This window comes from Thermus sp. NEB1569 (genome assembly GCF_022385295.1).
GTDB classification, from domain to species: Bacteria; Deinococcota; Deinococci; order Deinococcales; family Thermaceae; genus Thermus; species Thermus scotoductus.
On the sequence record NZ_CP092445.1, the window covers coordinates 219746 to 275024 of the forward strand.

At 64.8% G+C, this 55279-nt stretch carries 54 protein-coding genes, 1 tRNA gene and 5 pseudogenes (2 of these 60 cut by a window edge); 39 read left to right on the forward strand and 21 right to left on the reverse strand.

All coding sequences use genetic code 11. The features are described 5' to 3' along the window. The 8 genes in view from trmB to MI302_RS01685 are tightly spaced (at most 43 nt apart) and all read left to right on the forward strand, a layout consistent with a single transcriptional unit that may run on beyond the window. Positions 1-82, forward strand: partial view of a tRNA (guanosine(46)-N7)-methyltransferase TrmB gene (gene trmB, locus MI302_RS01650; RefSeq protein WP_239726030.1) — the 3' portion only. Its footprint begins 854 nt before the window's first position; only the last 82 of its 936 coding nucleotides appear in the window; its start codon lies beyond the left edge, outside the window; it ends in the stop codon at positions 80-82. A 21-nt stretch (positions 83-103) separates the two neighbouring features. Further along, entirely contained in the window at positions 104-1465 is a 1362-nt protein-coding gene (gene glmU, locus MI302_RS01655; protein ID WP_239726031.1) for a bifunctional UDP-N-acetylglucosamine diphosphorylase/glucosamine-1-phosphate N-acetyltransferase GlmU, read from the forward strand. A gap of 41 nt (positions 1466-1506) precedes the next feature. Further along, entirely contained in the window at positions 1507-1758 is a 252-nt protein-coding gene (locus tag MI302_RS01660; RefSeq protein ID WP_019550705.1) for a TatA/E family twin arginine-targeting protein translocase, read from the forward strand. Then, positions 1755-2498: a twin-arginine translocase subunit TatC gene (tatC, locus tag MI302_RS01665; protein ID WP_239726032.1), complete on the forward strand. Its 744-nt coding sequence runs from the start codon at positions 1755-1757 to the stop codon at positions 2496-2498. Before MI302_RS01660 ends, tatC begins: the two co-directional genes overlap by 4 nt. A 33-nt stretch (positions 2499-2531) precedes the next feature. Then, a complete protein-coding gene (locus tag MI302_RS01670; RefSeq protein ID WP_126164339.1) occupies positions 2532-3596 on the forward strand; it encodes a bifunctional 3-deoxy-7-phosphoheptulonate synthase/chorismate mutase in 1065 nt (354 codons plus the stop codon). Further along, positions 3597-4538 (forward strand): 4Fe-4S dicluster domain-containing protein, encoded by a 942-nt coding sequence (locus tag MI302_RS01675; protein ID WP_239726033.1) that lies wholly within the window; start codon positions 3597-3599, stop codon positions 4536-4538. Between the two features lie 9 nt (positions 4539-4547). Next, positions 4548-4949 carry a methylmalonyl-CoA epimerase gene (gene mce, locus MI302_RS01680; protein ID WP_239726034.1) on the forward strand — a complete coding sequence of 134 codons (402 nt, stop codon included), beginning with the start codon at positions 4548-4550 and terminating at the stop codon, positions 4947-4949. A 43-nt stretch (positions 4950-4992) separates the two neighbouring features. Continuing rightward, positions 4993-5328 carry a VanZ family protein gene (locus MI302_RS01685; protein ID WP_081624237.1) on the forward strand — a complete coding sequence of 112 codons (336 nt, stop codon included), beginning with the start codon at positions 4993-4995 and terminating at the stop codon, positions 5326-5328. Here MI302_RS01685 and MI302_RS01690 read toward each other — a convergent pair. The 6 genes from MI302_RS01690 to MI302_RS01715 all read right to left on the reverse strand — a co-directional run bounded on the left by MI302_RS01690 (position 5249) and on the right by MI302_RS01715 (position 14199). Further along, positions 5249-5932, reverse strand: a complete 684-nt coding sequence (locus tag MI302_RS01690; RefSeq protein WP_054392401.1) for an SDR family oxidoreductase — start codon at positions 5930-5932, stop codon at positions 5249-5251. The two genes, MI302_RS01685 and MI302_RS01690, sit on opposite strands and share 80 nt — an antisense overlap. A gap of 3 nt (positions 5933-5935) precedes the next feature. Continuing rightward, positions 5936-6931, reverse strand: coding sequence for a hypothetical protein (locus tag MI302_RS01695; protein ID WP_239726035.1), 996 nt, complete (start codon positions 6929-6931; stop codon positions 5936-5938). Continuing rightward, entirely contained in the window at positions 6928-9441 is a 2514-nt protein-coding gene (locus MI302_RS01700) for an LPS-assembly protein LptD (protein ID WP_370687356.1), read from the reverse strand. The genes MI302_RS01695 and MI302_RS01700 overlap by 4 nt, the downstream gene beginning before the upstream one ends. Beyond that, positions 9438-10481, reverse strand: coding sequence for an LptF/LptG family permease (locus tag MI302_RS01705; RefSeq protein ID WP_015718142.1), 1044 nt, complete (start codon positions 10479-10481; stop codon positions 9438-9440). Before MI302_RS01705 ends, MI302_RS01700 begins: the two co-directional genes overlap by 4 nt. Next, positions 10478-11488 (reverse strand): LptF/LptG family permease, encoded by a 1011-nt coding sequence (locus tag MI302_RS01710; protein ID WP_239726036.1) that lies wholly within the window; start codon positions 11486-11488, stop codon positions 10478-10480. The genes MI302_RS01705 and MI302_RS01710 overlap by 4 nt, the downstream gene beginning before the upstream one ends. An 803-nt stretch (positions 11489-12291) precedes the next feature. Further along, entirely contained in the window at positions 12292-14199 is a 1908-nt protein-coding gene (locus MI302_RS01715) for a DNA topoisomerase subunit B (protein ID WP_038031542.1), read from the reverse strand. Positions 14200-14329: 130 nt separating this feature from the next. Here MI302_RS01715 and MI302_RS01720 point away from each other — a divergent pair, with 130 nt between their 5' ends. Continuing rightward, a complete protein-coding gene (locus MI302_RS01720) occupies positions 14330-14728 on the forward strand; it encodes a hypothetical protein (RefSeq protein ID WP_239726037.1) in 399 nt (132 codons plus the stop codon). On the opposite strand, the gene MI302_RS01725 is transcribed toward MI302_RS01720, so the two are convergent. Together MI302_RS01725 and MI302_RS01730 are read right to left on the reverse strand one after the other, a co-directional pair. Further along, positions 14715-15875 carry a TaqI-like C-terminal specificity domain-containing protein gene (locus MI302_RS01725; RefSeq protein WP_051909135.1) on the reverse strand — a complete coding sequence of 387 codons (1161 nt, stop codon included), beginning with the start codon at positions 15873-15875 and terminating at the stop codon, positions 14715-14717. The two genes, MI302_RS01720 and MI302_RS01725, sit on opposite strands and share 14 nt — an antisense overlap. 87 nt (positions 15876-15962) lie before the next feature. Further along, the gene (locus MI302_RS01730; RefSeq protein ID WP_015718133.1) at positions 15963-17150 is read right to left on the reverse strand and encodes a glycine C-acetyltransferase; all 1188 of its coding nucleotides are present in this window, start codon (positions 17148-17150) and stop codon (positions 15963-15965) included. A 155-nt stretch (positions 17151-17305) separates the two neighbouring features. On the opposite strand from MI302_RS01730, the pseudogene MI302_RS01735 reads away from it, so the two are divergent. Then, positions 17306-17536, forward strand: a pseudogene (locus MI302_RS01735) (transcriptional regulator); the annotation flags it as partial. A 238-nt stretch (positions 17537-17774) separates the two neighbouring features. Beyond that, positions 17775-18899, forward strand: a complete 1125-nt coding sequence (locus MI302_RS01740; protein ID WP_008632315.1) for a transposase — start codon at positions 17775-17777, stop codon at positions 18897-18899. 6 nt (positions 18900-18905) lie between these two features. Here the strand turns inward: MI302_RS01740 and MI302_RS01745 are convergent. Next, positions 18906-20099: pseudogene (locus tag MI302_RS01745) on the reverse strand (IS256-like element ISTth4 family transposase); the annotation flags it as partial. A 20-nt stretch (positions 20100-20119) separates the two neighbouring features. Between MI302_RS01745 and MI302_RS01750 the strand changes: the two are divergent. Continuing rightward, positions 20120-21181 (forward strand): annotated as a pseudogene (locus tag MI302_RS01750) (integrase core domain-containing protein); the annotation flags it as partial. A 226-nt stretch (positions 21182-21407) separates the two neighbouring features. Here the strand turns inward: MI302_RS01750 and MI302_RS12235 are convergent. The 4 genes and pseudogenes from MI302_RS12235 to MI302_RS01770 form a co-directional block, all read right to left on the reverse strand. Continuing rightward, positions 21408-21704 (reverse strand): annotated as a pseudogene (locus tag MI302_RS12235) (helix-turn-helix domain-containing protein); the annotation flags it as partial. Positions 21705-21714: 10 nt separating this feature from the next. Continuing rightward, positions 21715-22748 (reverse strand): IS630-like element ISTth6 family transposase gene (locus MI302_RS01760; RefSeq protein WP_239725401.1). Its coding sequence is split into 2 segments (ribosomal slippage): positions 21715-22259 and positions 22259-22748, totalling 1035 coding nucleotides; the frame shifts between segments, so codons are not numbered across the junction. Between the two features lie 160 nt (positions 22749-22908). Then, positions 22909-23479 (reverse strand): annotated as a pseudogene (locus MI302_RS01765) (transposase); the annotation flags it as partial. Then, a complete protein-coding gene (locus tag MI302_RS01770) occupies positions 23467-23688 on the reverse strand; it encodes a hypothetical protein (protein ID WP_015717266.1) in 222 nt (73 codons plus the stop codon). The pseudogene MI302_RS01765 and the gene MI302_RS01770, both read right to left, overlap by 13 nt. On the opposite strand from MI302_RS01770, the gene MI302_RS01775 reads away from it, so the two are divergent. Then, positions 23671-23883 carry a helix-turn-helix domain-containing protein gene (locus tag MI302_RS01775; protein WP_015717267.1) on the forward strand — a complete coding sequence of 71 codons (213 nt, stop codon included), beginning with the start codon at positions 23671-23673 and terminating at the stop codon, positions 23881-23883. The genes MI302_RS01770 and MI302_RS01775 overlap by 18 nt on opposite strands. Before the next feature lie 300 nt (positions 23884-24183). Here MI302_RS01775 and MI302_RS01780 read toward each other — a convergent pair whose 3' ends face one another. From MI302_RS01780 to MI302_RS01790, 3 genes are all read right to left on the reverse strand, one after another. Next, on the reverse strand, positions 24184-25776 hold the full coding sequence (locus tag MI302_RS01780) for a PQQ-binding-like beta-propeller repeat protein (protein WP_038032562.1): 1593 nt from the start codon (positions 25774-25776) through the stop codon (positions 24184-24186). A gap of 75 nt (positions 25777-25851) precedes the next feature. Further along, positions 25852-27114, reverse strand: coding sequence for an MFS transporter (locus MI302_RS01785; protein WP_239726039.1), 1263 nt, complete (start codon positions 27112-27114; stop codon positions 25852-25854). 90 nt (positions 27115-27204) lie between these two features. After that, on the reverse strand, positions 27205-28071 hold the full coding sequence (locus tag MI302_RS01790) for a hypothetical protein (protein ID WP_239726040.1): 867 nt from the start codon (positions 28069-28071) through the stop codon (positions 27205-27207). Here MI302_RS01790 and MI302_RS01795 point away from each other — a divergent pair. The 9 genes from MI302_RS01795 (at position 28060) to trpD (ending at position 37596) form a co-directional block, all read left to right on the forward strand. After that, positions 28060-28995, forward strand: a complete 936-nt coding sequence (locus MI302_RS01795) for a transposase (protein ID WP_239725638.1) — start codon at positions 28060-28062, stop codon at positions 28993-28995. The genes MI302_RS01790 and MI302_RS01795 overlap by 12 nt on opposite strands. Positions 28996-29249: 254 nt before the next feature. Beyond that, the gene (locus MI302_RS01800) at positions 29250-30374 is read left to right on the forward strand and encodes a transposase (RefSeq protein ID WP_008632315.1); all 1125 of its coding nucleotides are present in this window, start codon (positions 29250-29252) and stop codon (positions 30372-30374) included. A gap of 96 nt (positions 30375-30470) precedes the next feature. Then, positions 30471-31250 (forward strand): CsgG/HfaB family protein, encoded by a 780-nt coding sequence (locus MI302_RS01805; RefSeq protein WP_126216804.1) that lies wholly within the window; start codon positions 30471-30473, stop codon positions 31248-31250. Between the two features lie 90 nt (positions 31251-31340). Continuing rightward, positions 31341-32003, forward strand: coding sequence for a GntR family transcriptional regulator (locus tag MI302_RS01810; RefSeq protein ID WP_239726041.1), 663 nt, complete (start codon positions 31341-31343; stop codon positions 32001-32003). Further along, positions 32000-32923, forward strand: coding sequence for a proline dehydrogenase (locus tag MI302_RS01815; RefSeq protein WP_239726042.1), 924 nt, complete (start codon positions 32000-32002; stop codon positions 32921-32923). The genes MI302_RS01810 and MI302_RS01815 overlap by 4 nt, the downstream gene beginning before the upstream one ends. 18 nt (positions 32924-32941) lie before the next feature. After that, on the forward strand, positions 32942-34492 hold the full coding sequence (gene pruA / locus MI302_RS01820) for an L-glutamate gamma-semialdehyde dehydrogenase (protein ID WP_239726043.1): 1551 nt from the start codon (positions 32942-32944) through the stop codon (positions 34490-34492). Positions 34493-34652: 160 nt separating this feature from the next. Beyond that, positions 34653-36041, forward strand: a complete 1389-nt coding sequence (gene trpE / locus MI302_RS01825) for an anthranilate synthase component I (protein ID WP_239726044.1) — start codon at positions 34653-34655, stop codon at positions 36039-36041. Then, entirely contained in the window at positions 36038-36619 is a 582-nt protein-coding gene (locus MI302_RS01830; protein WP_239726045.1) for an aminodeoxychorismate/anthranilate synthase component II, read from the forward strand. The genes trpE and MI302_RS01830 overlap by 4 nt, the downstream gene beginning before the upstream one ends. Further along, entirely contained in the window at positions 36607-37596 is a 990-nt protein-coding gene (gene trpD / locus MI302_RS01835; protein WP_239726046.1) for an anthranilate phosphoribosyltransferase, read from the forward strand. Before MI302_RS01830 ends, trpD begins: the two co-directional genes overlap by 13 nt. Positions 37597-37674: 78 nt before the next feature. Here the strand turns inward: trpD and MI302_RS01840 are convergent, their stop codons facing one another. The 5 genes from MI302_RS01840 to MI302_RS01860 are packed head-to-tail and all read right to left on the reverse strand — an operon-like array spanning position 37675 to position 41616. Further along, a complete protein-coding gene (locus MI302_RS01840; RefSeq protein WP_239726047.1) occupies positions 37675-38901 on the reverse strand; it encodes an adenylosuccinate synthase in 1227 nt (408 codons plus the stop codon). A gap of 10 nt (positions 38902-38911) precedes the next feature. Then, positions 38912-39580, reverse strand: a complete 669-nt coding sequence (locus MI302_RS01845) for a queuosine precursor transporter (protein ID WP_239726048.1) — start codon at positions 39578-39580, stop codon at positions 38912-38914. Further along, the gene (gene hpt, locus MI302_RS01850; RefSeq protein ID WP_239726049.1) at positions 39577-40113 is read right to left on the reverse strand and encodes a hypoxanthine phosphoribosyltransferase; all 537 of its coding nucleotides are present in this window, start codon (positions 40111-40113) and stop codon (positions 39577-39579) included. The genes MI302_RS01845 and hpt overlap by 4 nt, the downstream gene beginning before the upstream one ends. Before the next feature lie 5 nt (positions 40114-40118). Beyond that, positions 40119-40829, reverse strand: coding sequence for a pseudouridine synthase (locus MI302_RS01855; protein ID WP_239726050.1), 711 nt, complete (start codon positions 40827-40829; stop codon positions 40119-40121). A 1-nt stretch (position 40830) separates the two neighbouring features. Then, complete coding sequence (locus tag MI302_RS01860; protein ID WP_239726051.1) at positions 40831-41616, reverse strand: enoyl-CoA hydratase/isomerase family protein; 786 nt, start codon at positions 41614-41616, stop codon at positions 40831-40833. Positions 41617-41661: 45 nt separating this feature from the next. Between MI302_RS01860 and truB the strand changes: the two genes are divergently transcribed. From truB to rplB, 17 genes are all read left to right on the forward strand, one after another. Continuing rightward, on the forward strand, positions 41662-42600 hold the full coding sequence (gene truB, locus MI302_RS01865) for a tRNA pseudouridine(55) synthase TruB (RefSeq protein WP_239726052.1): 939 nt from the start codon (positions 41662-41664) through the stop codon (positions 42598-42600). A gap of 1 nt (position 42601) precedes the next feature. Continuing rightward, positions 42602-43711, forward strand: a complete 1110-nt coding sequence (gene ald / locus MI302_RS01870; protein WP_239726053.1) for an alanine dehydrogenase — start codon at positions 42602-42604, stop codon at positions 43709-43711. A gap of 1 nt (position 43712) precedes the next feature. Continuing rightward, entirely contained in the window at positions 43713-44054 is a 342-nt protein-coding gene (locus MI302_RS01875) for an Asp23/Gls24 family envelope stress response protein (protein ID WP_015718117.1), read from the forward strand. After that, positions 44047-45612, forward strand: coding sequence for a DAK2 domain-containing protein (locus tag MI302_RS01880; RefSeq protein ID WP_239726054.1), 1566 nt, complete (start codon positions 44047-44049; stop codon positions 45610-45612). Before MI302_RS01875 ends, MI302_RS01880 begins: the two co-directional genes overlap by 8 nt. Positions 45613-45989: 377 nt before the next feature. Continuing rightward, positions 45990-46808: a hypothetical protein gene (locus tag MI302_RS01885; RefSeq protein WP_239726055.1), complete on the forward strand. Its 819-nt coding sequence runs from the start codon at positions 45990-45992 to the stop codon at positions 46806-46808. A gap of 197 nt (positions 46809-47005) precedes the next feature. Beyond that, entirely contained in the window at positions 47006-47434 is a 429-nt protein-coding gene (locus MI302_RS01890; protein ID WP_239726056.1) for a 3D domain-containing protein, read from the forward strand. Between the two features lie 28 nt (positions 47435-47462). After that, positions 47463-48584, forward strand: coding sequence for an FtsX-like permease family protein (locus tag MI302_RS01895; RefSeq protein WP_239726057.1), 1122 nt, complete (start codon positions 47463-47465; stop codon positions 48582-48584). Positions 48585-48624: 40 nt separating this feature from the next. Continuing rightward, positions 48625-48699: transfer RNA gene (locus tag MI302_RS01900), tRNA-Thr, on the forward strand. Between the two features lie 223 nt (positions 48700-48922). Continuing rightward, positions 48923-49327 carry a 30S ribosomal protein S12 gene (gene rpsL / locus MI302_RS01905; protein ID WP_038059159.1) on the forward strand — a complete coding sequence of 135 codons (405 nt, stop codon included), beginning with the start codon at positions 48923-48925 and terminating at the stop codon, positions 49325-49327. 7 nt (positions 49328-49334) lie between these two features. Further along, on the forward strand, positions 49335-49805 hold the full coding sequence (gene rpsG, locus MI302_RS01910; protein ID WP_015718111.1) for a 30S ribosomal protein S7: 471 nt from the start codon (positions 49335-49337) through the stop codon (positions 49803-49805). A 3-nt stretch (positions 49806-49808) separates the two neighbouring features. Then, positions 49809-51884, forward strand: coding sequence for an elongation factor G (fusA, locus tag MI302_RS01915; RefSeq protein WP_239726058.1), 2076 nt, complete (start codon positions 49809-49811; stop codon positions 51882-51884). Positions 51885-51939: 55 nt separating this feature from the next. Next, positions 51940-53160 carry an elongation factor Tu gene (tuf, locus tag MI302_RS01920; RefSeq protein ID WP_015716104.1) on the forward strand — a complete coding sequence of 407 codons (1221 nt, stop codon included), beginning with the start codon at positions 51940-51942 and terminating at the stop codon, positions 53158-53160. An 8-nt stretch (positions 53161-53168) separates the two neighbouring features. Next, entirely contained in the window at positions 53169-53486 is a 318-nt protein-coding gene (gene rpsJ, locus MI302_RS01925; RefSeq protein WP_015718109.1) for a 30S ribosomal protein S10, read from the forward strand. Then, complete coding sequence (rplC, locus tag MI302_RS01930; protein ID WP_019550493.1) at positions 53483-54103, forward strand: 50S ribosomal protein L3; 621 nt, start codon at positions 53483-53485, stop codon at positions 54101-54103. Before rpsJ ends, rplC begins: the two co-directional genes overlap by 4 nt. Positions 54104-54111: 8 nt before the next feature. Further along, the gene (gene rplD / locus MI302_RS01935; RefSeq protein ID WP_019550492.1) at positions 54112-54732 is read left to right on the forward strand and encodes a 50S ribosomal protein L4; all 621 of its coding nucleotides are present in this window, start codon (positions 54112-54114) and stop codon (positions 54730-54732) included. Beyond that, positions 54729-55019 (forward strand): 50S ribosomal protein L23, encoded by a 291-nt coding sequence (locus MI302_RS01940; protein WP_015718106.1) that lies wholly within the window; start codon positions 54729-54731, stop codon positions 55017-55019. Before rplD ends, MI302_RS01940 begins: the two co-directional genes overlap by 4 nt. Before the next feature lie 52 nt (positions 55020-55071). After that, positions 55072-55279 carry the 5' end (the start) of a 50S ribosomal protein L2 gene (gene rplB / locus MI302_RS01945; protein WP_015718105.1) on the forward strand. 623 nt of this gene lie beyond the right edge of the window, so 208 of the gene's 831 nt are visible here — the first part of the coding sequence; it begins with the start codon at positions 55072-55074; its stop codon lies off the right edge, out of view.

Sequence of the window (55279 nt, forward strand, 5' to 3'; positions counted from 1 at the left end):
CGAGGGGGTGAAGGAGGCGGTGCGGGCTTTGGTGCGGGAGCTCGGGAGGGTGGGCCTCGAGGTGGTCCAGGACCACACCTAGCCCACGCCCTAAAATAGCCCTATGCACGCCCATGTGATCCTGGCCGCCGGGCAGGGAACCCGCATGAAATCCCGCCTGCCCAAGGTACTCCATCCCCTCCTGGGCAAGCCCATGCTGGCCTATGCGGTGGACACGGCCCTGGCCCTGGAACCCCAAAGGTTGGTGGTGGTGGTGGGGCATGGAGCCGAGCAGGTGGTGGAGGCCCTAAAGGCCTATCCGGTGGAGGTGGCGGTGCAGGAAGAGCAGCTCGGCACCGCCCACGCCCTTTTGCAGGCGGAGCCCTTGTTAAAGGACTTTCCTGGCCCCACCCTGGTTACCCAGGGGGATACGCCCCTTCTTCGCCCGGAAACCCTAAGGGACCTTCTGGAAAGGGTGGAGGAGGGAGCGGGGATGGCCCTCCTCACCGTGGAGCTTTCTGACCCCACCGGCTACGGCCGCATCCTGCGCCAGGGGGAGGAGGTCTTGGGCAACGTGGAGGAGAAGGATGCCTCCCCTGAGGTCAAGGCCATCCGGGAGGTGAACGCCGGGGCCTATGCCTTTGACGGCTTCCTCTTCCAGGCCCTCAAGGAGGTGCGAAACGAAAACGCCGCCCGGGAGTACTACCTCCCCGACCTCATCGCCATCTACCGGGCCAGGGGGCGGAGGGTGGTGGCGGTGAAGGGCGTGGTGGAGGAAGCCTTGGGGGTGAACACCCGGGAGGAACTCGCCCGGGTGGAGGGAGTGCTCCTTTCGGCCTTGCGCCGGGAGTGGATGCGAAAGGGAGTGCGGATGATCCTTCCCGAGAGCATCTACCTAGAGGCCAGCGTGGAGCTGGCCCCGGACGTGACCCTCTGGCCAGGGGTGGTGCTTAAGGGAAAGACCCAGATCGGCGAGGGGGCGGAGGTGGGACCCTATGCGGTCCTCGAGGACACCCTCCTGGAACCGGGGGCCCGGGTATTGGCCCACACCGTGGCCCAGGGGGCGGTGATCGGTAGGGGAGCCGACGCCGGGCCCTTTGCCCGGCTACGCCCCGGGGCCGTTCTCAGGGAGGGGGTCCACGTGGGCAACTTCGTGGAGGTGAAGAATAGCCTCCTCCACCCCGGGGTCAAGGCGGGGCACCTGGCCTACTTGGGGGATGCCGAGGTGGGGGAGGGCACCAACATCGGGGCCGGGGTCATCACCGCCAACTACGATGGCAAGCGCAAGCACAGGACCTTCATCGGCAAGGGAGCCTTCATCGGTTCCAACAGCGTGCTGGTGGCCCCGGTGCGGGTGGGGGATGGGGCCATGGTGGGGGCGGGGAGCGTGATCACCCACGATGTGCCCGAGGATGCACTGGCCGTAGCGCGGGAGAGGCAGCGGAACCTCGAGGGCTACGCCCGGCGTAAGCTGGAGGGGGACTAGGGTTTCACCTTCCTTTCAGCCCGGGTGGTAAACTGGGGGGTATGAACCTGGGCATGCCGGAAATCCTGGTGATCCTGGTGGTGGCCCTCCTCATCTTCGGGCCCAAGAAACTCCCCGAGCTCGGCCGTTCCCTGGGCCAGAGCATCCGAGAGTTCAAGCGGGGGGCCCAGGAGATCCGGGAGGAGCTGGAAAAGACCGTGGACGTAAGGGAAGAGCCGAAGCCGAAGCCGGTTTCCGAGGCTTCCAGCAAGGCCCCGGCGGTTTCCGAACCCCAAGAGGAGCGCAAGGCTTGAAGGAAGCCCCACTGGTTGAACACCTGGAGGAGCTCAGGGCCCGTATCCTCTGGTCCCTGGTGGCCTGGGTGGTGGGTACGGGGGTGGCCTGGAGTTTTAGGGTCCAGCTCCTGGAGTGGCTGAAGCGGCCCCTGGACCTGGCGGCCCAGCAGAACCACATCCAGGTGAACCTCATCGTCTTGGACATCACCGAGCCCTTCTTGGTTTCCTTGAAGGTGGCGGCCTTCGGGGGGCTGGTGTTGGCCCTGCCCTTCATCGTCTACCAGGTCTGGGCCTTCATCGCTCCTGGGCTTTACGAGCACGAGAAGCGGCTGGCGGTGCCCTTCTTGCTGGGGGCTGGGTTTAGCTTCGCCTTGGGGGCCCTCTTCGCCTACTACGGCTTTTTGCCCTTCGCCATACCCTTCCTCCTGGGCTTTTTGGGTGAGGTCATCACCCCGCAGATCTCCATCGGCCGCTACATGGGCCAGGTCCTCATGATGATGGGGGTCATGGGCCTGGTCTTTGAGATGCCGGTGGTGAGCTACCTCTTGGCCCGCCTGGGGATCCTTTCCTCCGCCTTTTTGGCCCGCAACTGGCGGATCGCCGTGGTCCTGCTCCTCACCCTGGCGGCCCTCATCACCCCCACGGTGGACGTGGTGTCCTTGGCCATCGTTACCGGTCCCCTATTGGTCCTTTACTGGATCTCCGTGCTGGTGGCCAGGGTGGCGGAGCGGGCCAGGCCCAAGGAAGAAGCCGCTTGACACCCTAAGGGGCTTTGCCCCATAGAATAGCCCATGGACGAGCGCATCCTGGCCCTGCGTAAGGAGGTGGACCGGGTTAACCGGGAAATCCTGCGCCTTCTTTCCGAACGGGGAAGGCTGGTGCAGGAGATCGGCCGCATCCAGACCGAACTGGGCTTACCCCACTACGACCCCAAGCGGGAAGAGGAGATGCTTTCCTACCTCACCGCGGAAAACCCGGGTCCCTTTCCTCCGGAAACCATCCGAAAGCTTTTCAAGGAGATCTTCAAGGCCAGCCTGGACCTCGAGGAGCGGGAGGACCAGAAGAAGTTCCTCTATTCCCGCAAATACAAGCCCGAGCCCACCCGGGTGCGGGTGGGGGAGGTGGTCTTCGGGGAGAAGCCCCTCCTCATCGCCGGACCCTGCTCCATCGAGTCCGAGGAGCAGATGATGGAAACCGCCCGCTTCCTTTCCGCCAAGGGAGTCAAGGTCCTAAGGGGCGGGGCCTTCAAGCCCAGGACCAGCCCCTATGGCTTCCAGGGCCTGGGGGTGGAGGGGCTGAAGCTTGGCCGCAAGGCGGCGGAAGCTTTTGGCATGGTTTTCGTCACCGAGGTCATGGATACCCGGGACGTGGAGGTGGTGGCGGAATACGCGGATATCCTCCAAATCGGGGCCCGGAACATGCAGAACTTCGCCCTCCTCAAGGAGGTGGGGCGCTCGGGTAAGCCCGTCCTTCTCAAGAGGGGGCTTTCCGCCACCATGGAGGAGTGGTTCTATGCCGCCGAGTACATCCTGAGCCAGGGCAATGAGCAGGTCATCCTGGCGGAAAGGGGAATCCGCACCTTTGAGCGCTGGACGCGGAACACCCTGGACCTCTCCGCCGTGGCCTTGGCCAAGCAGGAAACCCACCTGCCTGTAGTGGTGGATGTGACCCACGCCGCCGGGCGCACGGATCTTCTTGCTCCCCTGGCCCGGGCGGCCTTGGCGGTGGGGGCGGATGGGGTGCACGTGGAGGTCCACCCCAACCCCAAGGTGGCCCTTTCCGACAACCAGCAGCAGATGGACTTCCGGCAGTTTGAGGCCTTCCTTAAGGCCATAGAGGACCTTCTAGGGGCGTGAATGGGCTTCTTGGATAACCTTCTGAACGCCTTCCTCAAGGCCACGGACCCCAGGCCCCGCTACACGGAGGCTCGTTGTCTCCTCTACAAGAACAGCGTGGGGGGGTGCGACCGCTGCTACCAGGCCTGTCCCAAGGGAGCGGTACGCTTGGAAAGCTTCCGGGTGGAGCTGGACGAGGTGCTCTGCACCGGGTGCGGCCTCTGCACGGGGGTCTGCCCGGGGGTGGCCCTGGAGTATCCCTTAGGAGCCATCCAGGAGGCCCTGATCCGGGGCAAGGGGCAGATCCGTTGCTCCAAGGCCGAGGGCAAGGGGGAGGAGGTGTTGTGCCTGGGCCGCCTGACCCCGGGGCTTTTGGCGGAGGCGGGTAGCCGTTTCGGGAAGGTGGTCTTGGCCCGGGGGGATTGCGCCTCCTGTAGGATCGGGGGGCCTGCGGTGCCCGAGCACCTGGAAAGGATGGTGGAGGAGGCCCAGCGCTACCACCCCGTGGAGGTGGAGGTCCTGCAAGGGGAGCTTCCCGGGGAAAAGGTGGGGCGGAGGGAACTTTTCCAGGCCCTTATGGGAAGCGCCAAGCGCACCGCCGCCGACCTGGTGCCCGAGCTTCCCCTTCCTGCCCCGGAGGAGGAAAAGGGTATGCCGGCGGAGCTTCGCCTGCGCCTTTTGGCGGCCAGGCGGGCTTCCGAGGTGCGCTGGCCCAGGATCCTGGTGGAGGAGGGATGCACCCTTTGCCCGGTGTGCACCAACGTCTGCCCCACGGAGGCGGTCTACAGGGTGCGGGAGGGGGAGGAGTACGTCCTAAGGCTTAAGGTGGAGGCCTGCACGGGCTGTGGGGCCTGTGTGGAAAGCTGCCCGCCCCAGGTGATCCGCCTCGAGGAGGCGGGTAAGGAGGAGCTTTTCCAGGAGCTGGAGCTTTACCGGGGGAAGCCCCCCTGGTACGACCTGTAGAATCCTCCCATGCGGCTGCACCACGTGGGCATTGCGGTGGAGAACCTAGAGGAGGCCAAGGCCCGTTACGGGCTTTTGGGCTTTGGCGTGGTGGCGGAAGGGGAGGTGGCCGCCCAGGGGGTGCGGGTGGCCCTGCTCCGGGGGGAAGGGGAGACCCTTCTAGAGCTCCTCGCCCCCTTGGGGCCGGATACCCCGGTGGGGCGCTTTCTGGCCAAGCGGGGCCCTGGGCTTCATCACCTGGCCTTTGCCACCTCCCGGATTGAGGAGGAGCTTGCCCGGCTGAAGGCGGCGGGGGCCAGGCTCATCGACGAGGTCCCCCGGCCGGGTTTTGGCGGGCACCGGGTGGCCTTCCTCCACCCCGGCTTTGGCCTCGGGGTGCTTTGGGAACTGGTGGAGACGGAGGGTGCGTAGGCCAGGGTTCCGCTGGGTGCCGGCCCTCCTCGCCCTGGGGGAGATGGGGCTACTCTGGTGGCTTTCGGACCAGCCCGCCACCGGGATGGGCCTGCCCCATCCCTGGGACAAGGGTGCCCATTTCCTGGCCTACGGGCTTTTGGGCTTCCTCCTGGGGGTGGCCTTCGGGGATTTCCGTCCCGCCCTCCTCCTGGCCGCCCTCTACGGGGTGGTGGACGAGTGGCACCAAAGCTGGGTTCCCGGGCGGGAGGCCTTCGGCTGGGACCTTGTGGCGGACTTTCTAGGAGCTTGTCTGGGGGCTAGGTGGGGGGGTAGATGGGGAGCTCCAGGAGCCTTCCGCCCTTGGCGGAGGCGGCCAGGAGGATGGCCTCGGCGATGAGTTCCGGGGCGATCCAGCGGCTGGGGTCGGCCTCCGGCATGGCCTTCCGGTTGGCCTCGGTGTCCAGGGTACCCATGGGGTAGACGAGGAGGAAGCGCACTCCCTGCACCTCCCCCTGGAGGGAGCGGATGAGGCTGGCCAAGGCGGTCTTGGCCATGGTGTAGAGGGCTCTTCCTGGGCCGGCCCCCGTCCAGGCGGGGCCGGCGGCGATGGCGGCGAAAAACCCCTCGCCTCGAGCCTCCAGGTAGGGCAGGGTGGCCTTGAGGAGGTTGAAGGTGGTGCGCAGGTTCAGGTCCAGAAGCCAGTCGTAAAGCCCGGGGTCCGAGTCCAAAAAGCGCCCGGCGGCGAACCCGCCCACGGTGTGCACCACCCCGAAAAGGGGAGCCTCCCGCTCCACGAAGCGGGCCAAGGCCTCGGCCTCCTCCAGCCGGGTGAGGTCGGCCACAAAGGTCTTGGCCCCGTAGGCCCGGGCCCGTTCCGCCATCCGTTCCTCCCGGGGGTCGGAGAGGAAAAGCCGGGCCCCGGCGCGGTGCAGGGCGGGGATCACCGCCCGGGCCAAGGCCCCCCCGGCCCCCGTGACCAAGAAGGCTTTACCCTGGAGCATGCCTCATTCTACCGGGATGAAGGCCAAGGTGGTGGGACTGAAGCCCAGGTTCAGGCTCCGCAGGAAAAGGGGCGGGGAGGGTACCAGATCGTAGACCTCCAGGGCCTGCCCCTGGACCAGGTAAAGGTAGCCATCCTGGCCCACGAGCCCGGCTGTATAGGTGTGGAACTGCCGCTGCACGGGGGACTCCCGGGGAAAGAGCACCTGGAATCCTTGCCCATAGGCCACCCCTCCCCCCACGGGATCCAGGGCCAGGCGGCTAGGCCGGGGAAAATCCGCCAGAACCTTGCGGCTTGGGACCTCCTCCCCCTGGAGGGTGTAGAGGCGGACCTCGGTAGGGGTAGTCCCGAGGCCCAAAAGCCGCCCCTGGCCGTCTGCCCTCAGGTCCCAGGGGGTCTGGAGGGGCGGGTTCAGGGGCTTTTCCAGCCTAGGGGTGGCGCCCGGTGCCTCGGCCGGGCGGAAGCCCAGGGCCCCCGGGGCCAGGTAGGCCAGAAGGTCCAGGCCTTCCTGGGGCAGGAGGGCGAGGCGGGAGGCGGGGTCTAAGCCCGTGAGGTCTGCCTCCTCCGGGGTTCCGGGGTCGGGAAGCCCGAAGAGGAAGGCCTTTTGCGTCCCAGGGCAGTGGACCAGGAGCTTATTCTGCCCCAGGCGCAGGTAGCCCCCGGTGCAGTCCACGTCGTTCGGGAAGGTCGCCTGCGTGGGGGAAGGCTGGGGGACTGTGGTTTCCGAGAAGCCTTGGGTGGAGTAGGCCTCGAGGCGGTCAGGGAAAAGGAGGTAGAGCCGCCCGAAGGTTTGGCTATGGGCCAGGTCCTGAAGGCTTGGGGTGGTCCAGGTGCCCACGGGGTTTGGCGTGCCTCCCTGGAGATCCCGGGCCCGGAAGAAGCGCACCTCCCCCTCCCCTCCCATGGCCACCAGGGCGGGCAGGGGAGGCTCCTGGCTTCCCGTGCAGGCGCTTAAGGCAAGGGCCAAGAGGGCTAGGGATAGGGGCCAAAGCTTTTTCACCGGCCACCTCCCAGCTTTACCCCCTCCTCGGAAAGGAGAAGCCCTGCCGCCTGTCCCCCGTAGAGGAAGGCCAGGCCCACGCTCCCCTTGGCCGCATCCAGGGTAAAGCGCATGGCCCAGCAACACCGGTCCAGGACCAGGATGAAGCGGGGTTTTAAGGGTTCTCCGGGAAGGTTTTGCGTGAGAAGGGCCGCCAGGTGGAGCTTGGTGTTTTCCCTGCCCAGGAAGGTGAGGGTGGGTCCGAAGCTGCGTAAGGCCAGGCCGTAGCCCTCGGGGGTTTGCGGCCTTCGGGTGTAGGTGAGGCTTCCCGAGAGGGAAAGCCCGGGGATGGCTCCTTCCCCCGCCTCGTCCGCGGGCACGGGCTTCCAAAGCTCCATGCCGCCGCTGAAGGTGGCGTCCTTGAGGTAGATGTCCTTATCCTCCACCTCGGGCAGGTGCAGGTTGGCGTTTAGGCGGAAGCCCACCTCGGGGAGGGCCTGGGTCAAGCCCAGGCGCAGGTTGGTGGCCCGGAAGCCCTCCTGGTACCGTCCGGAAAGCTCCAGGTCCAATAGGGGTCCCGGAACGGCCCCAAAGCGGTAGCCCAGGGCGTAGCCCAGGGCCTTGGGATCCAGGGTGGTCCGCAAGGAGAGGCTTTCCGGACCGAGGATGGCCTGGCCTTGCAGGGCCAGGGTGTCCACCTCCCAGTCCCGCCGGCCTTGCAGGGTGTAGGCTGTAACTCCCTCCCGCAGGGCATAGGTGAGGTCGGTGGTGAGGGCTCCCTTGCCGTTCAGGTCGTGACGGTGGGTGAGGTTGAGGCTTCCTCCGGGAAGGGCATAGCCTGCTTGCAGGAGGAGGGGGTCAAAGAGGGCCTTCGGGTGGTCGAAGCGGAGGCTAGCTTTGAGGGAGAAGGGATAGGGGGTGAAGCCCGCCTCGAGGCGGGTTTCCAAGGGGCCTTCCCCCTCGAGGCCCCGCTTGTGCCCCACCGTGAGGCTGTAGCCCTGGTCCTGCAGGAGGACCTGGGCCTCCAGGGGGAGGTACCTTTCCTCCTCCAGGTTCCTGCCCGCCTTCAGGCTCAAGGAAAGGGGTCTTTCCTGGAAACCCAGGGCCAAGGTGGCCTGGTGGCTTCGCCTTTGGGGTAGGGCGTCAAAGCGAAAGGGGGTTTCCCCCTCCTGGACGCTTCGGGCATAGCCCACCTCCACGCTGAATCCCCCCAGGCTTTGCCGCAGGCTGGCCGAGGTGGTCCAGTCCACCTGCCGCTCGCGCTCCCCATCGGGGTTTTGTGTGGTGTAGTAAAACCCCCGGAAGCGGTTCTCGGCCCGGAAGGTGGCCCCGGGCCAGGGGGAGAGGGAAAGGCTTTCGCTGTGGGCAAGGAGGGCTCTTCCCGCCTCGGCATAGGGCCCGAGGGCCCGGGCGGAGCGGTTTAGGGGGTTGGTTTCCGCCAGGTAGCGGCCCAGGACGAAGCCTGCCTGCAGGCTAAAAGGACCTTCCCGGAACACGGGGCTTTGGGCCTCCACCTCGGGCAGGCGCTGGAGGGTGCGGGGGGGTGGGGTGGCGGGGTCGTGGTCCCAAAACCCCTCCACCCTCAGGGTGTAGCGCCAGTCCTGGGGCGTGGGGGTGCCGGGGGAGAGGGCCTCGAGGCGGAAGCGGGTCAGTTTTTCCCGGGTATCGTCCCGCTCCACCAGGGCGCTGAGGGAAAACTCCTGCCGCTTTAGGGCGTACTCCCCCCGGTACTGGAAGGTGTCCGGGGGAGTGTGGAGGAAAAAGTAGCGCTCCTTGGCCTCCCCGGTGCCGTAGTGGTCAAAGCCGAAGCCGTAGCCCCGGCCTTGGTAGTAGGAGAGGAGGGTGAATCCCAGGCCGGAGTCGGCCACGTAGGGCAAAGCGGCCTTCAGGTAAAAGCCCCCTTCGTCCTGGCCCACCTCGAACCGGGGCCGGCGCTCGGAGAGGAAGAGGAGGAGGACGGGAAGCTCCAGAACCGGTTTCTCCTGCACCAGCACCACCACCCCCCGGGCCACCACCCGGTCCCCTGGGTACAGGACGATCTCCCGGGCGCGGAAGGCGTAGTCGGGTACCTCCTGGCCGCACGAGGCGCAAGGGGTGGCGTAGCCGTTTTCCAGGAGGATGGCCCCTGCCACCCGCTGGCAAAGGGGGCCGGTGAGCAGGAGGTCCTTGGCCTCGATGCGCACCTCGAGGGCGTCAAAGCTTTCGTCGGAGAGGTCTATCTGAAGTTCCTCCGCCTCCACAAGCCTTCCCTCCCGGTCCCGGTAGCGCACCCCTTCCGAGAGGAAAAGGAGCTTACGGGTGCGAAAGTAGGTGGCCCTTCCCGCCTCGATGGCCTCCCCATCCCGCTCCAGGCGCACGGGGTTCCCCGTGAGCACGTAGACCTCCTCCCCTCCTTCCTGCCTTAGCTCCAGCTTTTCCGCCTCCAGGATCCTCAACACCTTCTCCTGGGCCAGGGCCAGGGAGAAGAGGAGCAGGACCGCGGCCAGCCCAAAAGTGGCTTTTCGGATAGCTCCAGGCCAGGGCCGGCTCACCTCCGCCCTCCCAGGAAGAGGAGGAGGCCCAGGATCCCGTAGAACAGGTTGGGCCCCCAGGCGGCCAGGATGGGATCCAGGGCGTTTTGCTCCCCCATGATCCGCCCCACGCTCCAGGTGGCGTAGTAGAAGAAGGTGAGGACCGCCACCCCCACAAGCCCCAGGCTCCGGGACCCCCCGAGGAGGTAGAAGGCCAGTCCCGTGGCGAAGAGGGCGAAGACCAGGCTGGCCGCCGGCTCGGCGTAGCGGCGGTAGTAGGTGGTGGCCTCGAGGCCCGCCTTCACCCCGCTTTTCCTCAGCCTTTCCACCTCCTCCTTGAGCTCCTTTAGGGTCATGCGGTTGGCCGGGTTCTGCCAGGGCTCAAAGGTGAGGTCCCTGAGGACCAGCTCCCCCTCTTGAAAGCGGGTCAGGGTCCTGGGCCTATCCCCCTCGTAGGTGACCCTCAAGCCCTTTTCCACCTGCAAGACCCCTCCTTGGAACCTCCCCTCCTCCGCCAGGACCACCTCCTCCTGCGAAAGGATTCTAAGCTTTCCGATCCTGTCCCGGGCCACCTCCCCCACGTAGACCACCCTGCCCCTGGCGTCCTGGAAGGTGGTGCCCGGGGTGAGAAGGGCCCTGGGCCGTTCCAGCACCTGTCTGCGAAGGAGGTCCTGCCCCTGGGCCAGGGCTTTGGGCACCAGGCTTTCCCCCAAAAGGAAGCCCAAAAGGGCCAGGAGAGCCCCGAGGCCCAAAAGGGGTAAAAGCACGCGTTCCCGCCTTATCCCCAGGGCCAGGAGGGCCTTGAGCTCCGAGTCCTCGCCCAGGCGGGAGAGGAGGAAGAGTAGAGCGAAGAGGTAGGCCACGGGAGCCCCCCGCACCAGGGCCTCGGGGGTGCGGTAGAAGAGGTAGAGGAGAAGGGTGTAGGGATCCGCGCCCTTGGCCACCAAAGGGGCCAGGACCTCGTAGACCGCCCCGGCCAGGAAGAGGAGGACGATGACCGCAAGCCCCAGGCTGAAGTGGGCCAGGACCTCGCGCAGGAGGTAGCGGTCCAGGGTCTTCATCTAAGCCTCCAGGTGAGGTAAAGGGCCAAGGCGGCAAAGAAGGCGTTGGGGAGGAAGGCCAGGAGGGGGTTCACGTCGTAGCGGGCCAGCTGGGCGCTCAGGGTCCAGAGCACGTAGTAGCCGAAGATGAGGAGGACGATGCTGAGGAAGGCCCAGGCAGCCTCCCGGAAGGAAAGCCCCAAGGCGGCTGCCACCAAGCCCAGGAAGAAGCCCCCGAGGGCATCCGAAAGCCGGCGGTACAGGGCGAAGCGGGCGCTGGGCTCCACCCGGCTCCTTTCCCAAAGCTCCCGCAGGGTGGTGGAGTCGTAGGGATCGCGGGAGCCCAGGCTTTCCTTGGGGCGGAACTGGGTGGGGAAGGGAAGGGTGCCGGCAAAGGGCTTGGGTTTTCCCCCCTCAAGGACGTACCCCCGGAAGTGCCACCCCTCCTTGTCCCAGACTCCTTCCTGGCCGCTGTAGATCCGGCTCCTTTCGTCCACCACCCGGATGCCGTAGAGGCGGTTTTGCCCCACCTCGGGCCGCACCTCCTCCGCGTAGTAGACCCCAAGGCCCTCCGCGGCGTAAAGCTGCTTGCGCAACACCCCGCTTAGGCCTCCTTCCCCGTAGAGGAGCCGGGCCAGGTGCTGGTCGTAGGCCTCGAGGGCCCGGGGGCGAAGCTCGGCCAGGTTGAGGAGGTTGAAGAGGCTAACCAGAAGGGCCAGAAGCGCCAGGGGTTTCAAAAGGGCCCAGGGGGGTACGCCTGCGGCGTAAGCGGCCTTCAGCTCCGATTGGCGGATGAGGCGGGCAAGACCCACCAAGATGGCGAAGACCAGGCCCAGGGGAAGGGCCAGGCTCAGGGTCCAGGGCAGGCGGTAGAGGATGAGCTTTAGGATGGCCTCCACGCCGGCTCCCCGGCTTAGGAGCACCCCGGAGAGGCTGGAGAGGAGGTCAAAGGTGAGGAGGGCCGCGAAAAGCAGGACCCCCACCAGGTAGGGGATCAGGACCTCCTTGAGGACATACCGGCCCAGCACCAGACCGAGTATACGGGGCCAGGATGAGAAACAAGCGCAGGAGGCGGGAGCTCAGTGGGCGATCACGTGGATCACGGGCAGGCCGAAGCGCTCGGCCTGAGCCAGGGGGAAAGCCCCGGGAGAGGGTGGCCCGGCAGGTCCCGGGATGGGCCAGGAGGGGGGAGACGTCCCCGGCCTTGGCCAAGGCGATGGGGATGCCCTGGGCCTCTAGGGCTTGCCTGGCCGCCTCGGCTTCTGCCTGGGCCCGCCTTTGCCTCTCGTTTTCCTCATAGACCCACCCGGGCGGGAGTATAGCGGGCACCAGAGGACGAATTCGGCCTCGAGGTCCTGCCCTAGGTTCTCCCTTGGCTTTGCCGCCAAGGGCTTTTGGGCCACCCCAGGTACCGGGCCATGGGGTGCCTCCTTTTCCCTTCCGGAAACCCCAAGGATGCTCTGGGGAGAAGGCCCCGGGGCTCTTCGGGATCTAATTTGGATTGAGTTCCTTTAGTTCGCCTAACCCCCGTCAAACCCCTTTTGGGGACGGGGTTTATCGCATACCACTTTACATACCGGAAACCCGTGGTATACTGAAGGAGTCAGAGCAAGGGAAGCCGCCCGCGGGCGGCGGGTTTTTTGGTGCCCTGCCTTCCACTCCTCCAGGGGCCGAGCCCGCTCCCCTTGGCCCCCTCGGGGCCGGGGGGAGGAAACCGGGGTACGGGCTTATACCCTTTACTTTTGGTTCCTGCGCTTCCAGGTTCCCAAAAAACTTCACAGGGACTCCCTACCAGGGCCCCCATGCAGGCTTGGGCCTGCATGGGGTGGTATTAGATGTCAATTTCCGCGTAGCGGGCGTGCTCCTCGATGAACTCCCTCCTGGGGGCTACTTCCTGTCCCATGAGCTTCTCGAAGAGCTCGCTGGCCTCGAGGGCGTCCTGGAGCTCCACCTTCTTCAAAACCCGCTTCTCCGGGTTCATGGTGGTTTCCCAAAGCTGCTCGGGGTTCATCTCCCCGAGACCCTTAAAGCGCTGCACCTCGTAGCTTTTCCCCTCTAGCTCCTTCAGGCGGGCGGCAAGCTCCTCGTCGGAGTAGAGGTACTCCACCTTTTTCCCCACCTGCAGGCGGTAAAGGGGCGGCTGGGCGATGTACACGTGCCCCCTTTCAATCAGGGGCCGCATGTAGCGGTAGAAGAAGGTGAGGAGGAGGGTGCGGATGTGGCTTCCGTCCACGTCGGCGTCGGTCATGATGATGATCTTGTGGTAGCGGAGGCCCTCGAGGTCAAAGTGGGCTTCGTCGCCCGTACCCCCGATCCCCACCCCGATGGCCGCCACCATGGCCCGCACCTCGGCGTTTTTCAGGGCCTTGGAAAGCCCCGCCTTTTCCACGTTGAGGATCTTGCCCCTAAGGGGCAGGATGGCCTGGAAGCGCCGGTCGCGGCCCTGCTTGGCGCTTCCCCCGGCCGAATCCCCCTCCACGATGAAAAGCTCCGCTTCCTCCGGGTTTTCCGTCTGGCAGTCGGCCAGCTTCCCGGGAAGGTCGTCGGACTCCAGGGGGTTTTGCCTTCGCACCAGCTCCCGGGCCTTCCGGGCAGCCTCCCGGGCTTGGGCGGCCCGCAGGGCCTTCTCGTAGATGGTCTTGGCGATGCGGGGGTTCTCCTCGAGGATCTCCAAAAACTTCTCGTAGACCACCTGGCTTACGGCGCTCCCCGCCTCGGGGTTTAAAAGCTTTCCCTTGGTCTGGCCCTCAAACTGGGGTTGGGGTAGCTTTACGCTCACCACGGCATAAAGCCCCTCCAGCAGGTCGTCCCCGGTGGGCTGGGGGCCTTTTTCCTTGTTTAGGCCCGCCTTCTTGGCGTACTGGTTCAGGGCCCGGCTGTAGGCGCTCTTAAAGGCGGTGAGGTGGGTACCGCCGTCCCGGGTGGGGATCATGTTGGCGTAGGTGAGGATCTCGGCGTTGTACCCCTTGGTGTGGATGAGGCCCACCTCCACCTCCACCTCCCCCTCCTGCCCCTTGAGGAGGAAGGGCTTTTCGTAAAGAAGCTCCTCCCCTTCCGCCAGGGCCTTGGCGAAGGAGGCCACCCCCCCTTTGTCCAGGTAGACGTCCTCCCGCCCGTGGATGAGGTCCTTGAAGACCAGCTTGAGCCCCGCCACCAGGTAGCTCACCTCCCGCAGGCGGGCCCTGATCTTGCTGGGGTCAAAGGCCTGGTTCCCGAAGATGAGGGGATCGGGCTTGAAGGTAACCCGGGTGCCGGTCTTGCCCTTGGGAGCGGGCCCCACCAGGGCAAGGGGTTCGGTGACCTCGCCCCGGCTGAAGGCGATCCGGTGGTGCTTTCCCTCCCGGAACACCTCCACCACCGTCCACTCGGAAAGGGCGTTCACCACGCTGGCCCCTACCCCGTGGAGGCCCCCTGAGACCTTGTAGGCGCTGCTGTCAAACTTGCCGCCGGAGTGCAGGGTGGTGTAGATCACCTCCACCGCGGGCTTGCCCTCCTCGGGCATCAGGTCCACGGGGATGCCCCGGCCGTTGTCCTCCACGGTGAGGGAGCCATCGGGATTGAGGGTGGTGACGATCTCCGTGGCGTAGCCCGCCAGGGCCTCGTCCACGGCGTTGTCCAGGATTTCCTTGAAGAGGTGATGGTACCCCTCCACCCCCGTGCCCCCGATGTACATGGCGGGGCGGTGGCGTACCCCCTCTAGGCCTTTGAGTACCTTAATGGCGGAAGCGTCGTAGCTCACCCCCTTAGTATACCATAGGTTAGAGCCCCCAAGTTTTCCCTTAAGGATGGGCCTTGGGCGGATGCGCCGGATCCAAGATGTTTGTTTTCATTACCGATTATGCGCCTTGTCCCCGCCTTTCCTGGGTTATATGATGCCTGCCGTGCCCGCCTTGGTTTTGCTCCACTTCCTTCTGGGGTTTTACCTGCTGGTGGCGGTGCTGGTTCTGGCCTTGGTGGGGCTATGGGGCTTTTGGCGGCCCCTTTCTGGGGGGTTTTACCGATTCCTGAGGGGCACGGCCTGGGTGGCCATCCTTCAGGTGGCCCTGGGGTTTGCCCTTTTCCTGGCGGGCCTCAGGCCCAAGGATGGCCTGCACCTCCTTTACGGTCTCCTTCTGGCGGCGGGGCTTCACTACCTGGGGGGCCTCGAGCCGGGAGGGTGGTTCTACAAAGGCCTGAAGGACCCTCCCAAGCGCCCAGAGCTCTTTGTGGCCTTGGGCCTCCTCTTTGCCGTGGGGCTTGTCCTTCGCGTTTACTTCACCGGGCGCTAGCGGCAAAGGGGACCTGGTTCAAGGCCAAATCCCTGGGCACTGGAATCCGCAAGAGCATCTCCCGGGTGAGATGGGGCACCACCTCCCGGTAAAGCCCCCGGTAGTAGGCCTGGACCTCGAGGCCATTCAGGTAAGACACCAGGCCTTCCGGGTCCACCCTCACCCCTGCCTTGGGCAGGAGGTGGAACTCCTCCCGCCAGGGATAAGTCCTCTTATCCCAGGCGGCCACCACCCGGTAGTGGCGGGTGTTCCCCACCACCAGGTGAGGGGTGGCGTAGAAGGGCTTGAGGAGCCCTGCGGCCTCCTTGGGGAAGTAGAGGCCGGAGTAGGGGGCCTCGTAGTCGATCTCCCCCGGCTTCAGGTTCCTTCCCGTGAGGATGGGCACCAGGCCGGGACCCGGGGCGGTGCGGGTGAGGGGGTGGGATCGGATCTCCGGGCTCCGGGCGGCGAAGTGGGGGAGGAAAAGCGCCCCCAGGGGCACCCCCTTGCTCTCCATCTCCAGGGCCTTGGGGTCGGGGAAGCGGATCATCTCCCCCTGCCAGGCGGGGTCTTCCAGAAGGAGGACGGGGCTATGGAAGAGGGGGCCTTCCGCATCGTAGAGCTTTAAGCCCCTTCCCCCCTTCCTGAACCGGACCACCGCGGCCACCACCTTGACCCCGGGGAAGGCCCGGCCCAGGTAGTAGACCTCCGTCTCCCCCTCCCGGGCCAGGAAGGCCCTGAGCTTATGGAACTCCGAAAGGACCATCCACCCCGCGGGGATCACATAGACCAGCATCCCCGAAGGGGCTAAGAGCCTCACCCCCTTCTCCAGGAAGGCCCCGTAGAGGTTGTAGCGCCCGTGCCAGGTGGCGAAGCGACTTCGGTAAAGCCTCCGCCGCTTTGGGTCCAGCCGGGCTCCCGCCCCCAGGGCCCCGTAGGGAGGATTCCCCAGGATGAGGTGGAAGGTCTCGTGGGGCTCCCAGAGGAGGAAGTCCGCCAGGTGGCTTTCGGCCCAGGGGGGCGGGTCCAAGGCCAGGGGGTCCACCTCTACCGCATGGAAGCGGTAGCCTGAGCCGTGCGCCTCTCGGAAGGCCCGCAGGAAGGGGGCGTGGGCTGAGGCGGGCTCGAGGATCCTCCCCCCCTTGGGGGCCTCCGCCAGGGAAACCATGAAGCTCACCAAGGAGGGAGGGGTGAGGATGCGGCCCAGGGTACGGGAGGGCAAGGAAGCCACCAGGTGGGTCCTTCGGGAAGCGGCCTAGCGGATCACCCCAAGCTTACGGCCGACTTTCTCGTAGGCCTCGAGGGCCTTGTCCAGCATCTCCTTGGTGTGGGCGGCGGTGACGATGTTGCGGATCCGGGCCTTCCCCCTGGGCACCGTGGGAAAGCCAATGCCCACAGCGAAGACCCCTTCTTCCAGGAGGAGGCGGCTCGCTTCAAAGGCCAAGGGGGCCTCCCCGAAGAGTACCGGGGTGATGGGGGTCTGGCTTCCTAGGGTGTCGTAGCCCATGCGGGCAAGCTCCTGCTTGAAGTAGCGGGTGTTTTCCCAAAGCCTTTCCACCCGCTCGGGCTCCTTCTCGATGAGCTCTAAGGCACCCAGCAAAGCCCCCACCACCGCCGGGGGGTGGCTGGTGGAGAAGAGGAAGGGCCGGGCCTTGTTGATGAGGAGGTCCTTGAGCTCTAACGCCCCGGCGGCATATCCCCCCACCACCGCCCAGGCCTTGGAGAGGGTGGCCACCTGGATCACGTCGGGGTCCTGGTGGAAGCCAAAGTGGTGCACCGTGCCCTTGCCCTTTTCCCCCAGGACGCCGCTTCCGTGAGCATCGTCCACGTAGACCACCGCCCCGTACTTCTTGGCCAAGGGCACGATGCGGTCCAAGGGGGCGATGTCCCCGTCCATGGAGAAGACCCCGTCGGTGACGATGAGTTTGAGGCCTTCGGTGTCGTGGGCCTTCAGGAGTTCCTCCAGGTGGGCCACGTCGGCGTGGCGAAAGACCAAACGGGTGGCCTTGGTGAGGCGGAGGCCGTCGATGATGCTGGCGTGGTTGAGCTCGTCGGAAAAGACCAGGTCCCCCTCCTGGAGCAGGGCTCCCAGCACCCCCTGGTTGGCGGTGAAACCCGATTGCAGGACCAAGGCGCTTTCCGTGCCCTTGAAGCGGGCCAGGGCTTCTTCCAGCTCCAGGTGGTAGGTAAAGGTGCCGGCGATGGTGCGCACGGCCCCGCTTCCCGCCCCCCACCGTTCCAGGTACTGGCGGGCTTTCTCCTTCAGGTAGGGGTGGTTGGCGAAACCCAGGTAGTTGTTGGAGGCCAGGTTCACCACCTCCCGCCCCTCCACCCGGGTCACGGGCTCCTGGGGAGCCTCGAGGACCTTGGGGCGGATGTACAGCCCCTCCTGCTTTAACCTTTCCAGTTCGCTTTCCACGCGGGCGCGCAGGGATAAACTCATGGCCTTATCTAACCCCGGGGGGTGGGTTCATGGCAAGCCGCACCTGGACCTGCGGGTGTTTCTTACCTTCTCTTGATCGGGAGGGGTTAACCTGAGTGAGGGGGTGGGAGCGCTTCCATAACTATGGACCGATCCACACCGAGGGAATCCTGGCAGACCTTTACCGGCTCACGGCAGAGGCCATCCGCCGCCTGGGCTTGCTGCGGGAATTTCCCGGCCGCACCGAGGCCGACCTCTACCTATGGGTGATGGACCACCGCTACTTCCTGGCCCAGGAACTGGGGGCGGACCTTGGCCCCGAGGAGGCCGCCCGCTCGTACGAGGCCCGGTTTGGGCCCTGGTGGAAGCGGCTTGGGGGGTGGCTGAAGAAGGCTATTTTGGGGTAGGCATGAAATCCCTCATTTTCTCACAAAGGCATCATTTGTCAAGTGCAAATAAACAGCAGGACTTTACCCACATCTCCGTTTCGTGGTAAATCTCCCCTTGCGGGCGCAGCCCGTATCTGGTACCGGGGGTGATCCATGGACATGCTCAAGGTGGCCGAGGCCAGGCTCCAGGAGTTCACGGGCCGTTTTGCGAGCGTTTTCCCCCGATAAGCGCCTCCACCGACGGTTTGAAGAGGTGGTGCGGGGCGCCTTGGCCGCAGGCTCAGCCCGGGTGAGCGAGATGGTGGCCTCGCTCCCTTCTCCCCTCCAGAACCGCTTCCACCAGGCCAAAGCCCTTTACCGCTTCCTGTCCAACCCACGGGTGGAGGCAGAAGCCCTCCTTGACCGGGTCTATCAGGAGAGCGCGACTGCCCTGGAGGGTGAGGAGGTTCTGGTCCTCCTGGACCTGAGCCCGGTGGCCAAGCCCTATGCCCGGGCCCTGGAGGGGATAGCCCGGGTGGGGAAGGATAGGCGGCCCGGGTACGAGCTCCTCACCGCCCTGGGGTTGGACCCCGCGGGGCGGCTGGCCCTGGGGTACGCCCACCTGGTGGCCTACGGGGAGAGGGGGTTTGCCAGCCTGCCCAAGGAGGTGGAGGGAGCCATTGAGGCGGCCCGGGAGCGATTGGGGGGCGTGGGCAGGAGGCTGGTGTATGTGGCGGACCGGGGGTTTGACGACCGGAAGGTGTTTGGGCAGGTGCTGGCCCTGGGGGAGGAGTTCGTGGTGCGGGTCTACCGGGACCGGAAGCTTGGGGAGGGGGGTTCTCTGGCGAAGGTGGCTTCTTCCCTGGCCCTTCCCTGTGGGGAGGAGGTGGAGCTGAGGGTAGGGGGCAGGTACCAGCGGGTGCGGCTCCACTTCGGATGGAGGGAGGTGGAGGTGGAGGGGAGGCGGCTCCACCTGGTGGTCTGCCGGGTGCCAGCCCTGGGGCGGCGTGGGGAGTGGTGGCTACTGACCAGCTTGCCGGTGAGGGGGAGGGAGGAGGCGGCGCAGGTGGTGGAGGCGTACCGCAGGCGGTGGGAGGTGGAGCGGTTCTTCCGGCTTTTGAAGACGGGGCTGGGGCTTGAGACCTTCCAGGTGCGGGGGCTTGCCCGGATCCGGAAGGTGGTGGCGGTTTTGCTGGGGCTGGCGGTGTTCCTTTGGGAAGTTGAGCGGTTGGGGGATCCGTTCAAGGGGTTTCTTTTGCAGCTCGGGGGCAAGCTGGGGCTGCCCAGCGAGAGGGATGGTCCGTACCTGCTCCTGAGGGGCCTGGTTCGCCTGCTCAACTATGAAGTCACCCAAGAACTCTTGAAGCAGGCTAAGGGAGGGCGAGGAAGGAGTTTTGGGTAAAGCCCTGTTATGTGTAAGAGTCTGTGTACGGGGGGCATACCGCTCCTGAAGCATCTTCTCCAGCACCTCCTTCACCTCCGAGAACCCCTTTAGTTTCCGTTCTGCCCACCTCCCTTCCTGCCTCTCCGACTCCAGGTAAAGAAGCTTGTACACCGCCTCTTCCTTAGGAAACTTGTGGTCCCGCACCTTCGTCCCCCGCCGTAGCTCCCGGATAAACCGCTCCATCAGGTTGGTGCTCCGCAGGTACGGCCAAAGCACCTTGGGGTACCCGTAGAACCGCAGGAAGGCCCCCGAATCCTGTACCCAAAGCCCCACCACCCCCGGGTACCGCGAACCCCAGGCGGCCTTCACCTCCTCCAAGGCCCCAAGAGCTTCTTCCCGGCTCTCCGCCCCGTACACCCGCCTCAGGTCCTCCGCCAGCAGGCCCCGGTCCCGGGAGCGCACCTGGGACAGGCTCCACCGCACCCCGTGCACCACGCACCGCTGCCACTCCGCCTGAGGGTAGACCCTGCGGATCGCTTCGGGAAGCCCGGGCAGCCCGTCGGTGACAAAGAGCAACACCCGCCGCAGGCCCCGCTGCCAAAGCTCCCCCAGGACCCCCTCCCATCCCAGGGCGCTCTCCGTGGGCAAAAGCCAGAACCCCAGGACCCGCCTCTCCCCATTAGGGGCGATGCCCAGGGCCACATACACGCTTTCCCGTACGATCCCTTCTCCTTCCCTGAAGACCTTTAGGGAAAGCCCGTCCAGGTAGACGAAGGCCATCTCCTCGGGCAAAAGCCGGGTGCGGAAGGCTCCTGCCGCCTCCAGGACCTCGTCCGTCAGGGCGCTCAGGGTCTCGTGGGAGTAGCGGTGGCCTAAGAGCAGGCTCAGTATCTCGGCCGCCTTGCGCTGACTGACCCCGGCGGCGTAAAGGGCTACCGCCACTTCCCCCACGTCCACCAGGCGGCGGACGTAGGGCTTAAGGAAAGCCGGGTAATACCGAGATTCCCGATCCCTAGGGACCTTCAGGTCCACCTAGCCAAAGGCGGTCTCCAGCTTGCGGGGGTAGTAGCCGTTCCTGCGGCCTCCGTGCACCTGCAAGAAGGCCGTCCGGTCCAACTCCAGAACCGTCTGCAAAACCTCGGCCACCGTCTCCCGCACCGCTGAACCCGGCCAGACACATGTGAGACTGGACGAGTAAAAATGTGGGGACCACTCCAGAAGAGAGGGGGTCCCCACGAATGCAGCTTACCACGGTTGGCAAAGAGGTTTTGCGGGGAGCGCGGAAGGCCCGGGAACTCCAAGAGGCCGGGGCCGGCGATCCCACGGTTCAGGACCGCTTACGGAAGCTCAAACAGGTGGAGGCGCTCAGGAAATACCGGGTGGGCTGGCCCGAGATCCAGGAGCTTTTGGGGATCAGCCGGGCCACCTACTACCGCTGGGAAAGGGCCTTGAGGGAGAGGGGCCTAGCCGGACTAAAGCCCAAGTCCCGCCGCCCCAAGCGTACACGGGGAAAGGTGCAGTGGAAACCTGAGCTCCTGGTCAGGGTAGAGGTTCTCCGGAGGGCGAACCCCACCTGGGGGCGGTGGCCCATCTGGCTGACCCTCCGGAAGGAGGGTTTTTCGGTGAGCGAACGCACGGTGGGGCGTATCCTGGCTTACCTGGAGGGGAGCGGACGGGTGGAGAGCGTGGCCAGTTTTTTGGCCAGGAGGGGAAGGGGAAAGGGAAGGGGAAGGCCAAGGAGACCCTACGCCCACAGGAAGCCCCGGGGATATCAACCGCAAGCCCCTGGGGACCTCATCCAGGTGGACACCCTTATGGTGAGCCTGGGGCCTGGGGAGGTGGTGCGGCACTTTTCGGCGGTGGACCTGTTTACCCGGTATGCCCTGGGGGAGGTGCATAGCCGGGCCACGGCGAGGCTGGCAGGGGAGTTTCTATCCCGACTGGTGGCCCAGGCGCCTTTCCCCATCCGAGCGGTGCAGGTGGATGGGGGTAGCGAGTTCATGGCGGAGTTTGAGATGGCGTGCCAAGGCCTGGGCATCGCTCTTTTTGTGCTGCCTCCCCGGAGTCCTAGGCTTAACGGGCACGTGGAGCGGCTGCAACGGACTTTTAGGGATGAGTTTTACACCCGACCTTTGCCCACGAGGGTTAGCGAGCTACAGGTGGAGCTTAATGCCTACCTGGACTACTACAACCGCAGGAGACCCCACATGGCCCTGGGTGGCCTTGCCCCCCTGGAGTTCTTGGCTAAGATACGGGAGGGGTCGGTTCCCCAAGCTGTCTCAAATGTGCTGGCCGAATACAACCGCTTCCCTCAGCAAGATTCGCAAGGTATCCTGGTCCACGGGGCACCTCCTCGTGCTAAGGTGTGCCCCCCTATTAAACACGGACCCTTACACATAAATCCTTACACGACCTGTGGGCATGGCACCCGTCATCAGACGGGAAACCCGCAGCCCTTTTCAAGTGCCCCGGTTGCATAGGGTTGAGAGGGATGGATAAGTGCAAGTTTTGAGTCACCCCAAAGCCCTCCTTCCTCAAAGCCTCCACCTTCAGGAGAAGCTCAGGAGTCCAGTGTCGCTTCCGCCGCAAGCGTTTGGGGCGCCTGGACCTGGGGACCAAACCCTTGAGCCCCTCTTCCTTGAGCCTCCTCTTCCAACGGTGGTAGGTGGCCCGGCTGAGGCCCACCAGGTCCTGGACCTCTTCCCAGTCCACCCCGTGGCGGCGTAGGGTCTCCACCTGCTTGAGCTTGCGCAGGCGTTCCTTGACTTTGGGGTCGCCGGCTTGAGCCTCGGCGAGCTGGAAGGCGAGCTTGGCCCCTCTTATGACCTCTTTGCTAAGTACCCTCCCCCAAGATTTTCAACTCCACACCCCCCAGGGCTTTCAGGGCCTGCGCCACCGCCTCCTTAAGCTCCTCCACGCTCCCGTAGTGCCGCCTTGGCATCAGGAACCCCTTCACCCGCCGCCAGACGCTCTCCATGGGGTTCAGATGCGGGCTGTACCGCGGCAGGTAGGCCACCATAAGCCCCCGCTCCCGCCACGCCTCCTTCCTCCCCTCCACCTCCCGGGACCGGTGGAAGGGCGCGTTGTCCATGAACACCTTCAGGGGCTTGGCTAAACCTTCGGCCACCCGGTCCAGATACCCCCGCACCACCTCCCACCGCACCGGCCCCTCCAAAAGGGCAAAGAAAAGCCGCTCCCCCTCCCGTCCCCGCACCAAGTGCCCCACCACGTTCACCCGCCCCCGGGAACCCCAGGCCCGGGGCACCCCCTTGGCCTCCCCCCTCCGACCCCAGGCGTAGGTAGGGGGAAGGGTCAGGGAAAACCCGCTCTCATCCAGGTACCCCACCTCCATCACCCCCTCCTCCGCCCCCTTTTTGCTTCCTCTTCCTCCTCCGCGAAAGCCTTCACCTCTTCCTCCGTGGGCTTTCCCGGAGGCACGTACCGCGTCCGTCGCCACACGTACCCCATGGCCCTCAGGTGCCGGGCCACCACCTTGGGGGCCAGGCGGACCCCGAAGCGCTCGGCTAGGGCTGCCGCAAGCTGCGGGGCGGTCCAGACCCTATCCTCGGCCAGCCTTTCCTCCACGAAGGCGGCCATCTCGGGGGTGAACTTCCTGGGAGCTCCCGGGGGTTTGCGGTAGGCGAGGCCCTGGAGACCCTCCCTCACGAAGCGCCGGAGGACGAGGTAGACCGTGGTGCGGTCCTTGTGGAAGTGCTGGGCGATCTTTGGGGCGGTCCAGCCCTCGGCCGCCAGGCGGACCATCATGGCCCACAGGCGGGTCTTCTTGTGGGTCCTTGGGTCCAGGGAGAGCTCCAGGAGGAGCCGGTCCTCCTCAGGGGTCAGCTGGATCCGAAGTGGGGCCGCCATGTTGAGATGATAAGGGGTTGGCACTTAACTGTGGCAAGCTGCGCTTGGGGGACCTCCTTTCGGAGTCGGTCCCCCTCCTTTTTATCCCATCCCGGGTCTCTAGAGTCTCACATGTTGAGTCTCACATGTTTCTGTCCGGGCTCAGGCCCCCTGGGCTTGCCTAGTAAATTGGCTTGAACCCCTTGGGAACAGGGGTGAGGGTAAGGAGGATCCGGAGGTCATAGGCGATGGCCTCCAGGAAGATCCGCTTCATCGCCGAAGAGGGCTTGCGCTCCATCAAGTAGCCCCCGGCCCACCGGCTCTTCATCCCCCCAAACACCCCCTCCACCACTCCACGAAACCGATACAGCGCATCCTCCCAGTGGAAAGCCGCCCAACGCCGCACTGCATCCCGGACCTCCCCCTTCTCCCGCAACCGGATCAGGGGCCGCACCCCAAGCCCCTTCACCACCCGCCAAACCTCCTCCCCGTCAAATCCCGCGTCCCCCAAAAGCACCCCACCCTCCCGACCAAACCGCCGCAACCCTCGGCCCAAGCCGGGGGTCCGAGGCATACCCTGGCCCCACCCAAACCCCCTCCAGAACCAGAAGCCTTAGCCCCCTCCACCATCGGGCAAGGGCCCAGAGCCTCCCATGCCCTCGCACCCGCCGCGCCTCCTGTCCCCTGCGCCACCGGGGGAGGCGGTCCTTGCTTCGGTAGGGAAGCCCCGTGGTGTCCCTTAGGCGAAAGGGCCCGCCTCATCCTCCCGGGAAAGCCTTTCCTCAGGTCTCGCCCGGAGCTTTTGCAGTAGGGCCTCCAGCATGGCCTCGTCCAGGTAGCGGTGGGCAAACCAGACCAGGGACTGGTGGGAAGGCGGGGGCTCGGGAAAGAGATCCTGGGCCCAGGCCTGGGTGGCGTGGTAGGTGATACCCTTTTTACCCCCATGACCGTCGTTGATCACCTGACCCTCCCCCAGCTCCAGCAACGGATCAAGAAGGCTCTGGCGGCGTACCACGCCAAGCAGGGCCTCACCGCCCAGGAGGTGGCCGCCATCGCCCTCCATACCTCCCGCTGGGTTTGCGCCACCGTGGCCCGCTACAACCGGGAGGGCCTCGAGGCCCTCCCGGATAGGAGGCACGACAACCGCCAAAGCTGACCCCAGAAGAACGGGAGAGGGTTCTGCAGGCCCTCATCTACCGCCAAGGCCTCCCGCCTGAAGGCGGCTTGTGGACGGGGCTCAAGCTGCAACGCTGGGTAGCGGAGGCGCTGGGGAAGGAAGTCTCTCTCTACCCCATCTACCGCCTCCCTATCTACCTGCACGCCCTGGGCCTGAGCCTTCTGGTGGACACCCGGGTGATGGGCTTACTGCAGGGGCTAAGGGCCTGGCTGAGGGCGGGGGAGGTAAAAGCGGATCCTAGGGGCCATGTAAAATCGAGGCGAGTTTTCCCGTTGACCTTTACGACGGCTTCTTAGCTCGCACATCGCGGGCGCCTGCGTGGGAAATTCGCATTGCCACGCCAGACCACTTGTGGTGTGGGTCCACCTGCCACGTTTCCACCAGATAGTCCGCCATCTCCTTGACGTGCTGCTGGGACACCTTCAGCCCAAAATGCCCAAGCAGCATCGACAACGCGGCAGCACCGCTGGCAGTTGGCTCGGCCTGGGGCTCAAAGATGAGATGTGAGACCCGCGCTTGCTGAGGTAACCCCAATGTAGGCCCACGGTTCATTCCGAGATCGACGAGAATCGTGTTCCAGATGAGCTTATCCTGGCGCCACAGTGCCACAGGGAGGGCGTACTTTCCGATGCGCTTGCCGGGGGCGAGCGCAATGCGAAAGTAAGCCCGATCTGCCCGACGAACAGGACGAATCACCGCATCCGCCCCCAGGGGCCGTCCATCGAGCCAGAGGTCTGTAACCAAAGGTGGAACCCGGAAGGAAATCTGAATTTCCCAATCGTTAGCTTGGATTTCAAGATCGGCGAGGTTTTGGTCCGCCATGCTGGTGGGATCGGCCACCGCCAGGTCCACCGCGAAGAGATAGCCCGTGAACGGGGGATCCCCACCGCCCACGAATACATGAGTTCCGGAGGGAACGGGGGCGGAGTAGGGGCCATGACCCACCGCAACTTGTGCCACGGACGACCCGTTGGACGGGTCGATGGCCTCGAGGACACCACCACCCAGGACGATCAGAAGTCCAGCCGCCAGGGCTGGAGGGGCCCAGATCCCCTCCGCGTACAATTGCCGCTCCCACAACCGGGCCCCCGTGTGCAGGCTGTAAGCGAGAATGGAGCCCCCGAGTGTGGTGACGTAGACACGTTCCCCATCCGTAAAGGCAGCGCTGCGAATCGTGACCTCCCCCACGTGATCTGTCCACAATACCTGCCCCGTGGCGCATGCGAAGCAGGTAACTGTGCCGTCGAGCGATCCGATCACGATACGGTCGGCGCCCACGGCAGGTCCGGCCGTTTCCGACGACACAACTCCGGTCTTACCAATTGGCCGTTTCCACTCAAGACTGACGGGTGCTCCCGTGTCGTCTAGGGAGACGCAGTACAGGTAATTGTTTGACGGTTCCGCACCCAAGACAAACAACAAAGGATGGGAGTCAATAAGGGAGACGCAGGGGTTGCCGAACAGAAATGTTCGCCCCACCTGGAACCTTCGTGTTTCCCGCCCATCTTCTTTGTTGACGGCGATGATAGAGTCTCCAGCACATAGGTAGACCATGTCTTTAAAAAGAACCGGGCCGCTCCTGATCCGCCACGGTGTTTTCCATGCCCACTGCAGGTCTCCGTTCTCGACGTTTAGGGCAGCCAACCCGGACTGGCCCCAGAGCATGTAAAGCCTCGATCCGTCCGTTGCTGGACGTCCGTAGCCGCCGGCAGGGAGAGCTAACTTCCACCTGAGCTCCCCGTCGTGGGAGCGGCAGGCCATCACCTCGTACTGGTGTACCGTCCGGTTATATGCCACGATCATGACTTTGTCGCCAGCCAGAACAGGATACCGTGGGACTCCTTGGATGTACTGGATCCACCGCAGCTTCATCTTTGTATCACCTCCTCTTTGTAGCTTCTCCTCGCAGTCTCTCCCCAACCCGGATGGCCCTATTGGAACCCCACCTCATCGGTTTTTCTCTCGCGCACCCCGCACCCTGAGCTGGAGCAAGAGCGCCGCGATGAGAACAGTTATAGAACCCCCCACGATCAAGAACGTTTGCACGCCGAACGTTTGGAGAACAGAACCGGCACTCAGGAACACGACCGCGGGGACGATCCGTAGGGCCGTAAACTGGGCAGCAAAGGCCCGGCCCAGGACATCCGAAGGAAGGGTCCGCTGCAGAATGCTGGAGGTGTAGACCGAAACCAATTCGGCCGTCAGACCGATAAGCGTCATCGCCAGCAGCCCCCACTCCAGTGCCCTCACGAAGCCCAGGGAAACAACCAGGAGGCCGAACAGGACCGTGGCAAGCCCAGACAATCGGCCCTCGTCCATGCGTCCGACCAGCAGAGCGGCTATCAGGGTGGCAACGATGGCCCCGAGCGCCATCGCTCCGGTGAGGAGCCCATAGCCAGCGGCACCCTGGCGCAGGACCTCTTCAGAAATGACGGGAAGGGCTATTGCCAGGACCGGAATACCGACGTTGATCACCACCAGATCCGCCATGGCAAGCACAGCCGCGCTGTGGCGGCGCAGGATACCCACTCCACTCACAAAGTCCTGTAGTACCCTTGGCCGCCAGCCCCGCACCACTGGGGATCCCCCGTCTATGCCCCGGAGCGGCAACAACAGAGCCGCGGACGCGAAAGTCAAGGCGGCATTCGCCAGGAACGTGTACGCCGGGCCCAGCCAGGCCAAGAGTAGGCCGGCCATGACCTTGCCCAAGATGTCGCACAGGTTGCGGCTCAACCTGATGAGCGCGTTGGCGTGCGTTAAGTCAACCTGGTCCACGAGGGCCGGAATAGCAGCCCCGGCTGCCACGGTAAGAAAACTGGCGGTGACCGCATGGGCCACCACCGCGAGATACAGGTGCCACACCTGGAGGCTACCCAGGAGGGACAGCCCAGTCACAGCCAGACCGAGCAGTGCCCGGCAACCCTCCGAAACGAGCATCGCTCTTTTTCTGGAAGCGGCGTCCACGTAAACGCCAGCAAAGGGAGCTAGCAGCAGTGAAGGGACAACCTGGAGGGCAAAGGCCAGTCCGAGTTGTAGGGTGCTGCCCGTCAGCTGAAACACCAGCCACGGGACGGCGATGGAGAATAGATTCTCGCCAATGCGGGACAGGGTCCTGCTGATGAAAAAGTACGAGAATGGGAGTTCTCGGGTGAGAAGTACTAGCCCTAACCTAGCCTTCAAGGCCTTCAAGGTGGCGATGGCTTTATGCATAAAACGCCCCCGCAGAGGCTAGTGTTTGAGGAAGCATGGCCTCCGTGAGATGACGGAATAGGGGATACGGTAAGGCTATGCGCTACCTGGCTAGACCATGGCCCGCTCAATAGCAGTGATACGATGACGGGAGACGACCCGGATGGTCTCCTTCCAGTCTCGCAACCAGAGGGAGCGGATGACAAGATCAATCTCTGCCGTAATCTCGCCGTTTACAGGGTCTTCCAAGATCACGGGAATAACCACGGAGCGTGTTTCCCCCGGCTGCAGCTGGCCAAGGCTTATCTGGTCCCCGTCCGTGTCCAGCTGCAAGCCTTTTGGCACGGTCAGCGTCAGGAATGCCTCCTCTGCAATAAAGGTCCGGAAGAGAGGCTCGGGACAAGAATACGTGACGTTGCATTGGAGTGCATCCACGCCGTCGAACTGGATTTCTACATTCGGCAAGACACCGGTAATCACAGCGTCTCTAGTGCAGTCCACGGCAAGGAGGCCAAGTTCACGGTAGCCGATACGCCACTCTCCGCCCCTGCTTCCCCCCCAGTGGCTTTGATCCCACGGGTCGAGAAGGATGAATTCCTCGGCGGCGTCGTCATAGCCCACCACCAGCACCGCGTGCCCAGTGCGGTCGACTTCCTTCCGGAGGATGTCCTCCTCCATAGGGTAGTTCCACCCCGGATGCAGACGGACCAGAACAGGCAGGTTCTGGGCCACCAGTAAGCGGATATAGTTGACAAAGCGCTCGTGATAGGGGTCATGGTACATGAAGCATGGGAGCCCCGTCACCGCCAGCTCGCCAACCTTACTAACAACAATTCCAATATCCCTGGTCGGTGCGCTCATGGTTTTTTCACGCTCCTTTCTATCATTATATATCCTGCCCCCCTTTCGGATATTCAATGCATACCCCCTTGACAAGCCAAAGGAAAAGGGGGCGCTTGGTGAGCTGTGGAAGAACACCAGACGCCCCCTTCCATCCTACCCCTGCCCCTGGAGGAACTGGTCCCCCTGCTCCAGGCATGGCTCCAAGCCCGCTTGCCAGAAGGGGAGAGAAAACCCGGCAGGCCCAGGACCTTCTCCGACCTCAGCCTCTTTCTCTTCCACCTGGTCCGCGCCCTCCTGGGCTTCTCCAGCGAACGCATGCGCCGGGAACTGGCCCGCAACCCTAGGCTCCGCAAGCGCCTCGGTCTAGAGCGCGTTCCCTCCTCTGCCACCCTCAGCGAGCGGAGCCGGAAGCTACCCTGGCCCCTCCTGCGGGGAGGGAAGCGGGTGGGCCGGGGGAGGCGGGTGCTGGCCATGGACGCCACCCTTCTCCCCGCCCAGAGGTCGGATGGGGAGGCGGCTTGGGGCGTGGGCTCGGATGGGGGCTGGGTTTATGGGTACAAGCTCCACCTCCTCGTGGACCTGGACACGGGGGAGGTGCTGGCCCTACGGGTGACCCCGGCCTCATGGCACGACTCCCCGGTGGGGCGGGGGATGCTCTGGGGGGTGGAGAGGTTTCCTGGGGAGAAGCCCCCCGTGGTGGTGGCGGACGCGGCCTACGAGGGGGAAGCCAACTTTCGGTTGGCGAGGAGGCGAGGGATGCTTCTGGTGACGGGGCATAACCGGAGACGGGGAAGGCCAAAGGGGAGGGGGCGGCTTTTGAACCTGCGGCGGCGGGGGAGAGGTGCGTACCGGAGGCTTTTGGGGCGGCGGTGGGAGCTGGAGACGGTTTTTGGTCTGCTGAAGGGGCCGATGGGGCTGGTGGGGGCGGTGGGGAGGGTACGGGGGCTGAAGGCGGTGGCCCTGCAAGTGGAAGCTTGGGTGATGGCCTGGAGCGTGGTGGCCCAGCTTCTTGGGCAGGCGGGTCTGCCCATCACCCGGGTGTTGCGGGTGGTGGCGTGAGGTGAGTACGCAGGTGAATATCCGAAAAGGGGGATTATATATCCTGGTCTGAGGTCGTGTCAAGAGTTTGTGCAGGACTTTACCCACATCTCCGTTTCGTGGTAAATCTCCCCTTGCGGGCGCAGCCCGTATCTGGTACCGGGGGTGATCCATGGACATGCTCAAGGTGGCCGAGGCCAGGCTCCAGGAGTTCACGGGCCGTTTTGCGAGCGTTTTCCCCCGATAAGCGCCTCCACCGACGGTTTGAAGAGGTGGTGCGGGGCGCCTTGGCCGCAGGCTCAGCCCGGGTGAGCGAGATGGTGGCCTCGCTCCCTTCTCCCCTCCAGAACCGCTTCCACCAGGCCAAAGCCCTTTACCGCTTCCTGTCCAACCCACGGGTGGAGGCAGAAGCCCTCCTTGACCGGGTCTATCAGGAGAGCGCGACTGCCCTGGAGGGTGAGGAGGTTCTGGTCCTCCTGGACCTGAGCCCGGTGGCCAAGCCCTATGCCCGGGCCCTGGAGGGGATAGCCCGGGTGGGGAAGGATAGGCGGCCCGGGTACGAGCTCCTCACCGCCCTGGGGTTGGACCCCGCGGGGCGGCTGGCCCTGGGGTACGCCCACCTGGTGGCCTACGGGGAGAGGGGGTTTGCCAGCCTGCCCAAGGAGGTGGAGGGAGCCATTGAGGCGGCCCGGGAGCGATTGGGGGGCGTGGGCAGGAGGCTGGTGTATGTGGCGGACCGGGGGTTTGACGACCGGAAGGTGTTTGGGCAGGTGCTGGCCCTGGGGGAGGAGTTCGTGGTGCGGGTCTACCGGGACCGGAAGCTTGGGGAGGGGGGTTCTCTGGCGAAGGTGGCTTCTTCCCTGGCCCTTCCCTGTGGGGAGGAGGTGGAGCTGAGGGTAGGGGGCAGGTACCAGCGGGTGCGGCTCCACTTCGGATGGAGGGAGGTGGAGGTGGAGGGGAGGCGGCTCCACCTGGTGGTCTGCCGGGTGCCAGCCCTGGGGCGGCGTGGGGAGTGGTGGCTACTGACCAGCTTGCCGGTGAGGGGGAGGGAGGAGGCGGCGCAGGTGGTGGAGGCGTACCGCAGGCGGTGGGAGGTGGAGCGGTTCTTCCGGCTTTTGAAGACGGGGCTGGGGCTTGAGACCTTCCAGGTGCGGGGGCTTGCCCGGATCCGGAAGGTGGTGGCGGTTTTGCTGGGGCTGGCGGTGTTCCTTTGGGAAGTTGAGCGGTTGGGGGATCCGTTCAAGGGGTTTCTTTTGCAGCTCGGGGGCAAGCTGGGGCTGCCCAGCGAGAGGGATGGTCCGTACCTGCTCCTGAGGGGCCTGGTTCGCCTGCTCAACTATGAAGTCACCCAAGAACTCTTGAAGCAGGCTAAGGGAGGGCGAGGAAGGAGTTTTGGGTAAAGCCCTGCAAATAAACAAGGCGAAAACCTGATGCCTGTTAAAGTTTTCTAAGCCACCCTCCTTAGAACCGGGGGTGGAGAGGGAGGTGACCCCGCTATGCGAAAGGGCTTGCTTTCTCTGGCTGTCCTTTTTCTGGCCGCATGTGCTCCTCAGGTGACGACCAAGGTAGACTCGGGACTTTCACCGGATAACCCCTATGCCACCTATACGGGTCCTAGGGCAAAGGTCGTGGTTGCCTCGTTTTCATGCAAAGCGGAGAAGTGTGGACCCGGTGTGGATTCTTCTCAGCTTGGTGCGGCTGTTTTGGGTAAGCTGTTTGGAGTAGAGGTTTCAACGAGCCGAGGAGACGTGGGAGCTGGGATTTCTGATATGCTCACCACGGCGCTGATTAACACCAATCATTTTATCGTGTATGAACGGTCCATTCTTGAGCAACTACAGAAAGAAGCAGGTATAGGCAACCAAGTTCAGCAACTTCAGGGCGCGGAAATCCTGATTACTGGAACCATCACCGCTTTTGAGCCCGATGCTAGTGGTACACGGGGTGGGGGCGGTGGATTCTTGGGGGGTTTATTAGGTGCGGTGGCGGGCGGCCAGAAGAAGGCCTATGTAGCCGTGGATTTCCGGGCGGTTGATGTTCGCACGGGGGCCGTGGTGGCCGCTTTCCGCGTGGAAGGGGAGGCTTCCGACACTGACTTCGGCGGTTTGCTGGGAGCTTTTGCCCTGGGCGGGGCCCTAAGCCAGTATCAAAAAACCCCCATGGGTAAGGCCCTTGCGGTCATGGTGAGCAAGGCGGTGGAGGAGCTCATCCGGCGCATACCCCCCTCCTACTTTAAGTACGGTCCGGATGGCCAGCCCCTGCCCCAAAAGGGCTAGGAAGGCCTATCTTCGCGGGGATGGCGGCCAAGGGAGGCCGCCATCTCCCTTCTTGACAACGGGAACAGGCCGGAGCATCCTGTATACAGGATGCAGACCTTAGGCTTTCGCCGGCCCAACCAGGTGCGGGAGGCCGTGTACCGGCACCTCAAGGACCTTCTCCTCTCCGGGCGGTTCGCCCCTGGGGAAAGGCTTTCCGAGCCCCTCTTGGCCCAGGAGCTCGGGGTTTCCCGCACCCCCGTGCGGGAAGCCCTCATGCGCCTTGCCGAGGAGGGCCTGGTGGAGCTGGTGCCGGGCCGGGGGGCCAGGGTGCGGATCTTCAGCCCGGAGGAGGTGGAGGAGGTCTATGGGGTGCGGGCCCTTCTGGAAGGGGAAGCGGCCCGGGAGGCAGCCCTTAGGGCCACTCCTTGGGAGCTTGCCGACCTCGAGGCCCGCCTTGAAGCCATTGACGAAGCTCCCCCTGAGGACTACTCCGAGCAGATGCGCCGGGACCTGGAGTTCCACCGGGCCTTGGTGCGGCTTTCCGGGAACAAGACCCTCTACCGCCTCTACGAGGACCTCCTTTCCAGCCTGGCCCTGGTCCGGAGCACCCTGCCCACCCTTTCCCAGGAGGAGGCCACCCGCAAGGAGCACCAGGCCATCCTCGAGGCCCTGAGGAGGCGGGACCCCGAAGGGGCCAAAAGGGCGGTGGAGGCCCACGTGTACCGGTTCCGCGACCTGGTGGTGGCCAGGCTTAGGAAAGGAGGGATATGAACCTGGATTTGTTCTATCGGCAGGCGGTGCTTTCCGTGGCCGGGAACCCCAAGGTGGAGGCCCTCATCAAGACCCGGGCCAGGAGCTTGGTGCGGCGCTATGTGGCGGGGGAGACCTTGGAAGAAGCCCTCGTGGTAGCGGAAAGACTCGAGGCCCAGGGAGTCCACGCCATCTTGGACCTCCTGGGAGAAATGGTGAGAAGCGAGGAGGAGGCCCGCGCTTTCCAGAAGGGGATCCTGGAGCTCATCCGGGCGGTGGCCGGGCGCCCCTGGCCCAAATACGTGTCCTTAAAGCTTACCCAGCTTGGGCTGGACCTCTCCGAGGCCCTGACTTTGGAACTTCTTCGGGAAATGCTTAGGGAGGCGGAGCCCAAGGGGGTCTTCGTGCGGATAGACATGGAGGACTCTCCCCGGGTGGAGGCCACCCTGCGCATCTACAAGGCCTTGCGGGAGGAGGGCTTCAGCGGGGTGGGGGTGGTTTTGCAAAGCTACCTGTTCCGCACGGAAAAGGATTTCTGGGAGCTATTGCCTTACCGGCCCAACCTGCGCCTGGTGAAGGGAGCCTACCGGGAGCCCAAGGAGGTGGCCTTCCAGGATAAGCGCCTCATCGACGCCGAGTTTTTGCACCTGGGGAAGCTAGCCCTGAAGGAAGGGCTTTACGTGGCCTTCGCCACCCACGATCCCAGGCTCATCGCTGAGGTAAAGCGATACACCGGGGCCATGGGCATCCCCAAGGACCGCTTTGAGTTCCAGCTCCTCTACGGGGTGCGCCCCGAGGAGCAAAGGCGCCTGGCCCAGGAGGGCTACACCGTGCGTGCCTACGTGCCCTACGGCACCCACTGGTACCCCTACCTAAGCCGGCGCATCGCCGAACGGCCCGAAAACCTGTTTTTGGTGCTAAGGAGCCTCCTAGGAGGCTAAAGGAAAGGGAGGTAAGGCATGACGGTGGAACCTTTCCGCAACCAGCCCATAGAAACCTTCCAGACGGAGGAGGCCAAGCGGGAGATGCGGGAGGCCTTAAGGCGGGTTAGGGCCGAGTTTGGCCGCCATTATGGCCTCTACATCGATGGGGCCTGGGTGGATACCCAGGAGAAGATCCAGTCCCTAAACCCCTCGGCCCCCAGCGAGGTGGTGGGGAGCACCGCCAAGGCGGGGCTTTCCGAGGCGGAAGCCGCCCTGGAGGCGGCCTGGAGGGCCTTTAAAACCTGGAAGGACTGGCCCCAGGAGGACCGGAGCCGCCTCCTCCTAAAGGCGGCGGCCCTCATGAAAAGAAGGCGGCGGGAGCTGGAGGCCACCTTGGTCTACGAGATCGGCAAGAACTGGCTCGAGGCCAGTGCCGAGGTGGCCGAGGCCATTGACTTTCTGGAGTACTATGCCCGCCAGGCCCTCAAGTACAAGTACCCTTCCGTGGAGGTGGTGCCCTACCCCGGGGAGGATAACGAAAGCTTTTACATACCCTTGGGGGCTGGGGTGGTCATCGCCCCCTGGAACTTTCCCATCGCCATCTTCACCGGCATGCTGGCTGGGCCCGTGGCGGTGGGGAACACCGTGGTGGCCAAGCCCGCGGAGGACACGGTGGTCATCGCCGCCAAGGTCTTTGAGATCCTTCACGAGGCAGGCTTCCCCCCAGGGGTGGTGAACTTCCTGCCCGGCAAGGGAAGCGAGGTGGGGGCCTATCTGGTGGAGCATCCCAGGACCCGGTTCATCAACTTCACCGGGAGCCTCGAGGTGGGGCTTTGGATCCACGAGAGGGCGGCCAGGCTGGCCCCGGGCCAGCGCTGGATCAAGCGGGTATTCCTGGAGCTCGGTGGCAAGAACGCCATCATTGTGGATGAAACCGCCGATTTTGACGCGGCCACCGAGGGCATCCTCATCTCCGCCTACGGCTTCCAGGGGCAGAAGTGCTCGGCAGCAAGCCGGCTCATCGTCACGGAGAAGGCCTTTGAGCCCTTGATGGAAAGGGTTCTGAAGCGGGCCGAGCGCCTGGTGGTGGGCCCGGCCGAGGAGAACCCCGACCTGGGCCCTGTGGCCAGCAAGGCCCAGGAGAAAAAGATTCTTTCTTACATCGAGATCGGCAAGGGGGAAGGCCAGCTGGTCCTTGGGGGAGAGCGCCTGGAAGGGGAGGGCTACTTCATCGCTCCCACCATCTTCACCGAGGTGTCCCCCACGGCCAAAATCGCCCAGGAGGAGATCTTCGGCCCCGTGCTTTCCGTGATCCGGGTAAAGGACTTCGGGGAGGCCCTCGAGGTGGCCAACAACACCGTCTACGGCCTCACGGGTGGGGTTTACTCCCGCAAGCGGGAGCACCTGGAGCGGGCCAGGCGGGAGTTCCACGTGGGAAACCTCTACTTCAACCGCAAGATCACCGGGGCCCTGGTGGGCGTGCAGCCCTTTGGCGGCTTCAACCTTTCCGGCACCGACACCAAGGCCGGGGGGCCCGATTACCTCCTGCACTTCCTGCAGATGAAGACGGTGGCCGAAAGGTTCTGAGGCTTCCTTGAGGCCCGGCTCCCCCTGGACGCCAGGGGGGGCTTGGGCTATTCTGGGAACATGAGCCCGCTTCCCGCCCTTTGGTGGCCCGGTTAGGTCCCCGGGGGCGGATGGGCGTGTTTCCCCGGGGCTAGGCCCCGGGGTTTTTGTAAGGAGCGGCATGGAAACCATAAGGCCTTTTCGCAAAACCCTCTTGGCGGACCTGGAAACCCCGGTGACCGCTTACCTGAAGCTTTCGGAGAAGGCCCCGGTGAGCTTTCTTCTGGAGTCGGTGGAGCGGGGAAGGCAAAGCCGCTTTTCCATCATCGGGGTGGGGGCCCGGCGGACCTTCCGCCTGAAGGACGGGATTTTCACCGTAAACGGGGAAAGGGTGGAAACCCGGGATCCCTTGCGCACCCTTTACGAGGCAGTTCACGCTCCCATGGAGCGGCATCCCGACCTGCCCCCCTTCTTTGGGGGGGTGGTGGGGTACGCCGCCTACGACCTCATCCGCTCCTACGAGCGCCTGCCCTCCCTCAAGCCCGACGACCTGGGCCTCCCCGACCTCCTCTTCGTGGAGCCCGAGGTGGTGGCGGTCTTTGACCACCTGAAAAACCTCCTGCACCTGGTGGCCCCGGGGCAGGACCTCGAGGAGGCCGAAGCCCGCCTTCTTTGGGCCGAGAAAAGGCTTAAGGGTCCCTTGCCGGGGGTGCCGGGGGAGAGGCCGGGGGGGAGGGCCCGCTTTGAGCCCGACATGAGCCGGGAGGAGTACTTAAGGGCGGTGGAAAGGGCCTTGGAGTACATCCGCGCTGGGGACATCTTCCAGGTGGTCCTCTCCCTACGGCTTTCCTCCCCTCTTACCGTGCATCCCTTTGCCCTATACCGGGCCCTGAGGAGCGTGAACCCTAGCCCTTACATGGGCTACCTGGACCTGGGGGAGGTGGTCTTGGTTTCGGCGAGCCCCGAAAGCCTCCTCCGCTCCGATGGCCGCAAGGTGGTCACCAGGCCCATCGCCGGCACCCGGCCCCGGGGAAAGGACGAGGAGGAGGACAGGAGGCTTGCGGAGGAGCTTCTTAAGGACGAGAAGGAAAGGGCCGAGCACGTGATGCTCCTGGACCTTTCCCGCAACGACATCGGCCGGGTTTCCGCCTTCGGCACGGTGCGGGTCCTGGAGCCTTTGCACGTGGAGTACTACTCCCACGTGATGCACCTGGTGTCCACGGTGGAAGGGATGTTGGCGGAGGGCAAGACCCCCTTGGACGCCTTGGCCAGCGTCCTTCCCATGGGCACGGTCTCGGGGGCTCCCAAGATCCGGGCCATGGAGATCATCGAGGAGCTGGAGCCCCACCGCCGGGGGCCCTATGGGGGAAGCTTTGGGTATCTGGCCTACGATGGGGCCATGGACGTGGCCTTGACCCTGCGTACCTTTGTGATCGCGGGTGGGTGGATGCACGTGCAGGCGGGGGCGGGCATTGTGGCGGACTCGGTGCCGGAAAGGGAGTACGAGGAGTGCTGGAACAAGGCGAAGGCCCTTTTGAAGGCGGTGGAGATGGCGGAGGAGGGGCTATGAGGGTTTTGGTGATCGACAACTACGATAGCTTCACCTACAACCTGGTCCAGTACCTGGGGGAGCTTGGGGCAAGCCCCGTGGTTTGGCGGAACGACCGGTTCGCCCTCGAGGAGGTGGAGGCCTTAAATCCCGACCGCATCCTCATAAGCCCCGGCCCCTGCACCCCCTTGGAGGCGGGGCTTTCCCTGCCCTTGATCGGCCGCTACGCTCCCCGCTACCCCATCCTGGGGGTCTGCCTGGGGCACCAGGCTATCGGCATGGCCTTTGGGGGGAAGGTGGTGCCCGCCCCCATCGTCATGCACGGAAAGGTGAGCGAGATCCACCACGACGGCACCGGCATCTTCCGGGGTCTTCCCAACCCCTTCCCCGCCACCCGCTACCACTCCTTGGTGGTGGAGGCGGTGCCGGAGGAGCTTTTGGTGAACGCCTGGGTGGAGGAGGCGGGAGGGAGGACGGTGATGGGTTTCCGCCACCGCCAGTACCCCACCCACGGGGTGCAGTTCCACCCGGAAAGCTACCTGACGGAAGCGGGTAAGATCATCCTTAAGAACTTTCTGGAGGACCCATGGACGCGGTAAGAAAGGCGCTTTTGGGGGAGGTGCTCACCGAGGAAGAGGCCTACGGGCTCATGCAGGCCATGATGGCCGGGGAGCTTTCCCCCGTGCAGGTGGCGGGGGTGCTCACCGCCATGGCCCTGAGGGGGGAGACCCCCTCGGAGATCGCCGCCATGGCCCGGGCCATGCGGGAAGCGGCCCGGCGCATTCCCGTAAGCCGCAGGCCGCTTTTGGACATCGTGGGCACCGGGGGGGATCACAAGGGGCTTTTGAACCTCTCCACCCTGGGGGCCTTGGTGGCGGCGGCGGGAGGGGTGGCGGTGGCCAAGCACGGAAACCGGGCGGCCAGCTCAAGGGCGGGCTCGGCGGACCTCCTCGAGGCCCTGGGGGTCAACCTGGAGGCTTCCCCTGAGCGGGTGGGGGAGGCCATTGAGGCGCTGGGCTTTGGTTTCCTCTTCGCCCGGGTTTTCCACCCCGCCATGCGCCACGTGGCCCCCGTGAGGGCCGAGCTGGGTATTCGCACGGTCTTTAACCTCCTGGGCCCCCTCACCAACCCTGCGGGGGCCGACCGGTATGTGCTCGGGGTCTTTAGCCCCGACTGGCTTTCCCCCATGGCCGAGGCCTTGAACCACCTGGGGGCCAAGGGGCTTGTGGTCCACGGGGAAGGGGCGGACGAGCTCATCCTGGGGGAGAACCAGGTGGTGGAGGTGGGAAGGGGGGCCTACACCCTTACTCCTGAGGAAGTGGGGCTTGAGCGCCTGCCCCTCGAGGCCCTAAAGGGCGGCTCCCCAGTGGAGAACGCCGAGCTGGCCAAAAGGATCCTAAGGGGGGAGGAGAAAGGCCCTCACGCCCAAGGGGTGGCCCTGGCAGCGGGGGCGGGCTTCTACGCGGCGGGCAAGGTGGCCACCCTGCGGGAGGGGGTGCGCCTGGCCCAGGAGGTCCTGGCCTCCGGGGAGGCCTACGGGCTTTTGGAGCGGTACGTGGCCTTCTTAAGGGGGTAGGGCCCTGGAGACAGGCTTGCGGAAGGGATCTGCCAGGGCCTCCCACCCTGGCGAAAGCCAAGGTGGGTTGGGGTGGCCTTAGACCCAGCTCACCGCCCCGAAGGTGTCCTCCCGTCTTGGGCTTGTGGAGAAGAGGACCACGGGTACCCCGGTGTACTCCTCGATGAGCTCCAGGTAGCGCCTTAAGGATGGGGGAAGGCCCTCCCGGCTTCGCACCCCGGAAAGGTCCCCCCAGCCCTCCAGCTCCAGGTAGCGCACCGCCTCAGGGCTCGCCTCCCCGGGCCGGGCCCCATCCAGGTATTCCACCGCCACCTTCACCTTTTCCAGCCCGGAAAGCACATCCAGCTTGGTGATGGCCAGGCCGTCAAAGCCGTTCACCTCACAGGCGTACTTGAGGGCCACCAGGTCCAGCCAGCCCACCCGCCTGGGCCTGCCCGTGGTGGTGCCGTACTCCCCGCCCCTTTCCCTTAAGTAATGGGCCAAGTCCCCTTGGAGCTCCGTGGGGAAAGGACCCTCCCCCACCCGGGTGGCGTAGGCCTTGGCCACCCCGTAGACCTTGGTGATGGCCTTGTGGTTAAGCCCCGTGCCCACCAGGATGCCTCCCACGGTGGGGTGGGAGCTGGTCACATAGGGGTAGGTGCCGTAGTTGAGGTCCAAAAGGGTGGCCTGGGCCCCCTCAAAGAGAAGGCGCTTGCCCCGCTTCAGGGCCTCCCGCAAGAGGCTTCCGGTGTCCGCCACAAAGGGGGCCAGGATCTCCCGCATCCGATAGAGGTCGGCCAGGGCCTTTTCCTCCGTGTCCCAGCCCGCTTCCCGGGTGGAGTTGGGCTTTTCCAAAAGAAGGCGGCGCACCCGTTCCCTTAACACCTCCTCCTTTAGGAGGTCCCCAGCCCGGATCCCCACCCTCCTGGCCCGGTCGGAGTAGGCGGGGCCGATGCCCCGACCGGTGGTGTCCACGAAGTTATGGCGGCTTTCCACGTGCTTGTGGTGGGGAAGGACCAGGTGGGCCCGTTCCGAAACCAGCACCTGAGGGTTAAACCCCTCCTTTCTCAGGGCCGCAAGCTCCTCCTGGAAGCGGAAGGGATCTATGACCATCCCGTCCCCCAGGATGTTCACCGCATGGGGATGGATGACCCCCGAGGGCAGAAGGTTCAGCTTGAAGACCCGCCCCTCCGCCACCACCGTGTGGCCCGCGTTGGCCCCGCCTTGGTAGCGGATCACGTAGTCGGCTTCCTGGGCGAGGGCGTCCACCACCTTACCCTTGCCCTCGTCCCCCCACTGGGCTCCGATGATGGCGACTCCCGGCATCCCCTAAAGCTTACACCAAACGGAAGGGATTGAAGTCCGTATCCCGGTCGTAGACGTCAAGCCCTTCCACCCGCTTAAGGAAGCCCACCACCCCGTAGGTGATGGGGAGCATGAGGGCCTCCACCCCCACCTTGAACACGTAGTTGGAGAGGAAGACCGCAAGGAGCACCTCTTTGGGAAAGACCCCGTAGAAGGCCACCAGGAGGAAGATGCCCGTGTCCAGCCCCTGGCCCACCAGGGTGGAGGTGAGGGCCCTAAGCCAGAAAAAGCGCCCTTCCGTCTTCACCTTAAGCTTGGCCAGGACGTAGGCGTTGGCGAACTCCCCCACGAAGTAGGCCAGGAGGCTTCCCAGGACGATCCTGGGGGTAAGGCCCAGAAGGAGGCCGAAGGCCTCGGCATAGCGCTGGCTTTCCTCATCCTTGGGGGCGGGGAGGGCGGCTACCCCCTGGAAGGTGAGGGTGGCCAGGAGGAGGGCAAAAAAGCCGAGCCAGATCACCCGGCGGCTACGCCTATAGCCGTAGACCTCGGTGAGCACGTCCCCGAAGATGTAGGCCAGGGGGAAAAGCAGGGTGCCGCCGTCAAAGGTGAAGGGCCCCAGCACCACCAGCTTGGTGGAGGCCACGTTGGAAACCAAAAGCACGGCGGCGAAGAGAACGGCGATCAGGTCCAGGTACTTCATTCTTCCTCCGGGCGGATGGAGGTGATGAAGGGCAGGTTGCGGTCAAACTGGGCCCGGTCCAGGCCGTAGCCGTAGACGTAGGCGTCCTCGATCTCAAAGCCCAGGTAGTGGATGGGCACCTCCACCTGGCGCCGGCTGGGCTTGGAGAGGAGGGCGGCCACCCGCACCGAGGCGGGTTTGCGGGCCTCGAGGTAGTCCAGGAGGTAGGTGAGGGTGAGCCCGGTGTCCACGATGTCCTCCACCACGATCACCTCCCGGCCATGGATGGGCAGGCGGAGGTCCTTCAAAAGCTCCACCTCACCGCTAGACTTGAAGGCGTTCCCGTAGGAGCTGATGGCGATGAAGTCCAGGGTGAGGGGGAGGGGGATGGCCCTGACCAAGTCGGCCATGAAGATGAAGGCCCCGTTCAACACGCAGATGAGGTGGGGGGTTTTCCCCTGGTAGTCCTGGGCGATCTGGGCTCCCAGCTCTTTTACCCGCTTCTCTATGGCTTCGGCTGGGATTTGCACGGGTCCGTTCCCCGCAGTGAACATGGCCCTTATTCTACTGGGGTTTCCCGTAAAAGGGCTTCCACCTCCCTTGGCGAAAGTCGCCGCCACTTCCCCGGGGGTAGGTGGCCCAAGCGGATGGGGCCTACCTGGAGCCTTATGAGGCGCTTCACCGGGTAGCCCACCGCTTGCAGCATACGCCGCACCTCCCGCTTCCGGCCTTCCGCCAGGGTGAGAAGGGCTCCTCCGGGGGCCGGGCGGCAGGCCAGGGCCCGGGCAGGGCCATCCTCGAGGTCCACTCCCTCTAAAAGCCGCTGACAAATGGCCAGGGGTAGGGTGCCCCTTTCGGTATAGACCCGGTAGACCTTCTTGACCCCGTAGCGGGGGTGGGTGAGGCGGAGGGTCAGGTGGCCGTCGTTGGTGAGGAGGAGGAGCCCCTCCGAGTCCCGGTCCAGGCGGCCTATGGGGTGCAGGCCCGGGATACTGGGCAGAAGGTCATAGACCGTCTTTTGGGCGTGGGGGTCATGGCGGGTGGTGGTGTAGCCCCTGGGCTTGTGGAGGGCGAGGACGATCCTTTCCCGGGGGGGTTCCACGGGTTTCCCGTCCACCTCCACCACATCCCCCGGGTTCACCTTTTGCCCCAAGACGGCCACCTTTCCGTTCACCCGCACCCGGCCTTGGCGGATAAGCTCCTCCGCCTTCCTGCGGCTTCCCACGCCGGCGCGGGCCAGGAAGGCCTGTAGGCGCAGGGGTTTCTCCATGCTAGAACTGGGGTTTGCGCTTTTCCTTAAGCGCCCGTAGCCCTTCTTCCAATGCTTCTCCTTGGAACCCCAAAAACTCCAGGGCCAAGGACACCTCAAAGTGGGGCACGAAGGTGCGGAACCAGTTGTTCAGGGCGTGCTTGGTGAGGCTTAGGGCCTCCTTAGGGCCTTCGGCCAGGCGCGTGGCCACCTCGAGGGCCTTTTCGTACACCTTATCATCCTCCACAGCCAGGGCCACCAGGCCCAGCCGCTCCGCTTCTTCCCCGGTGAGGGGTTCATTGAGGAGGAGGTGGTACTTGGCCTTGGCCATGCCCACCAGGAGGGGCCACAGGAGGACCGCATGGTCCCCGGCTGCCACCCCAAGCCTAAGGTGACCGTCCAGAAGCCTGGCCTTCTTGCCCACCACCACCACGTCGCTGGCCAGAGCCAAGGCCAGCCCCGCTCCCACCGCCACCCCCTCCACCGCGGCCACCACCGGCCTGGGGAAGTCCATGGGCCCGAGCACCAGCTCCCTCGCCTCCCAAAAGACCCGCATCAAGGCTTGGTGGGAGGAGCGCATCTCCTCGATGAGGGCGAAGGAACCCCCGGCGGAGAAGACCCCACCCTCGCCCCTCAAAAGAACGGCCTTAACTTCCTCGAGCTCCCCTAAGTCCCGCCAGATGCGGGCCAGGTCCCGGTGGGCTTCGGGGCCCAAGGCGTTGAGTTTTCCCCCCCGCAGGGTGATCTCCAGCACCCCGGGCCGGGGCCAGGTGAAGGAAAGGCTGGGGTAACGGCCTTCTAGGTCCATGCCTCCATTCTTTCCCCTGGCGGGTGGTGATACAATCCCCTAGGCATGGCCCTCTATGCGGTGGACAAGCCCCTCCACCTCACCTCCCATGATGCGGTGGAGGAGGCGAGGCGCCTTCTTGGTACCCGCCGGGTGGGGCATACGGGAACCCTGGACCCCCTGGCCACGGGCCTTCTCCTTCTGGTTTCCGACGAGAGCACCAAGCTGGTTCCCTTCCTCTCGGGGGAGGACAAGGAGTACATCGCTTGGGTTTCCTTCGGGGCCACCACCCCCACCCTGGATGCGGAAGGGCCGGTGAGCGAGGAAGCGCCGGTGCGCTTTGACCGCAAGGACTTGGAAAGCGTTCTCCCTTCCTTTTTGAAGCTCAAGGAGCAGGTGCCTCCCCTCTACTCCGCCATTAAGGTGGGGGGGAAAAGGGCCTACGAGGCCGCTCGGGAGGGGAAGCCCTTGGAGCTTGGCCCGAGGCCGGTAAAGTACCTGGAGGTGGAACTCCTGGCCTTGGACCCCGAGCCCATACCCCATCCCATCGCTCCTTCGGCCAAGGGCTGGCGGCTTGCGGAAAAGGGCGGGCGCAAGGTGGAACTTCCCAAGCCCTTGGGTCCTTACCCCACCGCGGTGATCCGCCTGGTGGTGGGCCCCGGCACCTACGTGCGGGCCTTTGCCCGGGACCTGGGGGAAAAGCTCAAGACCAAGGCTTTCCTTTCCGGGCTGGTGCGCACCCGTATCGGCAAGGTGGGGCTGGAGCGGGCGGTGAAGCTTTCCGAACTCTCCCCGGACAAGGCCATCCCCGAGACCGATGTCCTGCCCTTTCCGGTGGTGGAGCTCTCCCACACCGAGGCCCGGCGGGTGCTGGAAGGGGTGCCCTTGCCCATCCCCGCCTTGGGCTATGTGGCCTTGGTGGACTCCCGGAGAAGGCTTCTGGCCATCGCCGAGGGGGATGGCTTCAAACTCAAGATAAGGCGTGTCTTTGTCAAGGAGGCGTAGTATGGTGATCGGCGTACCCAAGGAGATCAAGACCCTGGAAAACCGCGTGGCCATGACCCCAGGTGGGGTGGAAAGCCTGGTCAAGCGGGGGCATACCGTCTTGGTGGAGCGGGGGGCGGGTGTGGGCTCCGGCCTATCCGATGCCGAGTACCAGCGGGCGGGGGCCGAGCTGGTGAGCCGGGAAGAGGCCTGGGGGGCAGAGATGGTGGTGAAGGTGAAGGAGCCCCTTCCCGAGGAGTACCCCTTCTTGCGGGAAGGGCTTATCCTCTTTACCTACCTGCACCTGGCCGCCGACCGCCTTCTCACCGAGGCCATGCTGCAAAGCGGGGTCACGGGGATAGCCTACGAAACCGTGCAGCTTCCCGATGGCTCCCTGCCCCTCCTGGTGCCCATGAGCGAGGTGGCGGGGCGCATGGCTCCCCAGGTGGGGGCCCAGTTCCTGGAGAAGCCCCACGGGGGGCGGGGGGTGCTTCTCGGGGGGGTTCCCGGGGTAGCCCCGGCCAGCGTGGTCATCCTGGGGGGTGGCACCGTGGGCACCAACGCCGCCAAGATCGCCTTGGGCATGGGGGCCCAGGTGACCATCCTGGACGTGAACCACAAGCGCCTCCAGTATCTGGACGATATCTTTGGGGGCCGGGTCATCACCCTCACCGCCACCGAGGCCAACATCAAGAAGAGCATCCAGCACGCCGACCTCCTCATCGGGGCGGTTTTGGTGCCGGGGGCCAAGGCCCCCAAGCTGGTCACCCGGGATATGCTTCCCCTCATGAAGGAGGGCTCGGTGATCGTGGATGTGGCCGTGGACCAGGGGGGATGTGTGGAAACCATCCGCCCCACCACCCACGCCGAGCCCACCTACGTGGTGGAGGGAGTGGTGCACTACGGGGTGGCCAACATGCCGGGGGCGGTGCCCAGGACCAGCACCTTCGCCCTCACCAACCAGACCCTCCCCTACGTGCTGAAGCTGGCGGAGAAGGGCCTTCAAGCCCTCCTGGAGGATGGCGCTCTTCTTAGGGGCTTGAACACCCATCGGGGCCTTCTCACCCATCCCGGGGTGGCGGAGGCCTTCGGCCTGCCCTATACTCCCCCGGAGGAGGCCCTAAGGAGGTAGGATGCAAGGACGGGTGACGGTAACCGAGGGGGCTTTAGCCTCCTTGCTGGCCCTGGCGGCCCACGAGGTGCCGGGGGTGGTGGGGATGGCTCCGGCAGGGCTTAAGGATCAGGTGGTGCGCATTCTGGGGCGGCAGGAGGCCAGCGAGGGCGTGGTGGTGCGCCAGGACCCGGCCAACCCGGGTAAGTACACGGCGGACTTCTACGTGGTGGTGGCGGTGGGGACCCGGATTCCCACGGTGGTGGAGTCCTTGGCGGAGCGGGTAGCCTTTGCTGCCAAAAAACTGGCCGGGGTGGAGCTTTCCCAGGTGCGGGTGCACGTGGTGGGGGTGGGGCGTGGGTAGCCTAAGGCCGGAGGAAGTGGCCGAGGCCTTCCGCTATGCCGCGGATTGGTTTTCCGTGTTCGTGGAGGAGATCAACGCCCTTAACGTCTATCCTGTCCCCGACGGGGATACGGGCACCAACATGCACCTCACCCTCCAGTCCGCCCGGCGGGAGCTGGATCTGGCCGACACCTCCAAGATGCCCGAGGTGGCCCGGGCCATCGCCTACGGGAGCCTTTTGGGAGCCCGGGGGAACAGCGGGGTGATCCTTTCCCAGATCCTGAAGGGGTTTAGCGAGGTCCTCCGCAAGAAGGAGGTGCTGGATGGCCCGGGACTGGCCGAGGCCCTACGCCTGGGGGCGGAAACCGGCTATAGGGCGGTGATGAAGCCGGTGGAGGGCACCATCCTCACCGTGGCCCGGGCGGCTGGGGAAGGGGCCAAGGGGGAGACCCTCGAGGAAACCCTGGAAAATGCCCTTGGTGCAGCCCAAAGGGCCCTGGAGAAGACCCCGGACCTCCTTCCCGTGCTGAAGCAGGCGGGGGTGGTGGACGCTGGGGGTGCGGGGTACGTGCGCTTTTTGGAAGGCATCCGGGGATACCTCCTTAGGCTTCCCCTGCCCGAGCCCCCCAAGGTGGAGCGGTACGCCCAGACCGCCTTCGCCACCGAGGAGTTCGGCTACTGCACGGAGTTCCTCATGAAGGGGGTGGAGGTGCCCATTGAGCGGATCCGGGAGGCGGTGGCGCCTTTCGGGGATTCCCTCTTGGTGGTGGGGGCCGAGGGGTATGTGAAGGGGCACATCCACACCGACGACCCCGATGGCCTCCTGGCCACCGTGGCCCGCTTCGGCCGCATGGTGCGCACCAAGGTGGAGGACATGACCGAGCAACACACGGAGATCCTGGCCATGGTGGGGGCAGGGGAGGAGGCCCCTCCCCCCACGGGCCTGGTGGTGGTGGCCCTGGGGCATGGCCCGAGTCGGGTCTTCCGCAGCCTGGGGGCCCGGGTGGTGGCGGGAGGACAGACGCAAAACCCCAGCGTGGAGGACCTGCTTTCCGCCATCAGGAGCGTGGCGAGCCCCAAGGTGATCCTCCTGCCCAACAACCCGAACGTCTTCCTGGCGGCGGAGAAGGCGGCGGAGCTCGCTAAGGAGCTAGGCAAAGAGGTGTATGTGCTCAAGACCCGCACCCTGGGCCAGGGCCTGGCGGCGGCGGTGCGCTACCTGCCCGAGGCGGAGGTGGAGGAGCTTCTTCCCGAGATGGAGGAGGCCCTGAAGGGGGCGGTGACCCTCGAGGTCACCTGGGCCAGCCGGGACGCCGAGGTGGATGGGGTCAAGGTCCTGAAGGATAAGCCCATCGGGCTTCTGGATGGCAGGCTGGTCCTCATGGGGGAAACCCCCGAGGAGGTGCTGGAGGGCCTTATCCGCCTGGCCGGGGAAGGTAAGGAGATCCTCACCCTTTTCCTGGGTCCCAACACCCCCAAGGAAAAGGCCGAGGAAGTGGCCAGGAAGTTCCCGGGGCTCGTGGTGGAGATCCTTCCCGGCGGGCCCGAGCTCTACGCCTACCTGGGGTTTTTGGAGTAGCGTGACGACTCCCCGGACTAAAGTCCGGGGCTTCTCGGGGTTTCCCCCGAAGGCCCCGTCCGGGCCCAGAAAGACCTTGACTCCGTATCGGCAGGCGAGCGCAATGCTTCTGGCTCTGCCACGGGTGTTCGTTTGGAGTTTTACCCATCGGACTACCCGATGGAACCCCCTACTCCAAGTTTCAAGGTCCACGGGGAACTTTGCCCCCAAGAACATTGTACCAAATCCGTGTCCACCTGTGGTGGATGTGGGGGAGTCCATGTATCCCCGGTTTAAAAACCGGGGGATTATAGCTCCCCCACACCCCCTCTTTTCTCTAAAGAAAGCTTAAGCTCCTTCCCCCTTTCCCTAGGTATCCTTAAGGAGAAGGGGGATTTATGTGGTGGGATAGGCCAGGAATAGCCAGGGGTTTTCTTGCCGGCCTTGTGGCCTTGGTGCTTACGGCCTGTAACCTGCAAGGCGCTCCACCGGTGAGCGGGGACCTGCCCGTAGGAGGGTATGCCATTGCCCAACTTCCCCCTGCCCAGGAAAGCGGTGGGGAGCTCCGCCCCGGGGTGAGGGTGTACCGTATCGTTCTTCCTCAGGATGGGGCGGTGCGGGTAAGTGCGGTTTCCGCCGATCTCCAACTAAGGGCCCAGCTTCGCCTGGTGCTTTTGGACCAACAGGGGGTGGTGCAGGCGGTGAGCGTGGCCCGGAACTGGTTTGCCGCCAGGCAGGAGCTTGCGCCCCTTTCCTTACGGCCCCAGATCACCACCGACCTCGGGTACCGCCTGAACTTTAAGGGCCAGGAAGGCCAGGTCTTTTACCTAAGGGTGGAAAACTACGCCTTAAGCAAGGACCAGGTGACCCTGTACGCCGACGCCTTTACCCCCAACCCTGCAGGAAACGGGGAAGCCTTCACCACCGGGACCAAGCAGGGGGCCATAGAGTTCGTGGGCGAGTTTGACCGCTATGACGTGGCCTCGGCCACGGGGTACCTGCGCCTTACCTACTCCGGTCCCTTGGACCTGGTGGCCCGCCTCTACCTTTCCCCCGCAGACCCCAACCCCCTGACCTTGGATCCCGTGATGAATTGCGCCCAGATCAGCCCAGCCACCCTTCTCGTGGTGCGTGACCGGGGTCTGGCCCGGGCCGGGTTTGACGAGGAGAATAGCGGGCGGTACAGCCTGGAGATCTCCTCTAACCCCTGTCCCTAAGCCCTTGAAGGATAACTGAGGGAGGACTAAAGGGAGCTAAGCATTTTCTCATGCTTCTTCTTGCCAGAGCGTCCCTTAGAGTGGGGAAATCTGAGTTTTTGTAAACGTTCTAATAGGCTTGGGGGGTAGCCAGGATGAGGCTACCCCCTCATCCTTCTCAGGAAGCTCCAGGATTGACCCGCATACTCAGGGGCGCTATGCGGGGTTTGCTGATCTTGCTCTTCTCTGCCCTGGCCGTTGCCGGGGCCTGGGCCCAGATGGCGGGCCAGAAGACCATGGTCCTCGAGGCCACCGCCTACACCTCCAGCGTGCGGGAGACCGACGCCACGCCTTTCATCACCGCCACGGGGATGCGTACCCGCCTGGGGGTTTTGGCGGTAAGTCCGGACCTCCTTAAGGTTTTGCCCTACGGCACCAAGGTGCGCCTTAAGGACCTGGGTTCCGTGTACGGCCGGGGCCGCGGGCAGTTTGACTACCTTTTCCGGGACCGCATCTTCGTGGTGGCCGACGTGATGCACCCCAGGATGCGGGAGAAGGTGGACGTCTGGCTTCCCGACCGGGCCACAGCCCTGCGCTTTGGCCGCAGGGTGGTGAGCCTCGAGGTGGTGGAGTACCCCAGGCGCTAAAGGCCAAGAGTTTCCTTATCCTTAGGGCGTGCGCTTCGCCTTCTTCCTGGCCCTGGCCCACCTTCGGCGTAGACCCCTGCAGACGGGGCTGGCCCTTTTGGGGGTGGGGGTGGGGGTGGCGGTCCTCCTCACCGCCCTTTCCCTCACCAATGGCTTTGTAAGCGGCCTGGTGCGGGCCACCTTGAAGGCCTATCCCCACCTGGTCCTCTTCAGCCTGAGCGAGGAGCTTCCCCCCTTTCCCACACGGGAACACCCGGAGGTGGAAGCCTACGCTCCCTTCGCCGCCACCAAGGCCCTTTTAACCCGTCCGGCGGAGGGCGCCAGGGGCCCGGGGGTGGACTTCGCCACCCTGGTGGGCCTGGGCCAAGGCGGGGAAGCCCTTTATCCGGAGCTGGGCTTAAGGCTGGAACCCGGGGGCATCTACCTGGGCTCGGCCCTGCAACAATCCCTGGGAGCCTTCGTGGGGGACAGGCTCTACGCCATGTCCGCCACCCAGGAGCGGGTGGAGCTAAGGGTCTTGGGGGCGTTTCGCACGGGAAACTACCTCCTGGACTCCGCCTATGCCTTCGTGGACCTGAAAACGGTGGAGAGGCTTTCCGGCATACGGGCCCAGGGGTACCAGGTGCGCCTTAAGGACCCCTGGCGGGCCAAGGAGATAGGGGTGGCCCTTGCCGGCACCCGTTTTTTCCCCCAGGCCTGGCAGGACACCCAGCGCACCCTTTTGGAGCAGCTTTCCCTGCAGAAGCGGGTCCTGGGCATCCTGATCTTCCTGATTGTGGCGGTGGCCGCCCTGGGGGTGGCCAACCTTCTGGTGTTCAAGGTGGTGGAGAAGACCCCCGAAATCGCCCTTCTTCGGGCCATGGGCGCCTCGAGGCTCACTGTGGGGATGGTCTTCGCCCTGGAAGGGATTTTTCTGGGAATCGGGGGGGTTCTTCTGGGCAATCTCTTGGGGTATCTTCTTTGCCTCTACCTTTCCCTCCGCCCGGTGGACCTTCCCGGGGAGCTTTACTTCCTCACCCACCTGCCCGTGGAGATGCGCCTTTCCGACTTCCTTCTGGTGAGCGGCGCAAGCCTGGTCGCCACCTTCCTTTCCGCCCTTTTGCCCCTCTTCCGGGCCCTAAGGGTCCAGCCCGGGGTGGTGCTCAGGTAGTTGCCAAAAAGAGCCTCCTGCCCTAGACTCTTTAGGGCGGGCCGGTGTAGCTCAGCGGTAGAGCAACCGCCTCGTAAGCGGTAGGCCGCCGGTTCGAATCCGGCCACCGGCTCCAGGCCAAGCCCATCCCTTTAAGCCCCGCCGGCTGGCGGGGTTTTCCTTTGCCTCGCTTGCCAAAATGCCTCTTGCCCTGTACACTAGTCAAGTTGAGGGCCCTCAGGGCCAGCCCCCTGGTCCTGAGGGTGCTGCCCTGTGTGGGCGAACGTCGGGGGAAGGCGCTTCCCCCGGGTGGATCTTGAGAACACGGGGGCAAGTCCAAGAAGAAGGGAGTGGTGGCACTGCCGACGATCAACCAGCTGGTCAGAAAGGGCCGCGAGAAGGTCCAGAAGAAGAGCAAGGTTCCGGCCTTGAAGGGCTCGCCCTTCCGCCGGGGGGTGTGCACCGTGGTGCGCACCGTAACCCCCAAGAAGCCCAACTCCGCCTTGCGTAAGGTGGCCAAGGTGCGCCTTACCTCCGGGTACGAGGTGACCGCCTACATTCCCGGCGAGGGGCACAACCTGCAGGAGCACTCCGTGGTCCTCATCCGGGGTGGCCGTGTGAAGGACCTGCCGGGTGTGCGCTACCACATCGTCCGCGGGGTCTACGACACCCAGGGCGTGAAGGACCGCAAGAAGAGCCGCTCCAAGTACGGAACCAAGAAGCCCAAGGAGACCAAGGGCGCGGCTCCGGCCAAGAAGAAGTAGGTGAGCTATGGCACGGAGAAGAAGAGCAGAGGTACGCCAACTCCAGCCCGACCTGGTCTACGGGGATGTGGTGGTGTCGGCCTTCATCAACAAGATCATGCGGGATGGCAAGAAGAACCTGGCCGCCCGCATCTTCTACGATGCCTGCCGCATCATCCAGGAGAAGACCGGGCAGGAGCCTTTGAAGGTCTTTAAGCAGGCGGTGGAGAACGTGAAGCCCCGGATGGAGGTGCGTTCCCGCCGCGTGGGTGGGGCCAACTACCAGGTGCCCATGGAGGTCTCCCCCAGGAGGCAGCAGTCCTTGGCCCTGCGCTGGCTGGTCCAGGCGGCCAACGCCCGTTCCGAGCGGGGGGCGGCCGTGCGCATCGCCCATGAACTCATGGATGCGGCCGAGGGCAAGGGCGGAGCGGTCAAGAAGAAGGAGGACGTGGAGCGCATGGCCGAGGCCAACCGCGCCTACGCCCACTACCGGTGGTAAGCCATGGCGGTTAAGGTAGAGTACGACCTAAAGAGGCTCCGCAACATCGGCATCGCCGCCCATATCGATGCCGGTAAGACCACCACCACGGAGCGCATCCTTTACTACACCGGCAAGATCCACAAGATCGGTGAGGTGCACGAGGGTGCGGCCACCATGGACTTCATGGAGCAGGAGCGGGAGCGGGGCATCACCATCACCGCTGCCGTGACCACCTGCTTCTGGAAGGACCACCGCATCAACATCATCGATACCCCGGGCCACGTGGACTTTACCATCGAGGTGGAGCGCTCCATGCGGGTTCTGGACGGGGCCATCGTGGTCTTCGACTCCAGCCAGGGGGTGGAGCCCCAGTCCGAGACCGTCTGGCGCCAGGCGGAGAAGTACAAGGTTCCCCGCATCGCCTTCGCCAACAAGATGGACAAGACGGGGGCCGACCTCTGGCTGGTGATCCGCACCATGCAGGAGCGCCTGGGGGCGAGGCCCGTGGTCATGCAGCTCCCCATCGGCCGTGAGGATACCTTCTCCGGGATCATCGACGTCCTAAGGATGAAGGCCTATACCTACGGCAACGACCTGGGCACGGATATCCGCGAGGTTCCCATCCCCGAGGAGTACCTGGCCCAGGCCCGGGAGTACCACGAGAAGTTGATCGAAGCTGCCGCCGACTTTGACGAAAACGTCATGCTGAAGTACTTGGAGGGCGAGGAGCCCACCGAGGAGGAGCTGGTGGCGGCCATCCGCAAGGGCACCATCGCCATCCAGATTACCCCCGTGTTCCTGGGATCCGCTTTGAAGAACAAAGGGGTCCAGCTTCTCCTGGATGCGGTGGTGGATTACCTGCCCTCCCCCTTGGACATCCCCCCCATCAAGGGCACCACGCCCGAGGGGAACGAGGTGGAGATCTACCCCGACCCCGACGGCCCCCTGGCCGCCTTGGCCTTCAAGATCATGGCCGACCCCTACGTGGGCCGCCTCACCTTCATCCGCGTCTACTCCGGCACCCTCACCTCGGGCTCCTACGTCTACAACACCACCAAAGGCCGTAAGGAGCGGGTGGCCCGGCTTCTTCGCATGCACGCCAACCACCGCGAGGAGGTGGAGGAGCTCAAAGCCGGCGACCTGGGGGCGGTGGTGGGCCTTAAGGAGACCATCACCGGGGACACCCTGGTGGGCGAGGATGCCCCGCGCATCGTCCTGGAGTCCATTGAGGTGCCCGAGCCCGTCATCGACGTGGCCATTGAGCCCAAGACCAAAGCGGACCAGGACAAGCTTTCCCAGGCCCTGGCCCGCCTGGCGGAGGAGGACCCTACCTTCCGCGTTTCCACCCACCCCGAAACCGGCCAGACCATCATCAGCGGGATGGGGGAGCTCCACCTGGAGATCATCGTGGACCGCCTGAAGCGGGAGTTCAAGGTGGACGCCAACGTGGGCAAGCCCCAGGTGGCCTACCGCGAGACCATCACCCGCCCGGTGGACGTGGAGGGCAAGTTCATCCGCCAGACCGGTGGCCGCGGCCAGTACGGCCACGTGAAGATCAAGGCCGAGCCTTTGCCTCGAGGGTCGGGCTTTGAGTTCGTCAACGCCATCGTGGGCGGGGTGATCCCCAAGGAGTACATCCCTGCGGTGCAGAAGGGCATCGAGGAGGCCATGCAGTCGGGCCCTCTGATCGGCTTCCCCGTGGTGGACGTGAAGGTGACCCTCTACGACGGCTCCTACCACGAGGTGGACTCCAGCGAGATGGCCTTCAAGATCGCGGGCTCCATGGCCATCAAGGAGGCGGTGCAGAAGGGGGATCCCGTGATCCTCGAGCCCATCATGCGGGTGGAGGTCATCACCCCCGAGGAGTACATGGGCGACGTGATCGGCGACCTGAACTCCCGCCGGGGCCAGATCCTGGGCATGGAGCCCAGGGGGAACGCCCAGGTGATCCGGGCCTACGTGCCCCTGGCGGAGATGTTCGGCTACGCCACCGACCTGCGCTCCAAGACGCAGGGCCGGGGCTCCTTCGTCATGTTCTTCGACCACTACCAGGAAGTCCCCAAGCAGGTGCAGGAGAAGCTCATCAAGGGTCAGTAGGAATGCCTGGGGGTGGGCCTTCGGGCCTGCCCCGCATACGGAAAGGAGAGCGAAGATGGCCAAGGGCGAGTTTATCCGTACGAAGCCTCACGTGAATGTGGGGACGATTGGGCACGTGGACCACGGGAAGACGACGCTGACTGCGGCTTTGACGTTTGTGGCGGCGGCGGAGAACCCGAACGTGGAGGTGAAGGACTACGGGGAGATTGACAAGGCGCCGGAGGAGCGTGCGCGGGGGATTACCATCAACACGGCGCATGTGGAATACGAGACGGCGAAGCGGCACTATTCGCACGTGGATTGCCCCGGGCACGCGGACTACATCAAGAACATGATCACGGGTGCGGCGCAGATGGACGGGGCGATTCTGGTGGTGTCGGCGGCGGACGGACCGATGCCGCAGACGCGGGAGCACATTTTGCTGGCTCGCCAGGTGGGGGTGCCGTACATCGTGGTGTTCATGAACAAGGTGGACATGGTGGACGACCCGGAACTTTTGGACCTGGTGGAGATGGAGGTGCGGGACCTCCTGAACCAGTACGAATTTCCTGGGGACGAGGTTCCGGTGATTCGCGGGAGCGCGCTTTTGGCGCTGGAGCAGATGCACAAGAATCCCCAGACGAAGCGTGGGGAGAACGAGTGGGTGGATAAGATTTGGGAGTTGTTGGACGCGATTGACGAGTACATTCCCACGCCGGTGCGGGACGTGGACAAGCCGTTCTTGATGCCGGTGGAGGACGTGTTTACGATCACGGGTCGTGGGACGGTGGCCACGGGTCGTATTGAGCGTGGGAAGGTGAAGGTTGGGGACGAGGTGGAGATTGTGGGTTTGGCTCCTGAGACGCGGAAGACGGTGGTGACGGGTGTGGAGATGCACCGTAAGACGCTGCAGGAGGGGATTGCTGGGGACAATGTAGGTTTGTTGCTCCGGGGTGTAAGCCGGGAGGAAGTGGAGCGGGGGCAGGTGCTGGCGAAGCCTGGGAGCATTACGCCGCACACGAAGTTTGAGGCCTCGGTGTACATCTTGAAGAAGGAGGAGGGGGGTAGGCACACGGGGTTTTTTTCTGGGTACCGTCCGCAGTTTTACTTTCGGACGACGGATGTGACGGGGGTGGTGGAGTTGCCCTCTGGGGTGGAGATGGTGATGCCGGGGGACAACGTGACGTTTACGGTGGAGCTGATCAAGCCGGTGGCGTTGGAGGAGGGATTGCGGTTTGCCATTCGCGAGGGTGGGCGGACCGTGGGCGCCGGCGTGGTCACCAAGATCCTGGAGTGAGGTGAAGCATGCCCAAGATCCGCATCAAGCTACGGGGCTTTGACCACAAGACCCTGGACGCCTCGGCCCAGAAGATCGTGGAGGCCGCCCGGCGCTCCGGGGCCCAGGTCTCGGGTCCCGTGCCCCTGCCCACCCGGGTGCGGCGCTTCACCGTGATCCGGGGTCCTTTCAAGCACAAGGACTCCCGGGAGCACTTTGAGCTTCGCACCCACCACCGCCTGGTGGACATCCTGAACCCCAACCGCAAGACCATCGAGAGCCTCATGTCCTTAGACCTGCCCACCGGGGTGGAGATTGAGATCAAGACCGTGGGGGGTGGCAAATGAAGGGCATCCTGGGCATGAAGGTGGGCATGACCCGGATTTACCGGGAGGACCGGGCCATTCCCGTCACCGTGATCCTGGCTGGGCCCTGCCCTGTGGTCCAGCGACGGACCCCGGAGAAGGACGGGTACACGGCCGTCCAGCTGGGCTTCCTACCCCAGAATCCCAAGCGGGTCAACCGGCCCATGAAGGGGCATTTTGCCCGGGCCGGGGTGGGTCCGGTGCGCATCCTGAAGGAGATCCGCGACTTCAACCCTGAGGGCGACGTGGTGACCGTGGAAATCTTTAAGGCTGGCGAGCGGGTGGACGTGACCGGCACCTCCAAGGGCCGGGGCACGGCGGGGGTGATGAAGCGCTGGAACTTCGCCGGCGGCCCCGATTCCCACGGTGCCCACAAGATCCACCGCCACCCCGGGTCCATCGGGAACCGCAAGACCCCGGGCCGGGTCTACAAGGGCAAGAAGATGGCCGGCCGCTACGGGGCCGAGCGGGTCACGGTGATGAACCTCGAGGTGGTGGACGTCATCCCCGAGGAGAACCTCCTCTTGGTCAAGGGGGCCGTGCCGGGACCCAATGGGGGCCTGGTGCTGGTGCGCCAGACCAAGAAGGTGGCCAAGTAAAGGAGGGCATGGTGTACCAGATTCCTGTTCTCTCCTCTTCCGGCAAGCGGGAGCTTGCCGCCGATCTCCCCCAGGAGGTTAACCCCCATCTCCTATGGGAGGTGGTGCGCTGGCAGCTGGCGAAAAGGCGCCGGGGGACGGCCAGCACCAAGACCCGGGGCGAGGTGGCTTACTCCAGCCGCAAGATCTATCCCCAGAAGCACACCGGGCGGGCCCGCCACGGGGACATCGGCGCCCCCATCTTCGTGGGCGGGGGTACGGTCTTCGGACCCAAGCCCCGGGACTACAGCTACACCCTGCCCAAGAAGGTGCGGCAGGCGGGGTTGGCCATGGCCGTGGCCGATCGGGCCAAGGAGGGCAAGCTCCTTCTGGTGGAGGACTTCGCCGGGGTTAACGGCAAGACCAAGGAGTTTTTGGCCTGGGCCAAGGGTGCGGGGCTAGATGGATCGGAAAGCGTGCTCCTGGTGACGGCCAGCGAGCTGGTGCGCCGGGCTGCCCGGAACCTTCCTTGGGTGGTGACCCTGGCGCCGGAGGGGTTAAACGTCTACGACATCCTGCGCACCGAGCGCCTGGTCATGGACCTGGCGGCTTGGGAGGCCTTCCAGGCCCGCATGGGGGGTGAGGCATGAAGACCGCCTTTGACGTGATCCTGGCCCCGGTGCTTTCCGAAAAGGCTTACGCCGGCTTCGCCGAGGGCAAGTACACCTTCTGGGTCCACCCCAAGGCCACCAAGACGGAGATCAAAAACGCCGTGGAGGCGGCCTTTAAGGTCAAGGTGGTGGGGGTGAACACCATGACGGTGCGGGGCAAGAAGAAGCGCCTGGGCCGCTACCTGGGCAAGCGCCCCGACCGCAAGAAGGCCATCGTGCAGGTGGCCGCCGGGCAGAAGATCGAGGCCCTGGAGGGCCTCATCTAAACCTAAGCCGGGAGGGGGGCCCGGCCCCGATCCGGCAAGGGAGGCATAGAGGATGGCAGTCAAGAAGTTCAAACCCTACACCCCAAGCCGCCGTTTCATGACGGTGGCGGACTTCTCCGAGATCACCAAGACCGAGCCGGAGAAGTCCTTGGTCAAGCCCCTGAAGAAGACGGGGGGCCGCAACAACCAGGGCCGCATCACCGTGCGCTTCCGGGGGGGCGGCCACAAGCGGCTTTACCGCATCATCGACTTCAAGCGCT

Bases quoted from the DNA above. Each gene is read 5' to 3' on its own strand.
- MI302_RS01830 (WP_239726045.1), top strand. From the start codon at position 36,038: ATGAGGGTTTTGGTGATCGACAACTACGATAGCTTCACCTACAACCTG.
- mce (WP_239726034.1), top strand. From the start codon at position 4,548: ATGCGGCTGCACCACGTGGGCATTGCGGTGGAGAACCTAGAGGAGGCC.
- MI302_RS01685 (WP_081624237.1), top strand. From the start codon at position 4,993: ATGGGGCTACTCTGGTGGCTTTCGGACCAGCCCGCCACCGGGATGGGC.
- rplD (WP_019550492.1), top strand. From the start codon at position 54,112: ATGGTGTACCAGATTCCTGTTCTCTCCTCTTCCGGCAAGCGGGAGCTT.
- glmU (WP_239726031.1), top strand. From the start codon at position 104: ATGCACGCCCATGTGATCCTGGCCGCCGGGCAGGGAACCCGCATGAAA.
- MI302_RS01815 (WP_239726042.1), top strand. From the start codon at position 32,000: ATGAACCTGGATTTGTTCTATCGGCAGGCGGTGCTTTCCGTGGCCGGG.
- MI302_RS01840 (WP_239726047.1), bottom strand. From the start codon at position 38,901: ATGCCGGGAGTCGCCATCATCGGAGCCCAGTGGGGGGACGAGGGCAAG.
- tuf (WP_015716104.1), top strand. From the start codon at position 51,940: ATGGCCAAGGGCGAGTTTATCCGTACGAAGCCTCACGTGAATGTGGGG.
- MI302_RS01705 (WP_015718142.1), bottom strand. From the start codon at position 10,481: ATGAAGACCCTGGACCGCTACCTCCTGCGCGAGGTCCTGGCCCACTTC.
- MI302_RS01805 (WP_126216804.1), top strand. From the start codon at position 30,471: ATGCGAAAGGGCTTGCTTTCTCTGGCTGTCCTTTTTCTGGCCGCATGT.
- rpsJ (WP_015718109.1), top strand. From the start codon at position 53,169: ATGCCCAAGATCCGCATCAAGCTACGGGGCTTTGACCACAAGACCCTG.
- trpE (WP_239726044.1), top strand. From the start codon at position 34,653: ATGGAAACCATAAGGCCTTTTCGCAAAACCCTCTTGGCGGACCTGGAA.
- ald (WP_239726053.1), top strand. From the start codon at position 42,602: ATGGTGATCGGCGTACCCAAGGAGATCAAGACCCTGGAAAACCGCGTG.
- MI302_RS01730 (WP_015718133.1), bottom strand. From the start codon at position 17,150: ATGAGTTTATCCCTGCGCGCCCGCGTGGAAAGCGAACTGGAAAGGTTA.
- MI302_RS01875 (WP_015718117.1), top strand. From the start codon at position 43,713: ATGCAAGGACGGGTGACGGTAACCGAGGGGGCTTTAGCCTCCTTGCTG.
- hpt (WP_239726049.1), bottom strand. From the start codon at position 40,113: ATGTTCACTGCGGGGAACGGACCCGTGCAAATCCCAGCCGAAGCCATA.
- pruA (WP_239726043.1), top strand. From the start codon at position 32,942: ATGACGGTGGAACCTTTCCGCAACCAGCCCATAGAAACCTTCCAGACG.
- MI302_RS01845 (WP_239726048.1), bottom strand. From the start codon at position 39,580: ATGAAGTACCTGGACCTGATCGCCGTTCTCTTCGCCGCCGTGCTTTTG.
- MI302_RS01885 (WP_239726055.1), top strand. From the start codon at position 45,990: ATGTGGTGGGATAGGCCAGGAATAGCCAGGGGTTTTCTTGCCGGCCTT.
- trpD (WP_239726046.1), top strand. From the start codon at position 36,607: ATGGACGCGGTAAGAAAGGCGCTTTTGGGGGAGGTGCTCACCGAGGAA.
- MI302_RS01810 (WP_239726041.1), top strand. From the start codon at position 31,341: ATGCAGACCTTAGGCTTTCGCCGGCCCAACCAGGTGCGGGAGGCCGTG.
- MI302_RS01720 (WP_239726037.1), top strand. From the start codon at position 14,330: ATGATGCCTGCCGTGCCCGCCTTGGTTTTGCTCCACTTCCTTCTGGGG.
- MI302_RS01780 (WP_038032562.1), bottom strand. From the start codon at position 25,776: ATGAAGCTGCGGTGGATCCAGTACATCCAAGGAGTCCCACGGTATCCT.
- MI302_RS01940 (WP_015718106.1), top strand. From the start codon at position 54,729: ATGAAGACCGCCTTTGACGTGATCCTGGCCCCGGTGCTTTCCGAAAAG.
- MI302_RS01785 (WP_239726039.1), bottom strand. From the start codon at position 27,114: ATGCATAAAGCCATCGCCACCTTGAAGGCCTTGAAGGCTAGGTTAGGG.
- fusA (WP_239726058.1), top strand. From the start codon at position 49,809: ATGGCGGTTAAGGTAGAGTACGACCTAAAGAGGCTCCGCAACATCGGC.
- MI302_RS01860 (WP_239726051.1), bottom strand. From the start codon at position 41,616: ATGGACCTAGAAGGCCGTTACCCCAGCCTTTCCTTCACCTGGCCCCGG.
- MI302_RS01890 (WP_239726056.1), top strand. From the start codon at position 47,006: ATGCGGGGTTTGCTGATCTTGCTCTTCTCTGCCCTGGCCGTTGCCGGG.
- rplC (WP_019550493.1), top strand. From the start codon at position 53,483: ATGAAGGGCATCCTGGGCATGAAGGTGGGCATGACCCGGATTTACCGG.
- MI302_RS01660 (WP_019550705.1), top strand. From the start codon at position 1,507: ATGAACCTGGGCATGCCGGAAATCCTGGTGATCCTGGTGGTGGCCCTC.
- MI302_RS01670 (WP_126164339.1), top strand. From the start codon at position 2,532: ATGGACGAGCGCATCCTGGCCCTGCGTAAGGAGGTGGACCGGGTTAAC.
- MI302_RS01855 (WP_239726050.1), bottom strand. From the start codon at position 40,829: ATGGAGAAACCCCTGCGCCTACAGGCCTTCCTGGCCCGCGCCGGCGTG.
- MI302_RS01675 (WP_239726033.1), top strand. From the start codon at position 3,597: ATGGGCTTCTTGGATAACCTTCTGAACGCCTTCCTCAAGGCCACGGAC.
- MI302_RS01775 (WP_015717267.1), top strand. From the start codon at position 23,671: ATGACCGTCGTTGATCACCTGACCCTCCCCCAGCTCCAGCAACGGATC.
- MI302_RS01725 (WP_051909135.1), bottom strand. From the start codon at position 15,875: ATGGTTTCCCTGGCGGAGGCCCCCAAGGGGGGGAGGATCCTCGAGCCC.
- rpsG (WP_015718111.1), top strand. From the start codon at position 49,335: ATGGCACGGAGAAGAAGAGCAGAGGTACGCCAACTCCAGCCCGACCTG.
- truB (WP_239726052.1), top strand. From the start codon at position 41,662: ATGGCCCTCTATGCGGTGGACAAGCCCCTCCACCTCACCTCCCATGAT.
- MI302_RS01690 (WP_054392401.1), bottom strand. From the start codon at position 5,932: ATGCTCCAGGGTAAAGCCTTCTTGGTCACGGGGGCCGGGGGGGCCTTG.